The sequence below is a fragment of the Methylobacterium sp. A52T genome (assembly GCF_053346095.1).
In genome coordinates, this window is the sequence record NZ_JBKFBI010000025.1 from 1 (window position 1) to 51020 (window position 51020).

Genomic DNA, 51020 nt, shown 5'->3' on the forward strand with positions numbered 1-51020 from the left:
CGCCGGCCCGGCCGGCACCCTGGGCGCCGCCCATGGCGCCGTTGCCGCCGGCGTTGCCGCCCGCGCTGCCGCTCATGCCGCCGCGCTCCGCGCCGCCCGTCCGGCCGCCCTCGGCGCCGGCCTTCATGCCGCCCTGCTGGCCGCCGCGGTCCGACGCGTTGCGGATGCCGTCCTGCTGGCCGCCGCGCATGTCGCTGTTGCGCATGCCGTCGTTCTTGCCCTCCTGCTGACGGGACGCCTTGTCCATCCCGCGATCCTGGCCGCGGTCGTTCCGGTCCATCCGGCCGTCGTTGCGGCCCTCGTTCCGCGACGCGTTGCGGATGCCGTCGCGCTCGCCGCGGTTGTCGAAGCGCGCGCCGGCGCGCTGCTCGGAGCGGAAGCTCGCGCTGACCGCACCGCCGCCGCTCAGGCGCCGGTACTCGGCGGAGCCGTAGCGCACCCGCTGGCCGCGGATCGTCACGAAGCGGTCCTCCTGGACGGAGACGAGGCGGCGGTACTCGGGGGAGCCGTACACCACGCGCTGGCCGCGGATGACGACGTAGCGCTCGCGCGGGCCGGTCTCGCGGACGCTGACCAGGCGGCGGTACTCGGGCGAACCGTAGAGCACGCGCTGGCCGCGGATCACGACGTAGCGGGCGCGCGGGCCGCGGTTCTCGGTGACGATCAGGCGGCGGTACTCCGGCGAGCCGTACACGACCCGGCGGCCGCCGATGAACACGTAGCGGCCCTCGCGGCGGAAGCCGCCCTCGACCCGCTCGGACCGGACATCCGTGCGGCTCACGTCGGTCCGGCCGCGGAAATCGGCCCGGTCGGCGCGACGGTCACCGCGGCGGTCGCCGCGATCGGCACGCGCGCCGTCGCGATCCCCGCGCTCGGCGCGGTCGGCGCGATCACCGCGACGGTCGCCCCGCTCGGCGCCGGCCCGGTCCTTGTCCTGAGCCATGCGATCCTGGGCCATGCGATCCTGACCCGTGCGGCCCTCGCCGCCGGCCTCGCGGCCCTGCGCGGACCGGCCTGCCTCCGCACCGGAGCGCTCGGACGCCGCCTGGCGGCCGCCCTTCATGTCACCCTGCATGCCACCTTGGGCGCCGCCCTGCATGCCGCCGCGCTCGCCGCCGCCGGCCTTCATGCCGGACTCGGCGCCACCCTGACCGCCGCGACCGCCCATACCGGCGCCGCGATCGGCGCCACCCTGCTGGGCGTAGGCCGAGGTGCTGATCAGCAGCGCGGCCAATCCGATCGATAATTTCCGCATGGCGTACCCTCCAATGTTGAATCTGCGACGCAACGTCAAAGGTCGCGAAACGGTTCAGCCTGGAGGGCTCAAAAATTTACGCAACGAATACCGATCTTCGTGCGTTTCGCGCGGAAAAGCTTGGCCGTAGACGCGGACATGCTGGTCCGCAGGCCCGCTGTCCTGCGCTCTACTGGCCGGGCTGTCCGGCGATCTCGGCCTCGACCTCCTGAGGGTCGAGGTCGTAGCGCCGGGAGCAGAACTCGCAGGTGATGACGATGCGCCCGTCATCCGCCACCATCTCGTGCCGCTCCTGCGGCGAGAACGAGCGGATCATGCCCATCACGCGCTCCCGCGAGCAGCGGCATGTCTCCTGGACCGGCTGACGGTCGAACACCCGCACGCCGCGCTCGTGGAACAGCCGGTAAAGCAGCCGCTCGCTGGACACGTGCGGATCGACCAGCTCGTGATCCTCGATGGTCGCCACCAGCGAGCGGGCCTCGACCCAGGCATCGTCCTCCGGCGCCTCCCCCGAGAGATGCGCGTGGCCCTCCGGGATGTCGCCCGGGGGCAGGTCGGCGAGGCGCGCCCGGTCCACCGACTGGGGCAGGAACTGCACGAGGAGGCCGCCGGCCCGCCAGCGCCCGGCCCCCTCCTCCACGGCCTCGGCCACGGCGAGGCGCACCTGGGTGGGGATCTGCTCCGACTGGCGGAAATACTGGTGCGCGGCCTCCTCCAGGCTCTGGCCCTCGAGGGCGACGACGCCCTGGTAGCGGCTCGCGGCGGTGCCCTGGTCGATGGTCATGGCGAGATGGCCGGTGCCGATCAGCTCGGCATCCTTGAGCGGCCCGGTGCCGAGGGCGGCGACCCGCTCCGGCTCGAACCGCGCGGTGGCGCGCAGCCGGTCCGGGGCCTCGAAATCGACCACGATCATCGCGACCGGACCGTCGGTCTTGGTCTGGAGCTGGAACCGGCCCTCGAACTTGAGCGAGGAGCCGAGCAGCACCGTCAGCGCCGCCGCCTCGCCGAGGAGGCGCGCCACCGGGTCCGGGTAGCCGTGGCGGCGCAGGATCGTGTCCACGGCGGGACCGAGCCGGACGACGCGCCCGCGCACGTCCAGCGCCTCGACGGCGAAGGGCAGGACGGCGTCGTCCGCGCCGGCATGGCCGTTGCCGGCATTCTGGGGCTGGGATGGCGACTGGGGGTGCGACTGCGTTCCTGAGGTCATGCCCTCTCCGATCGATGCGTCCGGCGGCGCGTGCCGGCAAAGCGGGGATCCGTCCTCCCGGGGGCCGGGCGGTGTGAGGCGATGACCTTGGCGGAGCGATCGGATCCCTCACCCCGTCCAGCCCGGAGCGGGAGCGGCGGCGCAGCGCGCTCCGTTCGTCGCCGGGATGCCGCCTTCCGGCGGCCGTGATGGGGAGACGGGCAGCACGGGCCGCCCGCTCACGCCTATATGGTGCGCCGACCCCGCGAGCGCGAGGCCGGACGCTGTGACGGCGGGATCAGAGCCCGTTGGCGCCGAGGCACCAGGCCAGGATGCCCTTCTGCGCGTGCAGGCGGTTCTCGGCCTCGTCGAACACCACGGAGCGCGGGCCGTCCATCACCTCGGCCGTCACCTCCTCGCCGCGGTGGGCCGGGAGGCAGTGCATGAAGATCGCGCCCGGATTCGCCGCCGCCATCAGCTTGTCGTTGACCTGATAGGGGCTGAGCAGGTTGTGGCGGTGCGCCTCGTCGTCGTCGCCCATCGACACCCAGCAATCGGTGACCACGGCATCGACGCCGTCGACGGCCGCGAAGGCGTCGGTGGTGACGTGGATGTCGGCGCCCTCCTGCTGCGCCCAGGCGAGGAGCGCCGGCGGCGGCGCGAGCTCCGGCGGGCTCGCGATGTTCAGGGTGAAGTCGAACCGGGCGGCGGCGTGGACCCAGCTCGCCAGCACGTTGTTCGCGTCGCCCGACCACGCGACCTTGCGGCCGCGGATCGGCCCGCGATGCTCCTCGAAGGTCAGCACGTCGGCCATGATCTGGCACGGGTGCGAGACCTTGGTCAGGGCGTTGATCACCGGGACGGTGGCGTACTCGGCCAGCTCCAGCATCTGACCGTGGTCGAGGATGCGGATCATGATCGCGTCGACGAAGCGCGAGAGCACCTGCGCTGTGTCGCCGATGGTCTCGCCGCGGCCGAGCTGCATCTCGGAGCCGGTGAGCATCAGGGTCTCGCCGCCGAGCTCGCGCATCGCCACGTCGAAGGAGACGCGGGTGCGGGTCGAGGGCCGGTCGAACACCATGGCGAGGGTCTTGCCGGTGAGCGGGCGCTCGGCCGCCAGCTCGCCCTTGCGGCGGCGCGCCTTGATGGCGGCGCTGGCATCGAGGACCCGGCGCAGCTCCGCACCGGAGAAATCCTTGAGGTCGAGGAAATGACGAGGGCCGGCACCGTTCAGGTGCCTGGCCGGGGCCTGTGCCCGGCCGTCAATCTGGGCTTTCATCGCGTCACAATCACTAGAGTCTGCTCACCGATCACCTGATCATGAACCGCACTCTACCTCCTGGCAGGGGCATCTCCGTCACGCGCGGCGGGATCGACCGCGCCCGGAAATGCTTCGGGCCGCCCTCCGGGGTCCGGGGGGCGGTGTTCTCAATCGCGCGGATCGATCCTACTCGGCCGCGCCGCGCACGGCCTCGAAGCCGGACGCCGCCGCGTCCAGGCGGCGGACCGCCTCGTCGATCTCGGCCTCGCCGATGGTCAGCGGCGGCAGCAGGCGGACGATGTTGTCGCCCGCCGGGATCACCAGCAGATGCGCGTCCCGCGCGGCGGCGGCGAAGTCGGTGTTCGGCACGCCGAGCTTGAGGCCGAGCATCAGTCCCTCGCCGCGGATCTCCTGGATCACGTGCGGGTGGCGGTCGCGCAGGGCCGCGAGCTTCTGCTTGAGCAGCAGCCCGGAGCGGGCGACGCGCGCGAGGAAGCCCTCCTCCAGCACGACGTCCAGCACGGCGTTGCCCACCGCCATGGCGAGCGGGTTGCCGCCGAAGGTGGTGCCGTGCGTGCCGGCGGTCATGCCGCGGGCGGCCTCGCGGGTCGCGAGGCAGGCGCCCAGCGGGAAGCCGCCGCCGATGCCCTTGGCGACGCTCATGATGTCCGGGGTGATGCCGGACCATTCGTGCGCGAACAGCCGGCCGGTGCGGCCGACGCCGGTCTGGACCTCGTCCATGATCAGCAGGAGGCCGTTGGCGTCGCAGATCTCGCGCAGCCGGCGCAGGTCCGCGTGGGGGATCTCCCGCACGCCGCCCTCGCCCTGGATCGGCTCGATCATCAGCGCCGCCGTCTCCGGCCCGATCACCGCCTCCAGCGCCGCCCAGTCGCCGGCCGGGACCTGGTCGAAGCCCTCGACCTTCGGACCGAAGCCCTCGATGTACTTCTGCTGCCCGCCGGCCGCGAGCGTCGCCAGCGTCCGCCCGTGGAAGGCGCCCGCGAAGGTGACGATCCGGTAGCGCTCCGGCTGCCCGCCGGCCGCGTGGTACTTGCGGGCGATCTTGATCGCCGCCTCGTTCGCCTCGGCGCCCGAGTTGCAGAAGAACACCACGTCCGCGAAGGTCGCGTCGACGAGGCGCTGCCCGAGGCGCTCGCCGCCCGGGATCTGGAACAGGTTGGAGGTGTGCCAGATCTTGCCCGCCTGCTCGGTCAGCGCGCCGACGAGGTGCGGGTGCGCGTGGCCGAGGCCGTTCACCGCGATGCCGGCGCCGAAGTCGAGATATCGCTCCCCGCCCTCCGTCACGAGCCAGGCGCCCTCGCCGCGCTCGAAGGCGAGCGGCGCGCGGACGTAGGTCGGCAGAAGGGCTGACGTCACGGGTCCCATCTCCGTTTCACGCAGGATCCCGGAGCGAGCGTTGAGCCGGCTCCAAATGAAAGTGCCGCCTCAGTCCTGGGCGGCACGCGCGCGATTACTATGAAAGAGCCGGCGCCTGTCAACGTTTCAGTGCCCGGCGGGCCCGACGGGCAGCCCTGCGCGCGGCACCGATAGAGCCGATCCTGACGGCGAATCTGCGGCGGTCCCGTCCCCGATCGCCGGAGAATCGCGGGGCCGCGATCCCGGCCTTCGCGGCGGCGGCCCTTGCGCCGCGGGGGGCGGCCGTGCTCCTGCTCCCGCGGATTCGCAGGAACCTGGGAGAACCCGATGAGCTCGATCAAGGAACGCCTGGCGGCGCTGGGCCTGACGCTGCCGAAGGCGGCGGCGCCGGTCGCCAACTACGTGCCGTTCGTGCGCGCCGGCAACCTCGTGGTGATCTCCGGCCAGGTCTGCTTCGGCGCGGACGGCGCCATCGCGGCCGAGCACAAGGGCAAGGTCGGCGGCAACGTCTCGGCCGAGGCCGGGAAGGCGGCCGCCCGCCTGTGCGCGCTCAACGTCCTCGCCCAGCTCGAGGCCGCGGTGGGCGACCTCGACCGCGCGGTGGTCCAGTGCGTGCGGCTCGGCGGCTTCATCAACGCGGCGCCGGGCTTCTCGGCCGTGGCCGGGGTGATGAACGGCGCCTCCGACCTGATGGTCGAGCTGCTCGGCGACCGCGGGCGCCACGCGCGCTCCACCGTCGGCGTGGCCGAGCTGCCCCTCGACGCCGCCGTCGAGGTCGAGGCGATGTTCGAGGTCCGCTGACGGTGGCCGCCCCCGACTGGCTCACCGCGCGGCCGATCGCCCATCGCGGCCTGCACGACCGCGCGGCGGGCCGGCCGGAGAACACGCTGGCGGCGGCCCGGGCGGCCGTCGCGGGCGGCTTCGCCATCGAGTGCGACGTCCAGCTCAGCGCCGACGGCGAGGCGATGGTCTTCCACGACGCCGCGCTCGGGCGCCTGACCGGGGCGAGCGCGGCTCTGGCCGACCGGTCGGCGGCCGAGCTCGGGACGCTCGCCGTCGCCGGGTCCGCGGAGACGATCCCGACGCTGCCGGCCTTCCTGGCGGCGGTGGCCGGGGCGGTGCCGGTGGTGATCGAGGTGAAGTCCCGCTACGACGGCGACCTGCGGCTCGCGACCCGCACCGCCGAGATCGCCGCGGCCTATGACGGGCCGGTGGCGCTGAAATCCTTCGACCCGCAGGTGGTCGCGGCCCTGCGCGACCTCTGCCCCGCCGCGATCCCGCGGGGCATCGTGGCGGAGACGACGCAGGACGACCCGGTCTACGCGGCCCTGACCCCCTCGCTGCGCCGGTCCCTCTCCGACCTGCTGCACCTCGCCGAGACGCGGCCCGACTTCCTGTCCTGGCGGGTGGACGACCTGCCCTGCGCGCCGACCTACCTCTGCCGGCTGCTCGGTCAGGTCCCCGTCATGACCTGGACGGTCCGGAATGCGGAGCAGCGCGCCCGCGCGGCCGCGCACGCGGACCAGATGGTGTTCGAGGGCTTCGTCCCGTAAATTTTCCTACGCCCTTTCCGATTCTGTCCGACCAAGATCGCCATGACCGCTTCGAGTGACGCGCGCGCACGCTTCGCGCGGCTCTGCGGGGGCCTCGCCCTCGCCGCGACCCTGCTCTCCCCGGCGCCCGCTTCGGCGGCCGACCCGTGTGAGGGCACGACCCAGGCGGATCTCAACGCCTGCGCGGCTGCCGATTACCGGGCCGCCGACACGGCGCTGAACGCCGTCTACGGGCAGCTGATGAAGAAGATCGGCCCGAAGACGAAGGACGCCCTGCGGGGCGCCCAGAAGGCCTGGCTGTCGTACCGGGACGCGACCTGCTTCCTCGAGACCATGGGCCTCGACGGGGGCTCGGCCTACGCGATGGAGTACAACGGCTGCCTGAAGGGGCTGACCGACGCGCGGCTCAAGGTCCTGAAGGGGTATCTCGACTGCAAGGCGGACGACGTGTCCTGCGTCGGCCGCCTCGGCGAGTGAGCGCGCGCCGCGACGGCGCCGTCCGGTTCGGAGCGCGCGCGTCGCCGCGCGCCGTCCCGGAGGCCGCGCGAAAGCGCGGGGGGGTGACGTCGGCGGCCGTCTGACAACGCTGCCATGGTCGCCGCGCGCATCCGCCCGCTTGCCCCCGGCCGGTCAGGGGCTAGAGTCCGGCCCATGAAGCAAGCACCCGGGCCGACGCCGGAGACCGCCGCACTGACCGTGCGGGCGCTTCCCGGATTGAAGGAGATCGGCGCGGCGGAATGGGATGCCTGCGCCTTCTCGCCCGAGACCCTGGCGGCGGGTGACGAGACCCACAACCCTTTCCTGTCGCACGCTTTCCTGTCGGCGCTGGAGGATTCGGGCTGCGTCTCGCGCAGGACCGGCTGGCTTCCGCTTCACGTCTCGGTCGAGCGCGACGGCGTCCGCCTCGGCGTCGCGCCCTGCTACCTGAAATCGCACAGCCAGGGCGAGTACGTCTTCGACCACGGCTGGGCCGACGCCTACGAGCGGGCCGGTGGCGCCTATTACCCCAAGCTCCAGGTCAGCGTGCCGTTCACGCCGGTGACTGGCCCGCGCTTCCTGATCGCCCCGGGAGCCGATCCCGACGAGGCCACGGCCGGCCTCGTCGCGGGCCTGCGGGCGCTGCGGGGCGAGACCAAGGCCTCCTCGATCCACGTCACCTTCATGCGCGAGGCGGAGTGGGAGCGGGCCGGCGCGGCCGGCTTCCTGCAGCGCACCGACCAGCAGTTCCACTGGCAGAACGACGGCTACGCGACCTTCGACGACTTCCTGTCCGCCCTCGCCTCCCGCAAGCGCAAGACCATCCGCAAGGAGCGCCGCGACGCCCTGGCGCCGGGCATCACCGTGGAGCACCTGACCGGCGCGGCCATCACCGAGGCCCACTGGGACGCGTTCTACGCCTTCTACATGGACACGGGCTCGCGGAAGTGGGGGCGGCCCTACCTCAACCGCCGGTTCTTCTCGCTCCTGTCCGAGCGCATGGCCGACCGGGTGCTCCTCGTGATGGCGAAGCGCGGGGACGCCTACATCGCGGGCGCGATCAACCTCATCGGCGACACCGCGCTCTACGGGCGCAACTGGGGCTGCATCGAGGATCACCCCTTCCTGCATTTCGAGATCTGCTACTACCAAGCGATCGACTTCGCGATCGCCCGGGGCCTGAAGCGGGTCGAGGCGGGTGCCCAGGGCGAGCACAAGCTCGCCCGCGGCTACCGGCCGGTGCTGATGCACTCCGCCCACGACATCGCCGACCCGGCGCTGCGCCGCGCGGTGGCCGATTACTTGCAGCGGGAGCGCGCCCACGTCGCCGAGGCGGTCGACGTCCTCGACACGCTGACGCCGTTCCGGCGCGCGGACGCGGGCGACGCCTGCGCGGGCGCGACACCGTCCCGAACCGCGTCGTCCTCCACCTCCCCCCCCGAGAGTTCCGAGTCATGAGCCCGATCGACCGCATCAAGACCTACGCCGACGAACTGACGGCCCTGCGCCGCGACCTGCACGCCCATCCGGAGCTCGGCTTCGAGGAGGTCCGGACGGCCGGCATCGTGGCCGACCTCCTCGAGACGTTCGGCTGCGAGGTGCATCGCGGCGTCGGCGGCACCGGGGTGGTGGGCCTGCTCAAGGGCCGCACCGACAACGGCAAGCGCATCGGCCTGCGCGCCGACATGGACGCCCTGCCCATCGAGGAGGAGACCAACCTCCCCTATCGCTCGACCTACGCGGGCAAGATGCACGCCTGCGGCCATGACGGCCACACGACCATGCTGGTCGGCGCGGCGCGCTACCTCGCCGAGACCCGCGATTTCGACGGCACCGCGGTGTTCGTGTTCCAGCCGGCCGAGGAGGGCCGCGGCGGCGCCCGGGCCATGCTGAAGGACGGCCTGTTCGAGCGCTTCCCCTGCGACGAGATCTATGGCCTGCACAACCAGCCCGGCGGCGGCCACGGCATGATCAAGCTGCGGCCGGGGCCGATCATGGCGGCGGCGGACTTCTTCGACATCCACATCCGCGGCAAGGGCATCCACGCCGCCCAGCCGCACCGGGGCGTCGACCCGATCATCATCGCCACCGGCCTCGCCCAGGCGCTCCAGTCGATCGTGTCGCGCAACGCCGACCCGCTGAAGTCCATCGTCCTGTCGATCACCCGGATCGAGGCGGGCTCCGCCTACAACGTGATCCCCGAGACGGCCCATCTCGCCGGCACGATCCGCACCTTCGACAAGGAGATCCGGGCGCTCGCCGGAACCCGCATGCGCGAGCTGGCGGCCGGCTTCGGCGCGGCCTACGGCGCCGAGGTCACGGTCGACCTGCAGGACGTGTTCTCCGTCCTGGAGAACGCCCCCGCGCAGGCCGCCGCCGCCACGGAGGTCGCCACCGAGCTCCTGGGCGCCGACAAGGTCGAGTCGAACGTCGTGCCCAAGATGGGCAGCGAGGACTTCGCCGACATGACCATGGCGGTCCCCGGCGCCTATGTCTGGCTCGGCGCCAATCCGGGGCCCGGCCTGCACAATGCCGGCTACAACTTCGACGACTCGATCATCCCGATCGGCAGCGCCTTCCTGGCGCGGATGGTCGAGCGCCGCACCGCGGCCTGACGCCGGGCCGTCCCCGCCCTCTGGGACTTTCCGGATGGCGGGCGATGTCGCCGCGCGAGCCCGTCCGGCCGTCGACAGCGCGGCCGGCCGGTGCGAATCCTGACGGAACTCGCCCGCGAGCCAACGCGGGCCGCGATGGGAGGGCGCCATGTCACCGGAGATGCGGGAATCGCGCGCGGCGCTCATCCTGCTCGCCGCCTCGGTCGGGGCGGTCCTGATTTTCGGCGCCTTCACGCTGCTCACGCAGCTCGGCTGAGGCGCGACCGCGAATGCAACCTGAACGGGTCGATCCCGGACCCGACCGGCGCGGTCCGGCTGCCCGACGATCGGGATTCCGCCGTCCGCGCAGGGGAATGCCGTTGATGCGTGACGGGCTATCGAGTTGAGTTAACTGCTCATTAATTCCATCAGCGGTTGTATGTCTCCGACGAAGGCGGGCACGGTGCGCGCTGGAACCGGAGTTCGCCCATGATGGCCGACGCAATCCAGGGTCCCCGCCCTCGGCCGGTCGACCTCTCGGCCGCCCTCGACGCCTCCGGGATCATCGGCGCGTGGTCGTGGTCGCCGCGCGCCGAGCGGGCCGTCCTCGATGCCGGCGCCGCCGAGGTGCTGGCCGGGGATCCCGGGCTCGCCGGACGCCCCCTCCCGCTCTCGGTCGCCAAGGCCTGCGTCCACCCCGAGGATCGGCCGGCCGTGGTGCGGCAGTTCAAGGCTCTGCGCGAGCGCGGCGGCCTGTTCGTTGCCGAGTACCGGACGCTGTCGCCCTCTGGGCAGGTCCGCCGGATCCTCGATCGCGGCCGGATCCCGCCGGGCGCGTCGAGCCGGCGCCTCGGGCACGGGGTCATCATCGACGTGACCGACGAGCCGCCGGCGACGCGCGCGATGGCCGAGCCCGCGGACGCGCTCACCCAGGCGGTCGACCGCGCGCTCGAATGCCGCGACGCCCTGGAGGGGGTGGCGGATTCCGAGCTTCAACTCCTGATCGACATGCTGCTGCTGCACCTCGGACGGCGCATCGCCAAGGCCTCGACGACCGGCGCGCACCGCGGCGGCCACTGAGCGGGGCTGCCGCGTCCTGTCGGGGCTCTGCCGGGCCGTCCGGCCCGACTCACTGCACCAGCACGGCCTGGTTGCAGAGGGTGCCGTCGACCTCGAGGTCGGCGTAGCCCAGACGCAGGCCGAGGCTGCGCAGGACGGTGTCGAGCACGAGGTCGACACCCGGCGTCACGGTGCCCAGGGCGGTCGTCAGGGTGGACTGGATCAGCGGCGGCACGCCGACGTCGCCGACGCTCAGCACGAGATTGCGCAGCAGGCTGCCGGTGAGCGACTGGGTCAGGTTGCCCGAGGCGACCGTGCGCACCGTGTGGTTGGCGATGTCCGCGTCCGAGAACACGAGGGTCTGCGACCCGGTGCCGAGCGTCGCCAGGGCGCGCCCGGAGACGGTGATCCCCAACAGGGGCAGCGTGATCAGGGGCGCGGGCTGCGACAGGTCGGGGCTCGCGCTGCCCCCGTTGATCGCGGTGCGCGGCACCTGCGCGATCGCCAGCGTCGCCAGTCCCGTCTGCGCGTCGAGGGTGACCTTGCGTCCGCCGGACCCGGCGCAGCTGAGCGACCGCAGGGTCGCCTGCGCCGGTGCCACCTCCGCGTAGACCGGCAGGGTGATGGTTCCGAGCCCGAGCGCCGTGACGGTGGTCTCGATCAGCAGCCGGGTCTGCGCCGTCTGCACGGTGGCGTTCCGGCTGCCCGGCCGGACCCAGCCCGAGCTGCGCTTGCGCTCTCCGATCGCCAGGGTCAGGCGGGTCGAGAGCAGGCCGGGCACCGTGGCCCCGAGATCGATCGCCACCTGATTCTGGCCGTTCGCCAGAGAGGCGGCCGCGCCCAGCAGATTCAGCACGTTGAGCGAGGGGCCGGCGAAGCCCCGCGGCGGCGCCAGCGCGGCGGCGTCGCCGAGCCCGTCCACCTGGCCGATCGCGACGAGGTTTCCGGCATTCGGCAGGGCGTTGAGGATCCCCGACAGGGCCGACACCGCGCTGCCGTTGTCCGCCGCGGCGACCCGGAGCGCCATCAGCATCTGACCGACGCTGGCATTCGCCTGAACGATGTCGGTGTAGTTCGCGGCCTGCATGTTGAGGCTCGCCCCGAGGGCGTCGAGGACGCGCAGCCCGTCGACGCGGGCGCTGGCCAGGGCATCGTAGTCGCTGACGCTGAGCGACAGCTTGGCCCCGAGCAGCGCGCCGAGCAGGGCGTTGGCGATGCCGCCGTCGAGCTTCAGGGTGCCGGACCCGATCGTGAAGGCGGCGAATTGCGCGCTCGCGGCGGTGCCGGTCACACGCAGCGGCACCGCGGCGGGCAGGCCGATCGCCCGGCCGAAGGTCACCGGGACCGAGGTCGAGAGGCCGACCCGCACCGCGTTCGCCGGGCTGCCGCCGGCGCTGAACCGGCCGCCCGGGGCGACGTCCTTGGTGCTCGCGTCGTAGCTGCCAGGCGCGACTGTGGCGGTCGCCGCGCCGTAGCCGTTGTCGCCGAGGGACCGGCGCGCGACCGTGTCGGCCTGGCTCGGATCGACGGCCGCCAGCATGGCGGCGATGTCCACCGCCCCCTGCGCCTTGCGCCGCGCCTGGAAGACCAGGCCGAGATCGATCCCGACCGCGCCCGCCCCCATCAGCATCGCGCTGCCGAGCGCCACCAGGATCGCGACGTTGCCGCCGCGCGCGGCCCCGAAGCGGCGCAGGCGCCCGCCCCGGCCGGTCACAGGCCGCCCTTCCGGACGCTGACGGTGCTGCGCAGCACGGTCGGGAGCATCGGCAGCAGGCGCGCGAAGGCGTTGATGCCGAGCGTGTTGGCGTCGAGGGTGACGGTGACCGTGTACACCGTCGCGTCGCTGGGATCCGGCCCGACCTGCACGACGATGCTGCCCGGCCGGAACATCGCGCCGGCGCTCAGGCTCCGGTTCACCATGGACTGGGCGAGGTTCGCGCGCTCGGCATCCGTGACGCCGGCCACGGAGGCGCGGGCCGCCTCGGCGGCGATCTGGCGGAGGTTGTGGGCGGCGCCGAGGCAGATCCCGAGCACCGCGATCCCGGCGAAGAGCAGGAACAGCACCGGCGCCACGAGGGCGAACTCCACCGCGGAGCTGCCGCGCCGGCAGGTCCACCCGTTCGGCGCGCTCCGCCGGCGCAAGCGCCGCATGCCCATCGCATCGCCCTCCGCGACTCGCGCAGCACGACCACTGCACGATCCATCGTGGCGGCGATGTTCTAACTAATGGTTGTCTTGATATTAGATTTTGCAACCAAAGCGAGTGATCAGCGCCCTTGATGCGCCTCCCGGGCCCGGCCGGCTCGTCGCCACCGAGCCGTGTCGCGGTCTCAGATCGCCCGCGGCGGCCGCAGCAGGCCGATCCCCGCCGGGTCGAAGGACGCGCTCTTGACGATGGCGTGGACCTCGCGCCCCGGGGCGAGGCCGAGCTCGCGGACGGCCGCGCCGGTCACGCGCGCCACGAGACGGGCGCCGTTGCAGTCGATCTCCACCGCCGTCTCGGCGCCCGCGGCCGTCAGGCCGCAGATCCGGCCGGCCAGCACGTTGCGGGCGCTGAGGCCGCGGGGCGGCTCGGTGGCGACGAGCACGTCGCGGGCGGGGATGCGCACCCGCAGCCGCGTCCCGGCCGGGCGCGACAGGCCCGGCACCAGCAGGCTCCCGGCGGCGCCCGTCAGGCGCGTGAGCCCGGTGGCGGCGTCGAGGGCCTCGACGACCATGTCGAGGAGCGCGCCGGCCTCGGCCTCGTGGATCGGCACGAGATCGGCGCGGCGCAGGATCGTCTCCGCGGGGCCGGCGGCGGCCACCCGCCCGGCCTCCAGCACGATCACCGTGTTGGCGAGCCGGGCCACCTCGGACACGGCGTGGCTGACGTAGAGGATCGGCACGCCGGCCTCGTCGCGCAGGCGCTCGATGTAGGGGAGGATCTCGGCCTTGCGGGCCTCGTCCAGGGCCGCGAGGGGCTCGTCCATCAGCAGGAGGCGCGGCCTCGCCAGCAGCGCGCGCCCGATCGCCACCCGCTGGCGCTCGCCGCCCGAGAGACCCGCGGGCCGCCGGTCGAGGAGATGGTCGATGCCGAGCATGTCGGTCACGGCCGCGAAGGCCGCCGGGTCGGCGCGGCGCCGCGCGAAGACCCGGCCGTAGCCGAGATTGGTCCGGACGCTGAGATGCGGGAACAGCCGCGCGTCCTGGAACACCACGCCGACCTGGCGCCGGTGCGACGGCAGGACCAGGCCGGACGCGGTGTCGACCCACGGGGTGCCGCCGACGACGATCCGGCCCCGGTCCGGCCGCGCGAGGCCGGCGATCAGGTCGATCAGCGTGGTCTTCCCCGAGCCCGAGCGCCCGAACAGGGCGGTCAGCCCGGGCCCGGCCTCGAAGGCGGCCGCGAGCGCGAAGGCGCCGCGCCGGAGCTGGACGTCGACCTGGATGCTCACGCGGACAGACTCGCGTAACAGGAGCCCCGGCGCGTCCCGGCGCCGGCCCGGACTTGCCCGCGATGATCACGGTCCACCACCTCGAGAACAGCCGCTCGCAGCGCGTGCTCTGGCTGCTGGAGGAACTGGCGCTGCCCTACCGCGTGATCCGCTACGCCCGCGATCCGCGGACCCTGCGCGCGCCCCCCGAACTCCTGGCCGTCCATCCCCTCGGGAAGGCGCCGGTGATCAGCGACGGCGGGACGGTGGTCGCCGAGACCGGCGCGATCGTCGCCTACCTGACGGATCTCGCCGGCGCGCGGCTGGTGCCCGGACCCGGGACGGAGGAGCGGCGGCGCTACGTCTACTGGTCGCACTACGCCGAGGGCTCGGCGATGCCGCCGCTGCTGCTGAAGCTGGTCTTCGGGCGGCTGGCGCCGGGCAGCCCCTGGCCGCTGCGGCCCCTCGTCCGCCGGATCGCCAACACGGTGCTGCGGGGCTTCGTCGATCCGGACCTGCGCCGGCACGCGGCCTTCTGGGAGGCGGAACTCGCCGGCCGCCCGTATTTCTGCGGCGCCGACTTCACCGCGGCCGACATCCTGATGAGCTTCCCGCTGGAGGCCTTCGCGGCGCGCGGCACGGGCGCGGGCCCGCGCGTCGCGGACTGGCTCGCGCGCATCCACGCCCGTCCGGCCTACCAGAGGGCGCTGCAGCAGGGCGGCCCCTACGCGTATGCCTGAGCGGGCGTCCCGCCCCGGATCGGTCGCCATTCAACCCGCCCCCAGGCGCCGACCGGCCCGCCGCGCCAGGAACTCCGAGACCAGCAGGGCCGCGACCGACAGCGCGATCGAGATCAGGGTGAGGCGCAGGGCCGGCCCCTCCCCGCCGGGAACCTGCGTCAGCGTGTAGATCGCCGACGGCAGCGTCTGCGTCTCGCCCGGGATGTTCGACACGAACGTGATGGTCGCGCCGAACTCGCCCATCGCCTTGGCGAAGGCCAGAACCGCCCCCGCGAGGCAGCCGGGCAGGCTGAGCGGCAGCGTGATCGTCAGGAAGACCGCGAAGGGATTCGCGCCCAAGGTCCCGGCCGCCTGCTCCAGGCGCCGGTCCACGGCCTCGATCGACAGCCGCATCGCCCGCACCATGAGCGGGAAGCCCATCACCGCGCAGGCCAGCGCCGCCCCGGTCCAGCGGAAGGAGAAGACCACGCCGATCTCGGCCAGCGGCGCCCCGAGCGGGCCGCGCCGGCCGAAGGCCAGCAGCAGCAGGTAGCCGGTCACGACCGGGGGCAGGATCAGCGGCAGGTGGACCAGCCCGTCAAGCAGGGCGCGGCCGGGAAACCGGCGCCGTGCCAGCAGCCACGCCACGGCGAGCCCGGGCACGAGGCTCGCGAGCGTCGCCACCGTCGCCACCCGCAGGCTCAGGCCGACGGCGGTCCACTCGTCCGGCGTGAGGCCGAGCAAGGGGGCGGCGCGCCGCTACTGGCTGGCGCCGGGCTGCGCGACCACCGTGAAGCCCTGGCGCTCGAAGGAGCCCCGGGCCTCCGGGCCGCGCAGGTAGCCGAGCAGCGTCCCGGCATCCGGGTTGCGCGACTCCCGGGTCACCGCCGCCGGATAGACGATCGGCGGGTGGCTGTCGGCCGGGAAGGTCGCCACAACGTGGACGCTCGGGTCCGCGGCCGCGTCGGTGGCGTAGACGATGCCGAGCGGCGCCTCGCCCCGGGCGACCAGCAGGAGGGCGGCGCGCACGTTCTCGGCCTGGGCGACCTGCCCCTTCACGGCGTCCCAGGCGCCGAGCTTCTCCAGGGCGGCCTTGCCGTACTTGCCGGCGGGAACGGCGTCGATCGTCGCCATCGCCAGCCGCCCGCCGCCGAGGATCCGCGTCAGCGTGGTGCCGAGGTTCGGCGCCAGGGCCACCTGCGGATCCGAGACGCTGTCCTTCGGCCCCGGGGCGATCAGCACCAGGGCGTTGCGCAGGAGGTCGATCCGCGAGCCGGCCTTCAGCAGCCCGGCCCGGTCGACGTAATCCATCCACGCGAGGTCGGCCGAGATGAACAGGTCCGCCGGCGCCCCCGCCTCGATCTGCTTCGCGAGGGCGTTCGAGCCGGCGTAGGAGATCCGCGCGGTCTTGCCGGTCGCCTTCGTCCAGGCTGCCGCGGCGTCGTCGAGGGCGTTCTTGAGGCTCGCGGCCGCGAACACGACGACCGGCTCGTCCGCCCGCGCGGCCCTGTCGGTCGGCGCGAGGGCCAGCGCCGCGAGCGCGCAGGCGACCAGGATCCGTCGAGTCAGGGGCATCACGCAGGTCTCTCCGGTCGCGACCCGCTATATACGGCGGGGAACGACGGGGATCATAGGCGCGCGCGGGCGGTCGGCCAAGGCCCGGCCGGCCCGGCGGGCCGCGCGGGGTCCGCGCGCGTCAGCCGAGCTTGGCTTCCGGCCGGTCCTTGGGCTCGGCCTCGGCCCGGTGGAGGCGGCTCAGCAGGACGAGGAGGTGGCCCGGGAGCGGCCCGTCCGGTGCGGGACCGCCGAAGATCCGCTCGCGTGGTCGGGCAGGCACGGCCGCGCCGTTGACGACCACGGGCCCGCGGGGGCCGGAACGCCGAGACTTGGTCACGCTGTACGCACCCTGCTCAATCGTGATTCACGTAAAAAGCCGGCAAAAACGCCGCGCAAGTCGGCCAGTTCCGCAACTGCCGTACATCATTTGGTTAACGCGCGAACAACCTGCCTCATTCCTGGGCGCCCGCGCGCGCGAATCGGTGTCGCGCCCTCACCAGGTCCGGATGTCGTGCTGCTCGGTCGGGCGCGCCTCCGGCATGCCGTTCATGCCGTTCGCGACCAGCAAGGCCCAGAGCGTGGCGGCGCCCGCGGTCACGGCCGCGAAGGCGACGCTGATGAGGAGAGGCGCGGTCATGGCAGCACGATCGTCTGTCAAAGCAGGCGCGCCGCTCCGGGAAGTGCGGCGCGCCCGAGTTGAGGGTCCGGCCTTGGGTAAGCCGAGATTGTTTAAGCACACGCGATGGCTGTGGACACTGATTTGAGTCGCGCAGAAGATAAGTATTGGCGCTTGTGACCGTCCGGCAACAACGGGCGCGGCCGCCGGTCCGCTCCGCCGCCCTGCCCCGCGGCCCCTCCCTCGCCGGGCCCGGATTTTTTCGCGCCAGCCCCTGGGCTGCGGCGCGCCCCGGCGTTACAGCCGGGCACCATGCTCGAAGGCCTGCCGCCCCATCGCCCGTCCCACGTCCTGCGTCTGCTGACCGACGAACGCTCGGCCCGCGCGATGACCGACCTCCTCGGCGAGATGTTCGATCCCACGGAGACCGCGGTGGCGGCCTTCGAGGACGAGGACGGGCGCACGTGGCGGCTGGAGGCCTACTTCGCGGACGCGCCCGACGAGGACTACGTCCGCGAACTGATCCGCCCGGTCATCGGCGACGCGGCCGACGCGGCGGAGTTCCGCACGATCGCCCAGCAGGACTGGGTGCGCGCGTCGCTGGAGGGATTGAAGCCGGTCCGGGCCGGCCGGTTCCTCGTCCACGGCTCGCACGACCGCGACTCGGTCCGCGGCAACGATCTGGCCATCGAGATCGAGGCCGCCCTCGCCTTCGGGACCGGGCATCACGGAACGACGCTGGGCTGCCTCCGCGCCCTGGTCTCGGAACTCAAGCGCCGGCGCCCGGTCCACGTCCTCGATGTCGGCACGGGAACCGGGATCCTCGCCTTCGCGGCCGCCAAGGCGCTGCGGCAGCCGGTGGTGGCCGGCGACCTCGACGCGGAGGCCGTGCGCACGGCCCGCGAGAACGCCCGCGCCAACGGGCTCGGCCCCTATCTCAAGCTCTACGAGGGACCCGGGGTCCGCCACCGCCTCGCCGACCGGCCGCGCCATTTCGATCTCGTCTTCGCCAACATCCTGGCCCGGCCGCTCAGGCTCCTGGCGCCGACCCTGGCGCGGGTCGTCTCAACCGGGGGCGTGCTGGTTCTGTCCGGCCTGATCGAGCGCGACGTGCCGGGCGTGCTCTCCGCCTACCGCCTCCAGGGCTTCTCCCTCGTGCGCCGCGGCGTGATCGAGGGGTGGGTCGCCCTGGTCCTGATGCGCGGCGGTGCGGCGCAGCGTCCGCGGCGCTGACCCGCGCGGGATCGCCCCGAACTCCCCGCGCGCCGGCGTGTTGTCCGGCCATGAGCCAGACGTCGCTCCACGATCCGCCCGCGGACCCCATCGCCGAGGGCGCCCGCGCCCGGGCGCAGGGGCGGCCCAAGGATGCCTGCCCCTATCCGGCCGACTCGCCCGCGCGCCGGGCCTGGCTCGAGGGCTACGACGGGGCGCCGGCGGACCGGGCGCCCGACCTGCCGATCACGGACGGCTGATCAGCGCGCGGTGCGCAGCCGGCCCGGCCGGTCAGGCGCGCCCGCGGTCTCGGCCGGCGATTCAGGCGCGTCCGCCTGCGACACCGGCGCGCCGAGCGCCGCCATCAGCGCGCGCAGGCCGTCGATCCACTCTTCGAGTTCGGCGAGCGAATCGAAGCCGTCGCGGCGGACGACCGTGTCTGGCTCGATCGTCACGACGGCGTCGAAGCGGCCGTCCGGTCTGTCGCTGATCCGGTAGTAAACGCGGCGTGGCATGTCTGAGTAATAAGCGAAAAACGGTGGCGTGATAAGATTGCTAACGATCTTTAAGCACCGCAACCGACCTCCGACCAACCTCTTTCTCACGACAACAGGGTGTTGCGACGCGGGAGCGGCGGGCGCTAGGCTCGCCGCATGACCGAGACCCGTCCGTCCCGACAGCGCCAGCGCTTCCAGAGCTTCGACGACCCGAGCCACCGGAAGGGCGCCGAGCGGATCGAGGCCCTGCGGGCGGCCCTGCGCGAGACCGGGCTCGACGGCTTCGTCGTGCCGCGGGCCGACGAGCACCAGTCGGAATACGTCCCCGCCGATGCCGAGCGGCTGGCCTGGCTCACCGGCTTCACCGGCTCGGCCGGCACGGCCGTGATCCTGATGGAGTCCGCGGCGCTGGTCGTCGACGGGCGCTACACCCTGCAGGCGCCCGAGCAGGTCGATACCGGCCTCGTCACGGTGGTGCCGCTCGCCGAATCGACGCCGGAGGCCTGGGTCGGGGCCAACCTGCGGCGGGATCAGGTGCTCGGCTACGATCCCTGGCTGCACACCCCGGACGGTCTGGCGCGCCTGGAGCGGGCCGTGACCCGCGCCGGCGGGACCGTGCGGGCGGTGCCGAACCTCGTCGACGCGGTCTGGGCCGGTCGGCCGCGGCCGCCGGCCGGTCCGGTGGTGGTCCATCCGGACGCGCTGTGCGGCGAGGGGGCCGCCGACAAGCTCGCCCGGATCCGGGCGGCGCTCGCCGAGGGCGGCTGCGATGCCCTGGTGATCTCCGACCCGCACAACCTGGCCTGGGCCTTCAACCTGCGCGGGTCCGACGTCGCCCATACGCCCCTGGCGCTGGGTTACGCCATCCTGCCGCGCGAGGGACGGGCCCGGCTGTACCTCGTCTCTCCGAACGTCGATCCGGCCCTGCGGGCGGAACTCGCGCCGATCGCCGAGATCCTGCCGCGGGCGGACCTGGACGACGGGCTGGCCTCCCTGGCGGGCGCGCGCGTCCGCCTCGACGCGGCGACCGGCGCCGTTGCCGTGAAGGAGAAGATCGAGGCCGCCGGCGGCACGGCCGATGTCGGCAAGGACCCGATCACCGGCATGAAGGCGGTCAAGAACGCCGCCGAGATCGCGGGTGCCCGCGCGGCCCATGTCCGGGACGGGGCGAGCGTCGCGCGCTTCCTCGCCTGGCTCGACGGTGCGGCCTCGGCCGGCGGCCTCACCGAGATCGCCGCCGTCGAGGCCCTGGAGGATTTCCGGGCCGCCGGCGGCGACCTGCGCGAGGTGTCGTTCCCCACGATCTCGGGTTCCGGACCGAACGGCGCGATCGTCCACTACCGGGTGAGTCGCGCCACGGACCGGACGGTCCAGTCGGGCGAGCTGTTCCTGATCGATTCGGGAGCGCAGTACCCGGACGGCACCACCGACATCACCCGGACGGTCGCGGTCGGCGCGCCGAGCCCGGAGATGCGCGACCGGTTCACGCGGGTGCTGAAGGGGCACGTCGCCATCGCCCGGGCGGTGTTCCCGGTCGGCACGACCGGCGCCCAGATCGACGCCTTCGCGCGGGCACCGCTCTGGCAGGCGGGCCTCGACTTCGACCACGGCACCGGTCACGGCGTCGGTGCCTTCCTGTCGGTGCACGAGGGGCCGCAGCGGATCGCCAAGACCGGCACGGTGGCGCTCGAGCCCGGCATGATCCTGTCGAACGAGCCGGGCTACTACGCCCGCGGCGCCTACGGCATCCGGATCGAGAACCTCGTCCTGGTCGAGTCCCGCGCGATCGCGGGCGGGGAGCGCCCGATGCTCGGCTTCGAGACGCTGACGCTCGCCCCCTACGACCGCCGGCTGATCCGGCCGGACCTCCTCGAACCCGGGGAGCGGGCCTGGATCGACGCCTATCATGCGAGGGTTCGCGAGACCCTGGCGCCCGGGCTCGACACCGCGACGCGCGACTGGCTCGAGCGGGCGACGGCGCCCCTCGAGGGGTGAGCCGGCCGCAGGGGATTCCGGACGCGGTCCATGGTAAGACCCGACGCCGTGGTAAGACCGGACGCCATGGAAACGCCCGCGCCGAGCCCGACACGCCGCGCGTGAAACCGCGACCGCCCCGCGCGCGAAGGGACAGCATGATCCGCCGCCTCGCCCTCCTGATCCTGGCCCTCGCCGCGAGCCTCTCGGCCGCCGCGGCGCAGGGGTTCCGCACGCCCGCGGACCTCGTGCGCGCGAGCCTCGTGGCCGAGCCCGCCGCGGTCGCCGGCGCGGAGCCCTTCACGCTGGCGGTGCGGATGCAGGTCAAGCCCGGCTGGCACGTCTACTGGCGCAACCCGGGCGATTCCGGCCTGCCCCCGGAGGTGACCTGGACCCTGCCGGCCGGCTTCAACGCCGGCGCGATCCGGTGGCCGGCGCCGGAGCGCATCCCGATCGCGACGCTCATGAACTACGGCTACGAGGGCGAGGTCACGCTCCTCGTCCCGGTGACGCCGCCGCCGAGCCTCGACCCGGCCGACCCGGTGCGGATCCAGGCCAAGCTGACCTACCTCGTCTGCGAGACCGAGTGCGTGCCCGGCTCGGCCGATCTCGCCCTGACCCTGCCGGTCGGCAAGGCCGAGCCGGACCCGGCCAACGCCGCGCTGTTCGCCCGCGCCCGCGCCGCGCTCCCCGTCCCGGCGCTCTGGCCCCTGAGCCTGTCGAGCCAGGGCGACACCCTCCGCCTCGATTTTGCCGCGTCCGGCCTCAAGCCCGAGGCGGTCCGGAACGCCGCGTACTTTCCCTACGCCGAGACGGCGATCGACAACGCCGCCGCGCAGGTGATGAGCGTCGACGGGACCGGCCTGCACCTGACCCTCGCCCGGAGCAGCCCGACCGACCCGGTGCCCGCCGCGCTGCCCGGCGTCCTGACGGTCGAGGAGGTCGACGCCGCCGGGACCCGCCGGCTCGCCTTCGCGTACGGCGACGAGCCGGTGCTCCCGGCCGCGGCGCCGGCCGCGACCGCGCTGCCCGCGACCGCGCCGGCCGCCGCCGACTTCGACGCGCTGACGCTGGCGACCGCCGCGGTCTTCGCCTTCCTCGGCGGCCTGATCCTCAACCTGATGCCCTGCGTCTTCCCGGTCCTGTCGATCAAGGTGCTCGGCCTCGTGCGGCACGCGGGCGAGGGTCCGGCCCGGCTGCGGCTCCACGGCCTCGCCTACACGGCCGGGGTCCTGGCGAGCTTCCTGGCGCTCGCCGCCGCGCTGATCGGCCTGAAGAGCGGCGGGGCCGCGATCGGCTGGGGGTTCCAGCTCCAGTCGCCCGCCATCGTGGCGGGGCTCGCCTACCTGCTGTTCGCGATGGGCCTGAGCCTCTCGGGCGCGGTCCATGTCGGCGGCCGGCTCGCCGGCCTCGGCGACGGCCTCACCCGGCGCGGCGGCCTGAGCGGCTCGTTCTTCACCGGCGTGCTCGCGACCCTGGTGGCGACGCCCTGCACGGCGCCGTTCATGGGCTCGGCGGTGGGCTTCGCGCTGACCCAGAGCGCCGGCGTGGCGCTCGCCGTCTTCGCGAGCCTCGGGCTCGGCCTCGCCCTGCCCTTCCTGCTCCTGACTTTCTGGCCGCCGGCCCTGCGGGCGCTGCCGCGGCCGGGCGCCTGGATGGAGACGCTCAAGCAGGTGCTGGCCTTCCCGGTCTACGCCACCGTCGCGTGGCTGATCTGGGTCTTGGCGCAGCAGGTCGACCCGCGCGGGCTGCTGGCGGCGCTGATCGGCCTCGTCCTCGTCGGCTTCGCCGCCTGGGCCTGGGAGCACGGCCGCGCCGCCCCGCCGCGGTCCGGCCGGGTCGCGCAGGCCGCCGCGGCGCTGGCGCTGATCGCCGTCGGGGCCCTCGCCGTCACCCTGCCCCGGGACCGCGCCGCGCCGGCCGCGCAGGCCGCCGCCGACGGGATCGAGCCGTTCACGCAGGCGCGCCTCGACGCCCTGGTCGACGCGCACCGCCCCGTCTTCGTGGACATGACCGCCGCGTGGTGCATCACCTGCGCGGTCAACGAGGCGACCTCGCTCAACACCAAGGCCGTGCGGGCCGCGATGGCCGAGCGCGGCGTGACCTACATGAAGGGCGACTGGACCAACCAGAACCCCGAAATCACCCGCCTCCTGGAGAAGCACGGGCGCAGCGGCGTCCCGCTCTACCTGCTCTATACTGGGACGGGAGAGCCCCAGGTGCTGCCGCAGATCCTGACCGAGGGGACGGTCCTGGCGGCGCTGGAGGCGGTGCCGGCCGCCTCGGGCCGGAGCGCGGCGCTGGCGCGCTGAGTCCCTGAGAGGCGACGCTGAATATCGGCGCGCCCGTCACAGAGTCGTCGCGAGCGGAGCGGTGAGGCGCTCCGACAGACCGCGAAACCGCCTCAGGCCTCGAGCGAGAAGGTCTCGTCGAAGGCGTATCCGGAGCCGCGGACCGTGCGGATCGGGTCGGTCTGGCGCGGGCCGTTCAGCGCCTTGCGCAGCCGCCCGACATGGACGTCGACGGTGCGCTCGTCGATGTAGACGTCGTGGCCCCAGACCCCGTCGAGGAGCTGCTCGCGGGAGAAGACCCGGCCCGGCGCCAGCATCAGGAATTCTAGGAGCCGGAACTCCGTGGGGCCCAGATGCAGCTCCTCGCCGCCGCGGCGGACGCGGTGGCCGGTGCGGTCGAGTTCCAGGTCGCCGGCCGCCAGCCGGTCCGAGACGTGGGCGGGCTTGGCCCGGCGCAGGAGCGCGCGGATCCGGGCGAGCAGCTCCGGGACCGAGAACGGCTTGACGATGTAGTCGTCGGCGCCCGTGCCGAGCCCGCGGACGCGGTCGCCCTCCTCGCCCCGGGCGGTGAGCATGATTACCGGCAGGCGCTCGGTCTCCCGGCGCGCCCGGATCCGGCGGCACAGCTCGATCCCCGAGAGGCCGGGCAGCATCCAGTCGAGCAGGACGAGGTCCGGGATCCGCTCCGCCAGGAGCAGCTCGGCGTCGTCGCCGCGCGCCGCCGAATCCACCAGGAAGCCCTCGGCCTCCAGGTTGTAGCGCAGCAGCGTGCTCAGGGCCTCCTCGTCCTCGACGATCAGGACTTGCATGCTCACGTTCGAAGACTCGTTCTGCGGGCGGTCCCCGGATGGTGCAGGAGGCGCCGCCCCGCCTCAACCTGCACGGAGAGTGACCCCGGCCGCGCCCACAGGAAGGCGCCGGGGTCGGCGCCTCACGGCGCCTGCACGCCGTCCACCGTCGCGTAGTTCGACGCGTCGTTCTTCGGCCGGTCACCCGCCAGCGTCTCGCCCGTGGCGAGATAGTGGATCGTCTCGGCGATGTTGGTGGTGTGGTCGCCGATGCGCTCGACGTTCTTCGCGCAGAACAGGAGATGCGTGCAGAACGAGATGTTGCGCGGATCCTCCATCATGTAGGTCAGGAGCTCGCGGAACAGGGAATTGTACAGGGCGTCGATCTCGCCGTCGCGCTCCCAGACGTCGTGGGCCGCCTGGACGTCGCGGCTCCCGTAGGCGTCGAGCACGTCCTTGAGCTGGGCCTCGGCGAGGTCGCTCATGTGGCGCACGCCGAGCACGATCTTCTGGGCCGGCGCCTGGTCGGAGATCGCCACCACGCGCTTGGCGACGTTCTTGGCGAGGTCGCCGATCCGCTCGAGATCGCCGGAGACGCGGATCGCCGAGATGGTCTCGCGCAGGTCGATCGCCAGGGGCTGGCGCCGGGCGATCAGCAGCACGGCGCGCTCCTCGATGTCCCGCTGCAGCGCGTCGAGGCGCTTGTCGGCGAGGATCACCGCCTGGGCGAGCGTGTCGTCCCGGCGCACGAGGGCGTCGGTCGCCTCCGCGGTCATCTTCTCGGCGACGCCGCCCATCTCCGAGATCGAGCGACGCAGGTTCTCCAGGTCGGTGTCGTAGGAGGTGACGATATGGCCGGGCATGGCGGATCCTTCGATGGGGTCCCGGGGACGGCCCTCCGGGAGGCTTGCGGGATCCGCCGGCGCGCCGGAGACGCGCGCGGCGGTCCCGGGACCGGAGCGGCCCGGCAGACTAGCCGAAGCGGCCGGTGATGTAGTCCTGCGTACGGCGTTCCGTCGGGTTCATGAACATTCGGTTGGTCGGGCCGAACTCGACGAGCTGCCCCAGATACATGAAGGCGGTGAACTGCGAGATGCGCGCCGCCTGCTGCATGTTGTGGGTGACGATCACGATGGTGAACTCGTCGCGCAGCTGCTCGATCAGCTCCTCGATGCGGCCGGTCGAGATCGGGTCGAGGGCCGAGGTCGGCTCGTCGAACAGGATCACCTCCGGCTTCTGCGCCACCGTCCGGGCGATGCACAGGCGCTGCTGCTGGCCGCCCGACAGGCCGGTCCCGGGCTGCCGGAGCTTGTCCTTCACCTCGTCCCAGAGGGCGGCCTTGCGCAGGGATTCCTCGATCCGGCCGTCGAGCTCGGATTTCGGCAGCTTCTCGTAGAGGCGCAGGCCGAAGGCCACGTTGTCGTAGATCGACATCGGGAACGGCGTCGGCTTCTGGAACACCATGCCGATGCGCGAGCGCAGCTCGTTCAGGTCGACGGAGGGGCTGAGGATGTTCTCGCCGTCGAGCAGGATCTCGCCCTCCGCCCGCTGCTCCGGGTAGAGGCTGTAGATCCGGTTGAAGCAGCGCAGCAGGGTGGACTTGCCGCAGCCGGAGGGGCCGATCAGCGCCGTCACCTGCCGGTCGTGGAAGTTGAGGTTGACGTCCTTCAGCCCGTGGAAGCTGCCGTAGTAGAAGTTCAGGTCCTTGACGGCGATCCGCACGGGGCCGCCCTCTTCGGCGCGGTTGCGGTTCAGCTCGACCGTGGGGATCGCGGAGGCGGCGTTCATCGTCGTGTCCTCGAAAGGGGGCTCAGCGCGAGGCCTGCGGCTTGATCACGAGGCGCGCGATGATCGACAGCGCCAGGATGGTGGTGGTGATCAGGAGCGCGCCCGCCCAGGCGAGTCCCTGCCAGTTCGGGTAGGGCGAGAGGGCGAACTGGTAGATCATCACCGGCAGGTTCGCGACGCCGCCCATCAGGTTGGCCGAGAACCAGGAATTGTTGTTGAGCGCGGTGAACAGCAGCGGCGCGGTCTCGCCGGCGATGCGGGCGAGCGCCAGGATGATGCCGGTGACGATGCCGGCCGAGGCCGCCCGCCAGGTCACGCTCATGATCACCGTCGAGGGCGGCGCGCCGAGCGCCGCGCCGGCCTCCCGCAGGGTCCCGGGCACGAGGCGCAGCATGTCCTCGGTGGTGCGCACGATCACCGGCACCGCGATGATCGCCAGCGCCACGCCGCCGGCCCAGCCCGAGTAGGTGCCCATCGGCCGCACCATCAGCGTGTAGACGAACAGGCCGATCAGGATCGACGGCGCCGAGAGCAGGACGTCGTTGAGGAAGCGGATCAGGGCGGCCAGCTTCGAGCCGCGCCCGTACTCGGCCAGGAAGGTCCCGGCCATGACGCCGACCGGCGTGGCAATCAGGATGCCGATCCCGGTCAGCACGAGGCTGCCCAGGATGGCGTTGGCGATGCCGCCGCCCTCGGAGCCCGGGCCCGGGGTCGGGTTGGTGAACAGGGTCGGCGTGAAGCCGCGCACGCCCTGGACGATCAGCATCACCAGGATCGAGCCGAGGACCAGGGCGCCGACCACCGTCGCGGCGGTGCAGGCGACGCGCAGGGTCCGGTCGGCGACGCGGCGTCCCTGGCGGACGCGGCCGGGGCGGCGCTGGGCGGCCGGGGCGATCGTGCTGGAGGAAACCATCGCGCGTGCTCCTCAGGCGGACTGGACGCGGCGCGTCAGCAGCCGGGCGATGATGAGCACCACGAAGGTGATCACGAACAGGATGCAGCCCAGCGCCATCAAGGCGTTCAGCTGGAGGCCGTCCGCCTCGTTGAACTCGTTGGCGATGCGCGACGCGATGGTCGAGCTCGGGTCGAAGATCGAGGCCGAGAGCCGGTTGGCGTTGCCGACCACGAAGGTCACCGCCATCGTCTCGCCGAGCGCCCGGCCGAGGCCGAGCATGATCGCGCCGATGATCGAGACCGCCGCCTGCGGCACCAGCACGTGGCGCACGACCTCCCAGGTGGTGCAGCCGATCCCGTAGGCGCTCTCGCGCAGCACGGTCGGGATCTGGTCGAGCATGTCCCGGGCGATCGAGGCGATGAACGGCACGATCATGATCGCCAGGATGATCCCGGCGGTGAAGACGCCGACGCCCGACGGCACCCGGGCGTAGAACAGCGTGCCGACGATCGGCATGCCCTCCACGAGGTTCGAGACCGGGATCTGGATGTAGCGCGCGAAGAGCGGCGCGAACACGAACAGGCCCCACATGCCGTAGATGATGCTCGGCACGGCCGCGAGCAGCTCGATCGTCATGGCGACCGGCTTGCGGGCCCAGCCCGGGCAGAGCTGGGTGAGGTAGACCGCGATGCCCAGCGAGACGGGGACGCCGATCAGCAGGGCCAGGAAGGCGGAGGCGACGGTCCCGATCACCGCGACCAGGGCGCCGTACTGCTCGGTCCCGACGTTCCAGGCGCTGGAGGTCAGGAAGCCGAAGCCGAACTCGCGGAAGGCGGGCCAGCCGCCGTACAGGATCGAGCCGAGGATGCCGGCGAGCACGAGCAGCACCAGCAGGGCCGCGCCGTACGAGCAGGTCCGGAACAGGGTGTCGAGGCTCCGGCTCGGCGCCTTCCGCGCGGTCGCGGAACGGGTTCGGCCGAGGGCGATCGATTCGGTCAAAGCGGGCATCCGCGGTTCTCTGCGAAGGGTGGCGTGGTAGCGCGGTGCGTTCCCGGAAGCGAGGGAGGGGGTTCCCACCCCCTCCCCGCCACGCTCACATGTTGAGGACAGGCTTTCCGTCCTTGCCCTTCACGTCCTTCCACTCCTGGTGGATCAGTTCGACGACGTTGTCCGGCAGCGGGACGTAGTCGAGGTCGGTGGCGAGCGTGTCGCCGTTCTTGTAGGCCCAGTCGAAGAACTTGAGCACGGCGGCGGACTTGGCCGGGTCGGCGGCGTCCTTGTGGACGAGGATGAAGGTCGCCGCCGTGATCGGCCACGCCGCCTCGCCCGGCTGGTTGGTCAGCGAGATGCCGAAGCCCGGGGTCGCCTTCCAGTCGGCGCTCGCCGCCGCGGCCTGGAACGCCTTGTCGTCGGGCTGCGGGTACTGGCCGGCCTTGTTCTGCAGCAGGGCGTAGGAGAGCTTGTTCTGCTTGGCGTAGGCCGACTCGACGTAGCCGATGGCGTTCGGAACCTGCTTGACGGTGGCGGTCACGCCCTCGTTGCCCTTGCCGCCCTGACCGACGGGCCAGGAGATCGTCGTGGCCGCGCCGTACTCCTTCTTCCAGGGCTCGGAGACCTGGGACAGGTAGGTGGTGAAGATGTTGGTCGTGCCCGACGCGTCGGAGCGGTAGACCGGGGTGATGTTGGCGTCCGGCAGCTTCAGCCCGTCATTGAGCTTGGCGATGCGCGGATCGCTCCACTTCGCGATCTTGCCGGCGTAGATGTCGGCCAGCACGTCGCCGGTGAGCTTGAGCTTGCCCGGCTCGATCCCGGGGATGTTCACCACCGGCACGACGCCGCCCATCACGGTCGGGAACTGGACGAGGCCGTCCTTGGCCAGTTGCTCGGGCTTCAGGGGCGCGTCGGTGGCGCCGAAATCGACCGTCTTGGCCTGGATCTGCTTGATGCCGCCGCCGGAGCCGATCGACTGGTAGTTGAGGCCCGAGCCGGTCTCCTTGCGATAGGCCTCGGCCCACTTCGAGTAGACCGGGAACGGGAAGGTGGCGCCGGCGCCGGTGATATCGGCGGCGAGCGCCGCGGACGCCAGCTGAACCGTCGCGAGGCCGACGGCGAGCGCGTAAGCGAAGGGTCTCAAAGGAATCTCCGTTGCCGTCGGGCTAGAGCCTGCGCTGCCCCGCCGGCGGGCCCGTGCCCGCGGCAGAGCCCTGCGGCCGATCTTCCGAAGAGACCCAGCGCCGGCCGCCCGATGGCCGGGCGGTTACGACAAGTAGATGACACCGGGATGACACGGGGGACGACGCGGGGGACGGCACGGGGACGACACCGCGCGTCGGCCGGGCGCGGCACGGTTCCGGCCTCTCGCGCGTTCCTCTCCGCCAGGAGCGGCAGCCGGCAGCAGAAGGACGGGCGGATCGTGGGCGGCGACGAGGTGGATGCGGCGACGGAATCCGATCCGGCCTGGCTGGCCCTGCACGCCGAGCGGGAGGCCGTGGAGCGGGCGCTCGCGCTGGCGCAGGCCCGGCAGAAATTCAGCCCCGACCCGGACGCGGCCTCCGCGGCGCGCGTCGAGGAGGCGGAGCTGCTGGTGAGTCTCGACCGCGTGCTGACGCTGATTCGTGCGGCCGAGTACCGTCGACGGCCGGGGGCGCGCCGCTGGTGACGGTGCCGCCCCGGGTCAGCCCGCCCGGCGCAGCTCCCGCTCCTTCTGGCGCAGGCGCAGGAGCAGCTCGACATGGGTGTCGGTGATCGGCTGCGTGTCGACGCTGCCCTCGTAGACCGTGCGGAGCGTGAGGCCGAGCTGGCGGGTGTCGACCGCCCGTTTCAGGGGCTGTCCCGCGGGCAGAGACCCATCGGAGTCGACGACTGACGGCTTCATGGCTCCTCCCGCCCTTCGACCGCCCAACCCTGCCGCGGTACCGGGATGGCAGCATTCTCACGATGAATAGTTAACGAATTATTACCTTCAACCAACGGTTAAGGTTGACGCCGGTTCACGCGTCGGCGCCCTGGAGGAGTCGCGCGGCCGCCGCCCGGGCCTCGTCGGTGACGGTGGCGCCCGCCAGCATCCGGGCGATCTCCTCGCGGCGCTCGGCGACCGGCAGGCTCGCCACCCGCGTGGCGACGCGGCCGGCCCCTTTCACGGGGGCCTTGGCGATCAGGAAATGCGTCTCCGCCCGCGCGGCGACCTGGGGCGCGTGGGTCACCGCGACCACCTGCACGGTCGCCGCCAGCCGGGCGAGCCGCATCCCGATGGCGTCCGCCACCGCGCCGCCCACGCCGGTATCGATCTCGTCGAAGATGAGCGTCGGGGCCGAGCCTTTGTCGGCCAGCACGACCTTCAGGGCCAGCATGAAGCGCGACAGCTCGCCGCCCGAGGCGACCTTCATCATCGGGCCGGGCTTGGTCCCGGGATTGGTCTGCGCCCAGAACTCGACCCGGTCGGTGCCGGCCGGGTCGCGGGACTCCGGGTCCGTGGCGATCTCGGTGATGAAGCGGGCGCGCTCCAGCTTGAGCGGCGGCAGCTCGGCCTTCACGGCCGCGTCGAGTTGCTTGGCCGCCCGGCGCCGCCCGGCGCTGAGCTTCTCGGCCGCCTCGGCGTAGGCGGCCTCCGCCGTCGCGAGCGCCTGCTCCAGCCCGGCCAGGGCCGCCTCGCCGGCATCGATCGCCGCCACGTCGCCGGCGTAGCGCTCCGCCAGGGCGGCGAGGTCGTCGGCCGCGACGTCGTACTTGCGGGACGCGGCGCGGAGGGCGAAGAGCCGCTCCTCGACGCGCTCCAGGTCGCGGGGATCGAACTCCGTCTCGGCCACCGCCGCTTCGAGGACCGCGCGGGCTTCTTCGAGGGCGACCATCGCGGCGTCGAGGGCGTTCACGCACGGGTCCACCAGGGCCGGCAGCTGCGCCGCGCGCCGCTCCAGCTTGCGCAGGGCGGCCGAGAGGTGCGGCACGCCGGAATGGGGGCCGCCGACGGCCTCGAGCGCCTCGTTGAGCTCGCGCGCGACCTTCTCGGATTGCTGCATGATGGTGCGGCGCTCGGCGAGCTGGGCCTCCTCACCGGCGAGCGGGGCCAGCGCGGCGAGCTCCTCCACGGCGTGGCGCAGGAAGTCCGATTCCTTGCGGGCCGCCTCCACGCGGGCGCGGTGCTCGGCGAGTTCGGTGCGGGCATGCCGCACGGTCCGCGACGCGGCGGCGACCTTCGCGAGCTGGGTCTGGAGGCCGCCGAAGGCATCGAGGATCGCCCGGTGCGAGGCGGGGTCGGCCAGCGCCCGGTCGTCGTGCTGACCGTGGATCTCCACGAGGGCCGCGCCGATCGCCCGCAGGACCTGCACGCCCACCGGCTGGTCATTGACGAAGGCGCGGGTCCGGCCGTCCGCCATCTGGGTCCGGCGCAGGATCAGGTCGCCCTCGGTGTCGATCTCGGCCTCGGCCGCGATCCGGCGCGCCGGATGGTCGAGGGGCAGATCGAACACCGCCGTCACCGCGCCCTGCGCCTCGCCGTGGCGGACGAGGCGGCCGTCGCCGCGGCCGCCGAGCGCCAGGGCGAAGGCGTCGAGCAGGATCGATTTGCCCGCGCCCGTCTCCCCGGTCAGGACGCTGAGTCCCGATCGGAAATTCAGTTCGAGCCTGTCGATCAGGACGATGTCGCGGATCGCGAGCTGCGCCAGCATGCGGCGACGGGGATTCCTCAGGATGGGACCGCAGACATAAGGCCGCCGCGGCGCGGATTCACCCCAAAAATGCGTCGCACCGCTCGGTTGGTGCAACGCGACGGGCGCCGCAATGGGAAAGGCCCGGAGCGGCGGCTCCGGGCCTCGACGTTTCGTGGGCGGCCCCCGCGCGGGCGCGGCGGCTTACTGGGCCGAGGCGGTCTTGCCGGTGACGGTCCGGAAGATCTTCGAGAGGAACGAGCTCTTCTCCTCGCGGGGCTCGAGGCCGCCCTGCGCCAGCAGCGCGTGGGCGTCCTTGTACCAGGGGCTCTCCGGGAAGTTGTGGCCGAGCACCGCGGCGGCGTTCTGCGCCTCCTGGGTGATCCCGAGCGCCCAGTAGGCCTCGGTCAGGCGCTCGAGCGCCTCCTCGGCGTGCCGGGTGGTCTGATACTTGGCGACCACGTCGCGGAAGCGGTTGATCGCGGCCGGGAAATTGCGCTTCTCGAGGTAGAAGCGGCCGATCTCCATCTCCTTGCCGGCGAGCTGATCGCGGGTGATCTGGATCTTCGCCTTCGCGTCCGCGGCGTATTCGGAGGTCGGGTACTTCTGCACCAGCTCCTGCAGCGCGACGAGGGCCTTCTCGGAGCGCTCCTGATCGCGGGTGACGTCCGGGATCTGCTTATAGTTCGACATCGCCATCAGGTACTGCGCGTAGGCCGCATCCTTGCTGGCCGGATGGCGCTGCAGGTAGCGCTTCGAGGCGCTGATCGCGTCGTCGTACTTCTGGCCCTCGTAATTGGCATAGGCCGTCATCAGCAGCGCCTTCCGGGACCAATCGGAGTACTGGTACTGCTTGTCCAGGCTGTCGAACTTCTTGACCGCGCCCTCGTAGTCGCTGTCCTCGAGCTTGGCGAGGCCGTCGCTGTACAGCTTGTCGGCCGGAACGTCCGGCACGACCTCGGGCTTGTACTTCTCGGCGAAGATGCTCGTCGGGTCGAAGTCGCAGCCGCCGAGGCCCAGGCCGAGGACGGCCACGAGGGGCGCCGCGAAGGCCGCTGCCCGGCGATGACGAATGGTGACAGGCATCTGGCGCTCTTTCCCGGAACCGGCGCCGTTGCGCGCCGTCATGCCATCGCGTGGGTGGATCCGGCCCGCCCCGGGCCGTGCCCGCCGTTCACGGACCGTTAAACCGTGCCGTTCGATTCGGGCACGAAAGCGGCAAGGCTGCGGCAGTCAGGATCGGTTGCGGGCTGTGGCCCGCCGGTCACAGGGGCTACAGGTCGCCCGCGAAGGCGGCGAGGCCCAGGCCGGCGCCGAGTTCGGACAGCACGGTCTCGCGGCGCGAGCCCTGCGCCTCGACGATGGCGTAGTTCGCCCGGTCGGCGAACAGGGCCGACAGGACCCCGACATTCATCCGGTGGCCGCCGCAATAGGAGCGGTAGGCTCCCTGGATCGGCAGGCCCGCCAGGGCGAGGTCGCCGATGGCGTCGAGGATCTTGTGGCGGACGAACTCGTCCTGGAAGCGCAGGCCCTCGGGATTCACCACCGCGGTCTCGCCGACCGCCACGGTGTTCTCCAGCGAGGCGCCGAGGGCGAAGCCCGCCTTCCAGTAGCGCTCCACGTCCCGCATCATCCCGAAGGTGCGGGCGCCGGCGATCTCGCGTCGGTAGGTCGCGGGCGACAGGTCCATCGCCTTGCGGGAGCGGCCGATCACCGGGCTCTCGAAGTCGATCTCGACGTCGAGGCGGAAGCCGCGGTCGATCGGGCGCAGTTCCGCGAAGGATGTCCCGGTCTCGATGCGGACGTGGCGGAGGATCTTGAGCCAGCGCCGCGGCGTGTCGCAGGTGGCGATGCCGGTCTGGTCGATCGCCTGGACGAAGGGGAGCGCGGACCCGTCGAGGATCGGCATCTCGGGGCCGTCGATCTCGACCAGAGCGTTGTCGACGCCCAGCCCGTACAGGGCGGACATCAGGTGCTCGACGGTGGCGACCGCGCCGGTCTCGACGTCACCCAGGACGGTGCAGAGCTCGGTGGCGGAGACGAGGGCGTGATGCGCCTTGATCAGGCGGTCGTTGCCGTGGGTGGTGCCGGTGCGGAGGAAGGCGATGCCGTGATTGGCCGGAGCGGGTCGGATGGTGATCTCGGCGGGGTTGCCGGAGTGAACTCCGATCCCCGAGAGAGTCGCCGGCCCTTTGAGGGTCGTCTGCTTATGCGTTCGCATTCCTTAGCCCCCGGGCGCGATCAGTTCCCGCCACCCCGACTGGGGGTGGGGAGAAACTGACTGATCCGTCCGCTGCTTGATGCCCTAGCCCACGCGATCAGGTTGTGTCCTGCTGCGTGTCGTCTCGATCACATGGTTTCTATAGCTGCGCCGCACAGGGCAGCCAAATCACGGATTCTTACGGTCTGTTACAGACACGCTTAGCGGTTCGTCACCACAAAGCGCTGCTCCACCAAAGGCTTAAAGGTTGGTTAATGCGTGACTAACCCGCGGCCGTTCTGTGGCGCGGATGCACCACGCGCCGCGGCTCGAGAGCCGCGGCGCACAGCCTCGTCGAGCCCTATTCCCCACCGCAACAACCATGAGTTGCTTTGCTGCAGTGCGAAGGGGCCGGCGGTTTCCCGCCAGCCCCGGGCCGTGCCGGAGACCCGGACCGGTCAGTTCGCCTGACGGCGGAGGAAGGCCGGGATCTCGAGCTGATCGTCGTCCATCATCCGCGGCTGGGGCGCGGCCCGGCCCTGCCCGTCGAGGTTGCCCTGGGCCGGGCGGTACTGCGGGACCGCGGGGGCGGCCGGAGCGCGCGGGGCCGGCGGCACGTGGGGCTGCGCCATGTGGGGCTGGGCCATGTGCGACTGGGCCATGTGGGGCTGCGGGGCGGCGGGCGAGGCCGGCCGGGCCGCCGGGGCGCCGTCCATGTCTTCGCGGCGGCCGCCGAAGCCCACCGTCGCGAGCCGGCGCAGCAGCGAGGTCCGCTTGGATTCCGGGGCGGCCTCCTCGGCAGCGCGGTTCGCCATGATCTGCGTCTGGGCGATCGGCGGCAGCTCGTGGATCTGCGGCATGCGCGGGGCGCGGGCGAGCGGCGTGCCCGTCGGGGCGGCCGGACGCGGCGGCACGAACGGACCGGCCTCGACGGCGGGCGCCGCCTCGACGCGCTGCGGCGCGGGGGCCGGGACGAACGGTGCCGCGGCGCGCGCCTGGACCGGAGCGAGCACGACGTCGTCGCGGGTCACCGGCGCGGCGGCCTCGATGCGGCTCTCGATCCGCGACTCGGGGCGCATCTCGGGGCGCATCTCGGGGGAAGCGAGCGGCGCGGGGGCCGGGGCGGGCATCGGCGCCGGGGCGACCGACTCGGTGCGGATGCTCGGCACCGGCGAGGCGGCGCGCGAGCGGGCCTCGGCGCGCAGGCGCTCGGCGACCTCGGCGATGCGCTGCTCGGTCTCGGCGATGGCCGGGTTGTTGGGCGAGTTCGCCGAGATCAGCGCCGGCTCGATGCCGGTGGCGACCACCGACACGCGGATGATGCCGTCGAGGCTCTCGTCGAAGGTGGCGCCCAGGATGATGTTGGCGTCCTGGTCGACCTCCTCGCGGATGCGGGTGGCGGCCTCGTCGAGCTCGTAGAGGGTCAGGTCGGAGCCGCCGGTGATCGAGATCAGCAGGCCGCGGGCGCCCTTCATCGAGACGTCGTCGAGGAGCGGGTTGGCGATGGCGGCCTCGGCGGCGCGGTTGGCGCGCTTCTCGCCGGACGCCTCGCCGGTGCCCATCATGGCCTTGCCCATGCCGCGCATGATCGCCCGGACGTCGGCGAAGTCGAGGTTGATGAGGCCCTCCTTCACCATCAGGTCGGTGATGCAGGCGACGCCCGAGTAGAGCACCTGGTCGGCCATCGCGAAGGCGTCCGCGAAGGTGGTCTTCTCGTTGGCGACCCGGAACAGGTTCTGGTTCGGGATCACGATCAGGGTGTCGACCGCGGCCTGCAGCTCCTGGATGCCGGACTCGGCGGTCCGCATGCGGCGCATGCCCTCGAACTGGAACGGCTTGGTCACGACGCCGACCGTCAGGATGCCCATGTCGCGGGCCGCCCGGGCGATGACCGGCGCGGCGCCGGTGCCGGTGCCGCCGCCCATGCCGGCGGTGATGAAGCACATGTGGGCGCCGGAGAGCTGGTCGCGGATCTCGTCGATCACCTCGTCGGCGGCGGCCGAGCCGACCTCCGGGTGCGAGCCGGCGCCGAGGCCCTGGGTGACGCCCAGGCCCATCTGGATCACCCGCTCGGCCTTCGAGGAGGTGAGCGCCTGCGCGTCGGTGTTGGCCACGACGAACTCGCAGCCGAGGAGGCCCGACTCGATCATGTTGTTGACGGCGTTGCCGCCGGCGCCGCCGACGCCGAAGACGGTGATGCGGGGCTTCAGTTCCCGGATGTCCGGCGCCTGGAGGGTGATGGCCATGGTGTCGAGCCTCTCGCTAACTGTGCTGTCCGTGCGACGCCGCGGCGCCGGATTCTTTTCAATCCGCCCGTAGGGCGGGGGCGAAACCTAGAAGCTGTCCCGGAGCCAGCGGCCGACCCGGTTCAGGTAGTTGTCGGTCCCGGTCGCCGCGAAGGCGCCGTGCCCCCGCGGCTCGAAATGCTCGGCATGGGCGACCTGCGGGTAGACGAGCAGGCCGACCGCCGCCGAGAAGGCCGGACCCTTGGCGGCTTCCGGCAGGCCCCGGATGCCGAGGGGCCGTCCGATCCGCACCTGACCCTGGAGGACGCGGCGGGCGACCTCCGGCAGACCGACGAGCTGGCTCGCGCCGCCGGTGAGGACGACGCGCCGCCCGGCCTGGGCGGCGAAGCCCGCGTCGCGCAGGCGGTCCCGCACCAGCTCGACCACCTCCTCGACGCGCGGCTTGATGATCCGCACGAGCTGCGAGCGCGGGATGTGGGCCGGCGCCTCGCCCTCGTCCTCGCCGACGCCGTGCACGGCGATCATGTCGCGGTCGTCGGAGGGGGTGGAGAGGGCCGAGCCGTAGAGGGTCTTCAGCCGCTCGGCCGCCGCCATGCGGGTGGAGAGGCCGCGGGCGATGTCCATGGTGACGTGGTGGCCGCCGACCGCCAGGGCGTCCACGTGGACGAGGTGGCCGCCGGAGAACACGCCGACGCTGGTGGTGCCGCCGCCCATGTCGACGACGCAGACGCCCATCTCGGCCTCGTCGTCGACCAGCGCCGAGAGGCCGGCCGCGTAGGGCGTGGCGATCACCGCCTCGACGCCGAGGTGGCAGTGCTCCACCGCGAGCATGACGTTGCGGGCGGCCGCGAGCTCGCTGGTGACGACGTGCAGGTCGACGCTCAGCGCCTCGCCGATCATGCCCGACGGGTCGATGACGGCGCCCTGCCCGTCGAGGGCGTAGCCGGTGGGCAGCGCGTGCAGCACGGCCCGGCCGGGGCTGACGCCGTGGGCGCTGGCGGTCTCGAGCACCCGCTCGACGTCGCTGCCCGTGACGGTGCCCGAGCGGACGTTCACCCGCGCCTGGAAATGCTGCGAGGCGAGCCGGCCGCCCGACATGTTGACGATGACCGACTGGACCTCGACCTTGGCCATCCGCTCGGCGGCGTGGACCGCCTGACGGATCGCGCTCTCGGCCGCGGCGAGATCGACGATGGCGCCGCCCTTCAGGCCCAGGGAGCGCTGGTGGCCGATGCCGATGATGCGCGCGAGGTGCGTGCGGCCGCGGAGCGTCGTGAGCGCTTCGGCTGGCTGCAACTCGGCGATGAGGCAGACCACCTTGCTCGTGCCGATGTCGAGCACGGAGAGGGTTGTCGAGCGCCGGGCGGAGAGCGGCTTCAAGCGCGGCGTGAGGCCGTGTTGGCTGTGCATTGACGCTACCGGGCGCGGGATGCGGGACGGGCGGAGATCGACAGGAAGGGCATCAGCTCGCCGCGCCCTTCTTCTTCGCCTTCTGGGCTTCCGCGCGGGCGGCGGCGGCCTCCTCGGTCAGGCGCACCACCAGGCGGTCCGGCATGCGCAGGTCCACCGCGATGACGTCCTTCTCAAGCAGGTGGGCCTCGCGCTCGAACCGGACGAGGCGGGCGAGCGCCGCGGCCGGATCGACCTCGGGCAGGCGCACGTCGATGCCGTCGAACTTGAGGGTCCAGCGCCGGCCGGACACGTAGGTGCCGGCCTTGATCCGCTCGGCGAGCGGCCCGGCGGCGGCGATGAGGGCGAGGTATTCCGGAAGCTTGGTGTTGGCGTCCTCGCCGACCACCAGGGGCAGGCTGGCGTAGCGGTCGTCGCGCATGGCGTCGATGACGGTGCCGTCGGCGGCGATCACGCTGATCTCGCCGTTCTTCTGCCAGAGGGCCGCGGGCTCGCGCTCCACCTGGGTGATGGCGATCTCGTTGGGGTAGATCTTCCGGACCGAGGCCTGCGCGATCAGCGGCACGCGGAGCAGCCGCTCGCGCACGTCGTTGACGTCGAGGAAGGGAACCGAGGAGCGCCAGTCGATCCCGGCGGCCGCCAGGACCTCGCGCTCGTACATGCGGGAGATGCCCGAGATGGTGACGCGCTCGACGCCGAAGCCGGCGACGCGCGCGGCGATGTCGAGGGGGCGGCCCTGCTCGGCCACGAACGCGTCGTAGCGGCCGCTGGCCACGAAACCCGCGAGCGCCACGGCGGCGGCGGAGACGGAGACCGCCACGATGCCGGCGCCGCGGGGCAGGCGCTCGCTCAGGCGCTGACTCGGGCGGGCCCGACGAACCGAGAGCGACCGGGACGTGCCGCGGCCGGTGAGCCGGCCCAGGATCGCGCCGGCGAGGCGCGCGGGACCGCTCCGGCCGGCGGCGTCGCCGCTCAGCGATTCAGGGAAGCGTCCTCCACCATCCATCGGACGAGCTCACCGAAACTCAGGCCCGCATGGGCCGCCATCTCCGGCACAAGGCTCGTCTGGGTCATGCCGGGTTGCGTGTTGACCTCCAGCACCACGAGCAGACCGGTTCCACCCGGTGTGTCGTCGTAGCGAAGGTCGGCACGGCTGACGCCCCGACAGCCCAGTGCTTGATGCGCCGTTAACGACAGTTCTTGGACACGCTGGTAAACATTTGGTTTAAGTTCGGCCGGGAGCACGTGCACCGAGCCGCCCGGAGCGTACTTGGCGTCGTAATCGTACCAATCCCCCGTGGCGGCCTTCACCTCGATCACCCCGAGGGCCTTGTCGCCCATGACGCCGCAGGTGAGTTCGCGGCCAGCGATGTAAGGTTCTGCAAGGACTTGCTCGCCGAACGTCCACTCCTCGGAGGCGAGGATCTGGGGCGGGTGCGAGCGGCCGTCGCGCACAATGATCACACCCACCGATGAGCCTTCCGCGATCGGTTTCACGACGTAGGGTGGCGGCAGGGGGTGTGTCCTGGCGGCCTCACGACGGTTAACGATCCGGCCCTCGGGCACGTCGACGCCGGCGGCGCGCATGACGGTCTTGGCCCGCTCCTTGTTCATGGCGAGCGCCGACGCGAGGACGCCGGAATGGGTGTAGGGGATCTTGAGGATCTCCAGCAGGCCCTGGATGGTGCCGTCCTCGCCGTCCGGCCCGTGGAGCGCGTTGAAGGCCACGTCCGGCCGGAGCGCCGTCAGCACCGCGGCGATGTCGGGGCCGACATCGACCCGGGTGACCCGGTAGCCCTCCCCTTCGAGCGCGTCGGCGCAGGCCTTGCCGGAACTGAGGGAGACCTCGCGCTCGGCGGAGGTGCCGCCCAGCAGGACGGCGACGTGCTTGGACATCAGGGCACCTCGAATAGGTCGGCTTCAATCAGGATCTCAGCGCACCGGCGCGTCCGGAACACCGCTCTCACGTCGTGCCGGCGGGCCGGCCGATGCGCCGGATCTCCCAGCGCAATTCGACCCCGCTGGTCTCCCGGACGCGGCGGCGGACCTCCTCGCCGAGCCCCTCGATGTCGGCCGCGGTCGCGGTGCCGGTATTGATCAGGAAGTTGCAGTGCATCTCGCTGACCTCGGCGCCGCCCCGCCTCAATCCGCGGCAGCCGGCGGCGTCGACGAGCTGCCACGCCTTGCCCCCGTCCGGGTTGGCGAAGGTCGAGCCGCCGGTCCGCTCGCGGATCGGCTGCGCGGCCTCGCGGGCGGCGGTGACCCGCTCCATCTCGGCCTCGATGGCGACCCGGTCGCCGGCCCGCCCGCGGAAGACGGCGCGCGTGAAGACCACGTCCTCCGGGGCGTCCGAGTGCCGGTAGGAGAAGCCCATGTCGGCGTGGCTGAAGGTGCGCAGCGCGCCCCCGCGGTCGATGCCGCGGGCCTCGACCAGCACGTCGGTGGTCTCGCCGCCGTGCGCGCCCGCGTTCATGCGCAGCGCCCCGCCGATCGAGCCCGGGATGCCGCGGTAGAAGGCGAGCCCGTCGATGCCGGCCTCTGCGGCCGCCTTGGCGAGGCGCATGTCCGGGACCGCGGTGCCGACGGTCAGCGCGTCGCCGTCGACCGCGATGCTGCCGAAGGCCTTGCCGCCGAGGCGCACGACCACGCCCGGCACCCCGCCGTCCCGCACGATCAGGTTCGAGCCGAGCCCGATCACCGTGACCGGCACGTCCGGATCGAGAGCGGCGAGGAGGCGGGCGAGATCCTCCTCGTCGGCCGGGGTGAACAGCACCTCGGCCGGTCCGCCGACCCGGAACCAGGTGAGGTCGGCGAGCGGCTGGTCGGCGAGCAGGCGCCCGCGGAGGTCTGGCGCGGCGGCCCGGATGCGATCGTGCAGAGAGGCGGTCATCTGTGTGTCTCCCCTCGCCCCGCCCGCGGGGAGAGGGATGCGGCGATCCTGGTGTCGTCGCATCGGGGTGGCAGCGGACGCTGCGAGGCCGGGGTCCGGAGAGTCACCGCCGGGTTCATCCTCGGAGCGCAGCCCAGTGTGGGCGGTCGAGGGTGCCGCCGCCCCGAGAGGCCTCCCGGGGCGGGCGCGCGCACCGCGCCTACCGTCCCCGCGCGGCGAGTTCGTCCGGCAGGGCGTAGGCCCACTGGGTGATCGTGCCGGCGCCGAGGCAGACCACGTAGTCGCCGGGCTTGGCGAGCTCCGCGATGATCCCCGCGAGTTCCTCCGGCCGCTCGAGGGCCCGGGCGTCGCGGTGGCCGCGCGAGCGCAGGCCGGCCACGAGGCTGTCGCGGTCGAAGCCTTCGATCGGCTGCTCGCCGGCCGCGTAGACCGGCGCGACGATGACCGTGTCGGCATCGTTGAAGCAGGTGCAGAAATCGTCGAACAGCGACTGCAGCCGGGTGTAGCGGTGCGGCTGCACGACCGCGACGACGCCGTGCTCGGTCGAGGCGCGAGCGGCCTTGAGCACCGCCTTGATCTCCACCGGATGGTGTCCGTAATCGTCGAAGATCGTCGCGCCGTTCCACTCGCCGGTGCGCGTGAAGCGCCGCTTCACGCCGCCGAAGCCCGCGAGCGCCTGGCGGATCGCGTCCGGTTTCACGCCGAGCTCGTGCGCGACGGCGAGCGCCGCGGTGGCGTTGAGGGCGTTGTGCTTGCCGGGCATCGGGAGGACGAGATCCTCCATCTCCATCCGGTAGCCGGGCCGACGGTCGCGGATCATCACCCGGAAGCGGCTCTGGCCGCCACGCAGGTCCACGTCGATCAGGCGCACGTCGGCCTGCGGGTTCTCGCCGTAGGTGATGATCCGCCGGTCCTCGATATGGCCGACGAGGTCCTGGACCACCGGGTGGTCGATGCACATCACCGCGAAGCCGTAGAACGGGATGTTGTCGATGAAGCGCCGGAACGCGTCCTTGATCGCGTCGAACGAGCCGAAATGGTCGAGGTGCTCGGGATCGATGTTGGTGACGATCGCCACGTCCGCCGGCAGCTTCAGGAAGGTGCCGTCGGACTCGTCGGCCTCCACCACCATCCACTCGCCCGCCCCCATGCGGGCGTTGGTGCCGTAGGCGTTGATGATGCCGCCGTTGATCACGGTCGGGTCGAGGTTGCCGGCGTCGAGCAGGGTGGCGACGAGCGACGTGGTCGTGGTCTTGCCGTGCGTTCCGGCGATCGCCACGCAGGACTTGAAGCGCATCAGCTCGGCCAGCATCTCGGCCCGTCGCACCACGGGCAGGCGTCGCTCGCGGGCGGCCTGCAACTCGGGGTTGTCGCGCCGGATCGCGGTCGAGACGACGACGAGGGCGGCCTCCTCGACGTTCTTGGCGTCGTGGCCCACGAAGGTGCGCATGCCCTTCTCGGCTAGACGGCGGACATTGGCGTTGTCGGACGCGTCCGAGCCCTGCACCGTGTAGCCGAGGTTGTGCATCACCTCGGCGATGCCGGACATGCCGATGCCGCCGATGCCGATGAAGTGGATGGGGCCGAGCTTGTCGGGCAGCTTCATGGGTCGAACCGTCTGGTGGCGGGACCGCCGGTGCGGAATCCCTCAAGAAATCAGGTGCGGGCGGCCGTCTCGACGACGACCTCGGCCAGCCGCTCGGCGGCGTCGTGGATGCCCGCGCTTCTGGCCGCATCGGCCGCCGCGGTCAATTTTGCCGGCGTCTCGAAGCAGGCGGTCAGCTCCGCGGCGAGGCGTTCGGGCGTGAAATCCGGCTGCTTCACGGCCAGCGCCGCGCCGATCGCGTCGAGGGTCGCGGCGTTGGCGGCCTGGTCCTGGTCGAGGGAGCCTGGCAGCGGCACGAGGATCGCCGGGCGGCCGATCGCCGCGAGTTCCGAGACCGTCGACGCGCCCGAGCGCGCGACCACGAGGTGGCTGGCGGCCATCCGCGCCGGCAGGTCCTTGAAGAACGGCGCCGCCTCGATCCCGGCGAGCCCCATGGCGAGGTAGCGGTTCTGCACCGCCGTCAGGTCCTCGGGGCGGACCTGCTGGACGAGGTGCAGCCGGGCGCGCAGCGCGTCGGGCAGGCGGGCGATCGCCTCCGGCACGACCTCGCCCATGACCCGGGCGCCCTGGCTGCCGCCGAAGACCAGCAGGCGCAGGACGGCATCCGGGCCGAAGGCCGGATAGGGGATCTTGGCCGCCTCGATCACCGCCGGGCGGAGCGGGTTGCCAGTGTGGATCCGCGGGGCTCTCGCCTTGTCGGGCACGCCGCGCACGACCTTGAAGCCGGTGGCGATGGTGCGGGCGCCCCGCGCCAGGAAGGCGTTGGCCCGGCCCATCACGGCGTTCTGCTCGTGCAGGATCGTCGGCACCCGCAGGATCTGGCCGGCCAGCACCGGCGGCACGGTCGGGTAACCGCCGAAGCCCACGATGGCGGCCGGGTTGATCCGGCGGATCTCCTTCGCGGCGACGCCGAAGCCGCGGCCGAGGGTCAGCACGGCGCCGGCGCGCTTCAGGGGCGAGCGCCCGGACGGCGTCGCCGAGGCGATGGTCACCACCTCGGAGGCCGGGAACTCGGACGCGATGGAATCGACCCGGGCGTCGGTGGCGAGCGCCACCCGGATGCCGCGGGCCCGCAGCGCGTGGGCGAGGCTCTCGGCCGGGAACAGGTGGCCGCCGGTGCCGCCCGCGCAGAGCAGGATCGTGGGCGTGAAGACGGTCACCGCATCACCCCGGCGACGGTGGCGGGCGCGGTGCCGGGGGGCTTCTGGCTGAGCATGACGGTGCGGGGCCGCTTGCGGGTCAGGGCGACGAGGAAGCCGGTGCCGAGCGCCAGCGAGATCAGCGAGGAGCCGCCGTAGGAGACGAACGGCAGCGTCATGCCCTTGGCGGGCATCAGCTGGGTGTTCACCGCCATGTTGATGCAGGCCTGGAGGCCGAACAGCGTGGTCAGGCCGGTGATCGCCAGCCGCGAGAAGGTGTCGTCGGTGCGCCGCGCGAGCTTGAGGCCGCGCAGGACGATGAAGGCGAACAGCGCCACGAGGCAGAGGCAGACGATCACGCCGAACTCCTCGCCGGTGACCGAGAAGATGAAGTCGGTATGCGCGTCCGGCAGGTGGCGCTTGGCCACGCCCTCCCCCGGCCCGGTGCCGAACCAGCCGCCCGAGCGGAACGATTCGCGCGACCAGAAGTCCTGGAAGCCGCCGCCGGAATCCCGGTCGAGGAACTTGTTGAAGCGCTCGCGGACGTGGTGGAAGAACAGGTAGGCAGCGAACACACCTCCGAGGCCCAGCACGCCGAGGACGGCCACCCAGATCAGGTGGAGGCCGGCCACGAAGAACAGAGCGCACCACACCATCGTAATCAGCATGGTCTGGCCGAAATCGGGCTGGAGCAGCAGCGGCACGATGGTGATCGGCAGGAGCAACAGCGCCAGGATGCCGCCCGGCATGTCGCGGCGCTGGGCGCCCTCCGAGAAGGCCCAGGCGGCGACGACCACGAAGGCCGGCTTCACGAACTCCGAGGGCTGCAGGCCGAAGGAGCCGAACTGGATCCAGCGATGCGCGCCCTTGATCTCGGGCCCGAACTTGCCGGCGAGCAGGCACAGGATGACGCCCAGGATCCAGGTGACGAGCGCGAGCCGCCGGATGCCGCGCAGCGACAGGAACGAGACCGCGCAGATCAGCAGGATGGTCGGCGCGAGGTACATCGCCTGCCGGTTGAGGAAGTAGAAGGTCGGCAGGCCGATCCGCTCGGCCACGGGCGGCCCGCCGCCCATCAGGAAGACGAGGCCCGCGACCATCAGCGCGAATAGCGCCGCGAGCAGGCCGCGGTCCACCGTCCACCACCAGTCCGTCAGGGGGGTGCGTTCCGCGCGTGACATCATGCCGGGCAACGACTCCAGGCCGCGCGGATGCCGATCCGCGCGGGTCGGCCGGGATCCTCGGCAGGAATGGTAAACGGAGCCTTATGATCGACGGGTCGGGGCACGTCGGGGCACGTTGGGGCACGTCGGGACGCGCCGGCAACGCCGTCGGCGGGCGCTGGGATGCTGTATTAGGACTGCGTAATACTAGTAAAAAGACACTCTATGTTAATCTTCCCATTGCAACTTTCGGATGTATCGACCCGGCGGGTCGCGGCGCGCCGCGCCCGATCCACCCAGCGGAAGCCGACGCGCCATGTTCTCTGCCCTGAACGTCCGTGAAGCGCACGCCAAGCTCGCGGCCCTCGACCGGGTTCAGGGCGTGATCGAGTTCGACCTGGCGGGGCGGATCCTGTCGGCGAACCGCAATTTCCTGGACGTGGTCGGGTACACGCTGCCGGAGATCGTCGGCCAGCACCACAGCATGTTCATGGAGCCGGCCCAGCGGGACGCGCCGGACTACCGGGCCTTCTGGGAGCGCCTGCGCTCCGGCACCTTCGAGTCGGGCCAATTCCAGCGGGTCGGCCGGGGCGGCCGGTCGATCTGGATCCAGGCCTCCTACAACCCGATGCTCGACGTCCGCGGGCGTCCCTACAAGGTGGTGAAGTTCGCCACCGACATCACGCAGCAGCGCACCGAGGAGGCCGACCGCGCCGGGCAGATCGCCGCGATCGACAAGGTGCAGGCGGTCATCGCCTTCGACCTCGACGGCACGGTGATCGCGGTGAACGACAATTTCCTCGCCGCGATGGGCTACAGCCGCGCCGAGGTGATCGGGCAGCATCACAGTCTGTTCGTGGAGCCCGCCTACCGGGAGAGCGAGGCCTACCGGGCCTTCTGGGCGGCCCTGCGGAACGGCACCTATCAGGCGGCCCAGTTCCGGCGGATCGGCAAGGACGGGCGCGAGGTCTGGATCCAGGCCTCCTACAACCCGATCCTCGACGCCGCCGGCCGGCCCTACAAGGTGGTGAAATTCGCCACCGACATCAGCGACCAGGTCCGGCTGTTCGCCAATTTGCGGACCCTGATCGATCAGAACTTCGGCGAGATCGAGCAGGCGGTGACGCACTCGACCACGGCGGCCTCGCTGGCCTCGGCGGCGGCGGACTCGACCTCCGGGAACGTCCAGACCGTCGCGGCCGCCGCCGAGGAGCTGGCGGCCTCGGTGGCGGAAATGTCTCAGAGCATCGTGCGCTCCCAGAGCGCCACCGACACCGCCTATGCCTGCGTTCAGGACGCGGACGGCCACACCAAGCGGCTGGCCGAGACCGCCACCGCCATGACCGGCATCGTCGGCCTGATCCAGGACATCGCCGGCCAGATCAACCTGCTGGCGCTGAACGCCACGATCGAGGCCGCCCGCGCGGGCGCGGCGGGCCGCGGCTTCGCGGTCGTCGCCTCCGAGGTGAAGGCGCTGGCCGACCAGGCGGCGCGCGCCACCGGTCAGATCAACGGCGAGATCGCCAGCGTGCAGCGCGTCTCGCAGGAGGTCGTGCAGGCTCTCAGCTCGATCGGGTCCTCGGTCTCGGTGATGCGCGAGACCGTGGTGGCCACCGCGGCCGCCATCGAGGAGCAGAGCGCCGTGACCCGGGATCTGGCCGAGAGCATGCAGAGCGCCGCGGGGGCCGTCACGGCGATCACCGGCAATATCGGGGCGATCGTCCAGTCGGTGGCCAACGTCTCGCAGGCGGTCGACACCACCCGCGACGCCGCCAAGGTTCTAGCGCGCTGAGGTGGCGCTGCCTCAGGGCAGCGCCTGCACCAGCTCGCGGAAGCGGTTGCCGCGGATCTCGAAGTTCCGGAACTGGTCGTAGGACGCGCAGGCCGGTGACAGGAGCACCACCGGCTCCGGTGCGCCCGAGGCGGCGGCGTTCTCGGCGGCCTTCGGGACGGCGTTCTCGAGGGTCTCGCAGCGCGTGTAGGGCACGGCGCCCTCCAGGGTCGCCGCGAAGGCGTCCGACGCTGCGCCGATCAGGTAGGCGTGCGCGACCCGCTCGAAATACGGCACCAGCGGGAAGATCCCGCCCTCCTTGGCCTTGCCGCCGAGGATCCAGTGGATGTCCCGGAAGGCGGTGAGGGCCTTCTCGGTGGAATCCGCGTTCGTCGCCTTGGAGTCGTTGACGAACAGCACGTGGCCGCGCCGCCCGACTTCCTCCATCCGGTGCGGCAGGCCCGGGAACGAGGTCAGGCCGGCCTGGATCTGCTCCGGCGACAGGCCGAGGGCCCGCGCGACGGCCACCGCTACCGCCGCGTTCTGCCAGTTGTGAGCTCCCCGGAGCGATCCGATCCCGTTGACGTCGGCGGGCGCCGTGCCGTCCGGCTCCCGGACGATCCCGTCGCGCACCGTGAGCGCGTCGGTGCACAGGACGTCGCCGTGGGGCACGTGGACGCGCACGAGGTCGGCGCCGCGCCGATCGGCGATGGCGCGGCTCGGGGCGTCGTCGACGCCGACCACCGCGAGGCCCGCGCCCTGGATCAGGCGCTCCTTGATGGCCGCGTACTGCTCCATCGTGCCGTGCCGGTCGAGATGGTCCGGCGTGATGTTCATCAGCACGCCGACGCTCGGGTCGAGGCTCGGCGTCAGGTCGATCTGGAACGACGACATCTCGATCACGTGGACGCGGTCGGCGGCCGGCGGCTCCAGCGACAGGATCGCCGTGCCGATGTTGCCGCCCATCTGCACGTCGCGGCCCCCCTGCGCGAGCACGTGGGCGATCAGCGCCGTGGTGGTCGACTTGCCGTTGGTCCCGGTGATCGCCACGAACGGCGCCCCCGGCGCCCGCGCCCGCCGCTCCCGGCAGAACAGCTCGATGTCGCCGATGATCTCGACGCCGGCATCCCGGGCGAGCCGGACGCTCCAGTGCGGCTCGGGATGGGTCAGCGGCACGCCCGGGCTCAGCACGAAGGCGGCGAACGCGGACCAGTCGGCCGCGCGCAGGTCCCGCGTCTCGATGCCGGCCTCCCGCGCGCGGGCGAGGCTGTCGGCATTGTCGTCCCAGGCCTGCACGCCCGCGCCACCGGCCTTCAGCGCCAGCGCCGTGGCGAGCCCCGAGCCGCCGAGGCCGAACAGGGCGACGGTCTTGTCCTGGAAGACGGTGACGGGTGTCATGCGGAACTCTGGATGCGGCGGCCGGACCCGGCCGATCCGAACCGGCACTCGTCCCGGGCGCCCCGTGTCGGCGACCCCGAAGGAGGCTCCCGGGATCGCGGCCGGCCGGGAGCCTCCTTCGAGGCTCCGCTCCGCGGCCGCGCCTCAGGATGAGGGCGAGGATCGGATCGACCTCTCAGGCCGCCCCTCTAGCACGATTTCTCAGCGCAGCTTCAGCGTCGCCAGACCGGCCATCGCCAGGATCACCGCGATGATCCAGAAGCGGATCACGACCTGCGGCTCCTTCCAGCCCTTCTGCTCGAAATGGTGGTGGATCGGCGCCATGCGGAAGACGCGCTTGCCCGTCAGCTTGAACGACGCGACCTGGATGATCACCGACATCATCTCCAGCACGAACAGGCCGCCGACGATCGCCAGGACGATCTCGTGCTTCGTCGCCACCGCGATGGAGCCCAGTAGGCCGCCCAGCGCCAGGGAACCGGTATCGCCCATGAAGATCTGGGCCGGCGGCGCGTTGAACCACAGGAAGCCGAGCCCGGCCCCGATCACCGCGCCGCAGACGACGGCGAGCTCGCCCGTGTCGCGGACGTAGTTCACCTGCAGGTAGCTGGCGGTGAACGAGTTGCCGACGAGGTAGGCGATGAAGCCGAATGTGCCGCAGGCGATCATCACCGGCACGATCGCGAGGCCGTCGAGGCCGTCGGTCATGTTCACGGAATTGCCCGCCCCGACGATCACGAAGGCGCCGAAGAGCGGGTAGAACCAGCCGAGGTTCAGGAGCGCGTCCTTGAACACCGGGAAGGCGAGCTGGTTCTGGAGCGCGGCGGGCGAGTAGACCGCGATGGTCACGCAGGCCGCCATGGCAATCAACGCCTCGAGGGCGAGGCGGAACTTGCCCGAGAACCCCTTGTGCGACTGCTTCGTGACCTTGAGGTAATCGTCGTAGAAGCCGATCGCGCCGAAGCCGAGGGTGACGGTCAGCGTCACCCAGACGTAGTGGTTGCGCGGGTTGGCCCAGAGCAGGATCGCCACGACGGCGCCGGCCAGGATCATGAGGCCGCCCATGGTCGGCGTGCCGCGCTTGGTCAGCAGGTGGGTCTGCGGCCCGTCCTCGCGGATCGGCTGGCCCTTGCCCTGGCGGATCCGCAGCAGCGAGATGATCCAGGGCCCGAACCAGAACACGAACAGGCCCGCCGTGAACAGCGCGCCGCCGGTGCGGAAGGTGATGTAGCGGAACACGTTGAGCGGCGTGAAGCTGCTGCTCAGGTCCGAGAGAAGGTACAGCATCCGGGCGCTCGGCCCCCTTGTTCAGGCTCAGGTTTCGGGGGACGGCGCCGCACGCGCAGGCGTGCCGGTCACGGGACGGCCTGGGTCCGCCGGGTCGGATCGACCGCGTAGCGGGCTTTCAGCGCCTCGACAATCCGGCCCATGCGGCTGCCGTTCGATCCCTTCACCATGACGGCGTCGCCGGACCGCAGGGTCCGGGCGAGCGGCTCGAGCAGGTCGGCGGCGGTGTCGGCCACCGCGCCGCGGCGGCTCACCGGCAGGGCCTCGAACAGGTGGCGCATCAGCGGGCCGGCCGTGAAGACGAGGTCGATCCGGGCCGCCTCGATCGCCTCCGCCAGGCCGCGATGCAGGTCGGGCGCGGCGGCGCCGAGCTCCAGCATGTCGCCCAGCACGGCGATCCGGCGACCGCGGGGCCCGGTCTCGATCCCCGCCAGGGTCGCCAGCGCCGCGCGGACGGCGACGGGATTGGCGTTGTAGCTCTCGTCCACGAGGTAGGCGGTGCCGCCGCCGATCTCGAGGGCGGTGCGCTCGCCGCGCCCCGCCGGCGGCGTCAGCCGGCCGAGCGACAGGGCCGCGCGGGCGAGGTCGGCCCCGAGGCTGTGGACCACCGCCATGACGCCCAGCGAGTTCAGCGCCGCGTGCCGGCCGGCGGTGCCGAGCTTGTAGGTGACGGGCTGGCCCATCACCACCGCGTCGATCACCGACAGGTCGGGCCGCAGCACGATCCTCAGGGCGCGGACGTCGGCATCCGCGTGCTCGCCGAAGGTCACCACCCGGCCCGCCCGGGAGGCCTGGGCGTGGGCGGCCAGGCGGTCGAAATGCGGGGCGTCGCGGTTCAGGATGGCGACGCCGCCGGGCTGGAGCCCGGAGAAGATCTCGCCCTTCGCGTCCGCGATCGCGGCCAGCGAGGCGAAATGCTCGATATGGGCGGGCGCGATCGTGGTGATCAGCGCGATGTCCGGCCGGACCTGGGCGGTCAGCGGCACGATCTCGGCGCCGTGATTCATGCCGATCTCGAACACGCCGTAGCGCGCGGAGCGCGGCATCCGCGTCAGGGTCAGGGGCACGCCCCAGTGGTTGTTGTAGGAGGCCGCCGAGGCGTGGGTCTCGCCCTGCTCGGACAGGACGTGGCGCAGGGCCTCCTTGGTCCCGGTCTTGCCGACCGAGCCGGTGACCGCCACGACCTGCGCGCGCGTCCGGGCCCGGGCGGCGGCGCCGAGGCGCACCATCGCGGTCAGGACCGGGTCGGCGCCCCCCTCGGGCACCGCCAGGACGGGGCCGTGGGCCGCGAGCGCCTCGGCGCGCGCGGCGCCCACAACGGCGGCGCCGGCCCCGCGCCCCAGGGCGTCGGGGACGAAGTCGTGGCCGTCGCGGGTGTCGCCGCGGATCGCGAAGAACAGGTCGCCGGGCTGGAGCGTGCGGGTGTCGATCGAGGCGCCGCCGATCGCGCGCCCGGCGCCGGTCAACCGGCCGCCGGTCGCGGATTCCAGCTCCTCCCGCGTCCAGAGTGCGGTCATCGTCGGTCCCCCGTCGTCCTCAGGCCGCCGCGTCGATCGCGGCGCGCAGGACCGCGTGGTCCGAGAACGGCAGCGTGCGATCCCCCACGATCTGGCCGGTTTCATGACCCTTGCCGGCCACGACCAGCACGTCGCCCGGTCCGAGCCGGCCGACGGCGCTGTGAATCGCCTCCGACCGGTCGCCGATCTCCTCGGCGCCCGGCGCCGCGTCCAGGATCGCCCGGCGGATGGCGGCCGCGTCCTCGGTGCGCGGGTTGTCGTCCGTGACGATCACGACGTCCGCGAGCCGCTGCGCGATGGCGCCCATCAGCGGCCGCTTGCCCCGGTCGCGGTCGCCGCCACAGCCGAACACCGCGATCAGCCGGCCCGACGCGAAGGGGCGGAGCGCGGCGAGCACGCTCTCCAGGGCCTCGGGCTTGTGCGCGTAGTCGACGAGGCAGAGGCCGCCCCGCGCCTCGCCGATCCGCTCCATGCGGCCGGGGACGCCGGTGAGATGGTCGAGGGCCGCGAGGACGCCATCGGGATCGGCCGCCCCCGCCGGGGTGGCCAGCGCGAGGCCGGCCGCCACCAGGGCGTTCTCGACCTGGAACTCGCCGACGAGGGGCAGGCGCAGCTCGCGGGCCCGGCCCGCGAACAGGATCCGGGCGGCCTGCGCGAACCCCTCCGTGCGGACCGCCTCGACCCGCAGGTCCCGGCCGCCCCGCCCGACCGTGCGGACCGGCCGGCCGGCGGCCCCGGCGGCGGCGATCACCCGCTCGGCGTAGGCGCCGTCGGCGTTGACGATGGCCGGGCGGCCCGGCGGCAGCAGGTCGGTGAACAGCCGCAGCTTGGCCGCGAGGTACTCCTCGATGCTCGCGTGATAGTCGAGATGGTCGCGGCCGAGATTGGTGAAGCCCGCGGCGTCGAGGCGCACGCCGTCGAGCCGGCGCTGCTCGATCCCGTGGGAGGAGGCCTCCATGGCGAGGTCGGTGACGCCGTCCGCGGCGAGTTGCGCCAGCGTCCGGTGCAGCGTCACGGGGTCCGGGGTCGTGAGGGAGCCGTACTGCGCGCCGCGATTGGTGACGATGCCGACGGTGCCGAGGCTCGCGGAATCGCGGCCGAGGCGCGCCAGGATCTGGCGGACGAAGTCGGCCACCGAGCTCTTCCCGGCGGTGCCGGTGACCGCCACCACGGTCTCGGGCTGCGGGCCCGCGAGGCGGGCCGCCGCGAGGGCGAGCGACCGGCGCGCGTCGGCGACC

47 protein-coding genes are annotated in these 51020 nt (G+C 72.4%); 13 read left to right on the forward strand and 34 right to left on the reverse strand.

The annotated features are described in order from the left end of the window. The 4 genes from ACLBYE_RS08740 to ACLBYE_RS08755 form a co-directional block, all read right to left on the reverse strand. The coding region (locus ACLBYE_RS08740) for a hypothetical protein (protein ID WP_447693859.1) at positions 1–1255 on the reverse strand (1255 nt) is incomplete at its 3' end. Positions 1256–1424: 169 nt separating this feature from the next. Further along, positions 1425–2462 carry an Hsp33 family molecular chaperone gene (locus ACLBYE_RS08745; protein WP_447693860.1) on the reverse strand — a complete coding sequence of 346 codons (1038 nt, stop codon included), beginning with the start codon at positions 2460–2462 and terminating at the stop codon, positions 1425–1427. 277 nt (positions 2463–2739) lie between these two features. Further along, complete coding sequence (argF, locus tag ACLBYE_RS08750) at positions 2740–3720, reverse strand: ornithine carbamoyltransferase (RefSeq protein WP_447693861.1); 981 nt, start codon at positions 3718–3720, stop codon at positions 2740–2742. 168 nt (positions 3721–3888) lie between these two features. Then, the gene (locus tag ACLBYE_RS08755) at positions 3889–5079 is read right to left on the reverse strand and encodes an aspartate aminotransferase family protein (protein ID WP_026605084.1); all 1191 of its coding nucleotides are present in this window, start codon (positions 5077–5079) and stop codon (positions 3889–3891) included. Positions 5080–5406: 327 nt separating this feature from the next. Between ACLBYE_RS08755 and ACLBYE_RS08760 the strand changes: the two genes are divergently transcribed. The 6 genes from ACLBYE_RS08760 to ACLBYE_RS08785 all read left to right on the forward strand — a co-directional run bounded on the left by ACLBYE_RS08760 (position 5407) and on the right by ACLBYE_RS08785 (position 10783). Continuing rightward, positions 5407–5880 carry a RidA family protein gene (locus tag ACLBYE_RS08760; protein ID WP_116656185.1) on the forward strand — a complete coding sequence of 158 codons (474 nt, stop codon included), beginning with the start codon at positions 5407–5409 and terminating at the stop codon, positions 5878–5880. A gap of 2 nt (positions 5881–5882) precedes the next feature. Continuing rightward, positions 5883–6632: a glycerophosphodiester phosphodiesterase family protein gene (locus ACLBYE_RS08765; RefSeq protein ID WP_447693862.1), complete on the forward strand. Its 750-nt coding sequence runs from the start codon at positions 5883–5885 to the stop codon at positions 6630–6632. 42 nt (positions 6633–6674) lie between these two features. Beyond that, on the forward strand, positions 6675–7109 hold the full coding sequence (locus tag ACLBYE_RS08770) for a lysozyme inhibitor LprI family protein (RefSeq protein ID WP_447693863.1): 435 nt from the start codon (positions 6675–6677) through the stop codon (positions 7107–7109). A 174-nt stretch (positions 7110–7283) separates the two neighbouring features. After that, positions 7284–8567 carry a GNAT family N-acetyltransferase gene (locus ACLBYE_RS08775; protein WP_447693864.1) on the forward strand — a complete coding sequence of 428 codons (1284 nt, stop codon included), beginning with the start codon at positions 7284–7286 and terminating at the stop codon, positions 8565–8567. After that, on the forward strand, positions 8564–9724 hold the full coding sequence (locus tag ACLBYE_RS08780) for a M20 aminoacylase family protein (protein WP_056534002.1): 1161 nt from the start codon (positions 8564–8566) through the stop codon (positions 9722–9724). The genes ACLBYE_RS08775 and ACLBYE_RS08780 overlap by 4 nt, the downstream gene beginning before the upstream one ends. A 468-nt stretch (positions 9725–10192) precedes the next feature. Continuing rightward, entirely contained in the window at positions 10193–10783 is a 591-nt protein-coding gene (locus tag ACLBYE_RS08785) for a PAS domain-containing protein (protein ID WP_447693865.1), read from the forward strand. 49 nt (positions 10784–10832) lie between these two features. Here the strand turns inward: ACLBYE_RS08785 and ACLBYE_RS08790 are convergent, their stop codons facing one another. From ACLBYE_RS08790 to modC, 3 genes are all read right to left on the reverse strand, one after another. Further along, a complete protein-coding gene (locus ACLBYE_RS08790; protein WP_447693866.1) occupies positions 10833–12476 on the reverse strand; it encodes a TadG family pilus assembly protein in 1644 nt (547 codons plus the stop codon). Beyond that, positions 12473–12913, reverse strand: a complete 441-nt coding sequence (locus tag ACLBYE_RS08795; RefSeq protein WP_447693867.1) for a TadE/TadG family type IV pilus assembly protein — start codon at positions 12911–12913, stop codon at positions 12473–12475. Before ACLBYE_RS08795 ends, ACLBYE_RS08790 begins: the two co-directional genes overlap by 4 nt. Before the next feature lie 179 nt (positions 12914–13092). Then, positions 13093–14196 carry a molybdenum ABC transporter ATP-binding protein gene (gene modC / locus ACLBYE_RS08800; protein WP_447693868.1) on the reverse strand — a complete coding sequence of 368 codons (1104 nt, stop codon included), beginning with the start codon at positions 14194–14196 and terminating at the stop codon, positions 13093–13095. A 62-nt stretch (positions 14197–14258) separates the two neighbouring features. On the opposite strand from modC, the gene ACLBYE_RS08805 reads away from it, so the two are divergent. Continuing rightward, positions 14259–14915, forward strand: coding sequence for a glutathione S-transferase (locus ACLBYE_RS08805; RefSeq protein ID WP_447693869.1), 657 nt, complete (start codon positions 14259–14261; stop codon positions 14913–14915). A gap of 30 nt (positions 14916–14945) precedes the next feature. Here ACLBYE_RS08805 and modB read toward each other — a convergent pair whose 3' ends face one another. The 4 genes from modB to ACLBYE_RS08825 all read right to left on the reverse strand — a co-directional run bounded on the left by modB (position 14946) and on the right by ACLBYE_RS08825 (position 17088). Next, positions 14946–15638, reverse strand: coding sequence for a molybdate ABC transporter permease subunit (gene modB / locus ACLBYE_RS08810; RefSeq protein WP_020094152.1), 693 nt, complete (start codon positions 15636–15638; stop codon positions 14946–14948). Between the two features lie 15 nt (positions 15639–15653). Next, positions 15654–16469 (reverse strand): molybdate ABC transporter substrate-binding protein, encoded by an 816-nt coding sequence (gene modA, locus ACLBYE_RS08815; RefSeq protein ID WP_447693870.1) that lies wholly within the window; start codon positions 16467–16469, stop codon positions 15654–15656. A gap of 121 nt (positions 16470–16590) precedes the next feature. Then, positions 16591–16731, reverse strand: coding sequence for a hypothetical protein (locus tag ACLBYE_RS08820; RefSeq protein ID WP_234082796.1), 141 nt, complete (start codon positions 16729–16731; stop codon positions 16591–16593). 213 nt (positions 16732–16944) lie between these two features. Beyond that, complete coding sequence (locus tag ACLBYE_RS08825; RefSeq protein ID WP_447693871.1) at positions 16945–17088, reverse strand: hypothetical protein; 144 nt, start codon at positions 17086–17088, stop codon at positions 16945–16947. Between the two features lie 291 nt (positions 17089–17379). Between ACLBYE_RS08825 and ACLBYE_RS08830 the strand changes: the two genes are divergently transcribed. Together ACLBYE_RS08830 and rmf are read left to right on the forward strand one after the other, a co-directional pair. After that, positions 17380–18300, forward strand: coding sequence for a 50S ribosomal protein L11 methyltransferase (locus ACLBYE_RS08830; protein WP_447693872.1), 921 nt, complete (start codon positions 17380–17382; stop codon positions 18298–18300). 50 nt (positions 18301–18350) lie between these two features. Next, positions 18351–18539 (forward strand): ribosome modulation factor, encoded by a 189-nt coding sequence (gene rmf, locus ACLBYE_RS08835; protein WP_331327333.1) that lies wholly within the window; start codon positions 18351–18353, stop codon positions 18537–18539. Here rmf and ACLBYE_RS08840 read toward each other — a convergent pair whose 3' ends face one another. Then, positions 18540–18857: a hypothetical protein gene (locus ACLBYE_RS08840; RefSeq protein WP_447693873.1), complete on the reverse strand. Its 318-nt coding sequence runs from the start codon at positions 18855–18857 to the stop codon at positions 18540–18542. Positions 18858–18932: 75 nt separating this feature from the next. On the opposite strand from ACLBYE_RS08840, the gene ACLBYE_RS08845 reads away from it, so the two are divergent. Beyond that, positions 18933–20771, forward strand: a complete 1839-nt coding sequence (locus ACLBYE_RS08845; RefSeq protein ID WP_447693874.1) for an aminopeptidase P family protein — start codon at positions 18933–18935, stop codon at positions 20769–20771. A 137-nt stretch (positions 20772–20908) separates the two neighbouring features. Beyond that, a complete protein-coding gene (locus ACLBYE_RS08850; protein WP_447693875.1) occupies positions 20909–23062 on the forward strand; it encodes a protein-disulfide reductase DsbD family protein in 2154 nt (717 codons plus the stop codon). A 92-nt stretch (positions 23063–23154) separates the two neighbouring features. Here the strand turns inward: ACLBYE_RS08850 and phoB are convergent, their stop codons facing one another. The 6 genes from phoB to pstS form a co-directional block, all read right to left on the reverse strand. After that, positions 23155–23850, reverse strand: a complete 696-nt coding sequence (phoB, locus tag ACLBYE_RS08855) for a phosphate regulon transcriptional regulator PhoB (protein WP_042671704.1) — start codon at positions 23848–23850, stop codon at positions 23155–23157. A gap of 122 nt (positions 23851–23972) precedes the next feature. After that, positions 23973–24692 (reverse strand): phosphate signaling complex protein PhoU, encoded by a 720-nt coding sequence (phoU, locus tag ACLBYE_RS08860; RefSeq protein ID WP_447693876.1) that lies wholly within the window; start codon positions 24690–24692, stop codon positions 23973–23975. Between the two features lie 109 nt (positions 24693–24801). Beyond that, a complete protein-coding gene (gene pstB / locus ACLBYE_RS08865; RefSeq protein ID WP_020094141.1) occupies positions 24802–25617 on the reverse strand; it encodes a phosphate ABC transporter ATP-binding protein PstB in 816 nt (271 codons plus the stop codon). A 22-nt stretch (positions 25618–25639) separates the two neighbouring features. After that, positions 25640–26530: a phosphate ABC transporter permease PstA gene (pstA, locus tag ACLBYE_RS08870; protein WP_447682083.1), complete on the reverse strand. Its 891-nt coding sequence runs from the start codon at positions 26528–26530 to the stop codon at positions 25640–25642. Positions 26531–26542: 12 nt separating this feature from the next. Further along, positions 26543–27520: a phosphate ABC transporter permease subunit PstC gene (gene pstC, locus ACLBYE_RS08875; protein WP_447682084.1), complete on the reverse strand. Its 978-nt coding sequence runs from the start codon at positions 27518–27520 to the stop codon at positions 26543–26545. 85 nt (positions 27521–27605) lie between these two features. After that, entirely contained in the window at positions 27606–28646 is a 1041-nt protein-coding gene (gene pstS / locus ACLBYE_RS08880) for a phosphate ABC transporter substrate-binding protein PstS (protein WP_020094138.1), read from the reverse strand. A gap of 279 nt (positions 28647–28925) precedes the next feature. Between pstS and ACLBYE_RS08885 the strand changes: the two genes are divergently transcribed. Next, positions 28926–29171: a hypothetical protein gene (locus ACLBYE_RS08885; RefSeq protein ID WP_020094137.1), complete on the forward strand. Its 246-nt coding sequence runs from the start codon at positions 28926–28928 to the stop codon at positions 29169–29171. 15 nt (positions 29172–29186) lie between these two features. Here the strand turns inward: ACLBYE_RS08885 and ACLBYE_RS08890 are convergent, their stop codons facing one another. The 12 genes from ACLBYE_RS08890 to ACLBYE_RS08945 form a co-directional block, all read right to left on the reverse strand. Continuing rightward, positions 29187–29387: a hypothetical protein gene (locus ACLBYE_RS08890; protein ID WP_012319314.1), complete on the reverse strand. Its 201-nt coding sequence runs from the start codon at positions 29385–29387 to the stop codon at positions 29187–29189. Positions 29388–29502: 115 nt separating this feature from the next. Continuing rightward, a complete protein-coding gene (gene recN, locus ACLBYE_RS08895; RefSeq protein ID WP_447693877.1) occupies positions 29503–31176 on the reverse strand; it encodes a DNA repair protein RecN in 1674 nt (557 codons plus the stop codon). Positions 31177–31359: 183 nt separating this feature from the next. Then, positions 31360–32241, reverse strand: a complete 882-nt coding sequence (locus ACLBYE_RS08900; protein ID WP_447693878.1) for an outer membrane protein assembly factor BamD — start codon at positions 32239–32241, stop codon at positions 31360–31362. Positions 32242–32428: 187 nt separating this feature from the next. After that, entirely contained in the window at positions 32429–33376 is a 948-nt protein-coding gene (lpxC, locus tag ACLBYE_RS08905) for a UDP-3-O-acyl-N-acetylglucosamine deacetylase (RefSeq protein WP_020094133.1), read from the reverse strand. A 437-nt stretch (positions 33377–33813) separates the two neighbouring features. Then, on the reverse strand, positions 33814–35601 hold the full coding sequence (gene ftsZ / locus ACLBYE_RS08910; protein ID WP_447693879.1) for a cell division protein FtsZ: 1788 nt from the start codon (positions 35599–35601) through the stop codon (positions 33814–33816). An 87-nt stretch (positions 35602–35688) separates the two neighbouring features. After that, positions 35689–37011 (reverse strand): cell division protein FtsA, encoded by a 1323-nt coding sequence (gene ftsA / locus ACLBYE_RS08915; protein ID WP_012319319.1) that lies wholly within the window; start codon positions 37009–37011, stop codon positions 35689–35691. A 52-nt stretch (positions 37012–37063) separates the two neighbouring features. Beyond that, positions 37064–38017 (reverse strand): cell division protein FtsQ/DivIB, encoded by a 954-nt coding sequence (locus ACLBYE_RS08920; RefSeq protein ID WP_020094131.1) that lies wholly within the window; start codon positions 38015–38017, stop codon positions 37064–37066. After that, positions 37984–38907 carry a D-alanine--D-alanine ligase gene (locus tag ACLBYE_RS08925; protein WP_020094130.1) on the reverse strand — a complete coding sequence of 308 codons (924 nt, stop codon included), beginning with the start codon at positions 38905–38907 and terminating at the stop codon, positions 37984–37986. The genes ACLBYE_RS08920 and ACLBYE_RS08925 overlap by 34 nt, the downstream gene beginning before the upstream one ends. Positions 38908–38974: 67 nt before the next feature. After that, positions 38975–39901 carry a UDP-N-acetylmuramate dehydrogenase gene (gene murB, locus ACLBYE_RS08930; RefSeq protein ID WP_447693880.1) on the reverse strand — a complete coding sequence of 309 codons (927 nt, stop codon included), beginning with the start codon at positions 39899–39901 and terminating at the stop codon, positions 38975–38977. A 199-nt stretch (positions 39902–40100) separates the two neighbouring features. Beyond that, the gene (murC, locus tag ACLBYE_RS08935) at positions 40101–41507 is read right to left on the reverse strand and encodes a UDP-N-acetylmuramate--L-alanine ligase (RefSeq protein ID WP_447693881.1); all 1407 of its coding nucleotides are present in this window, start codon (positions 41505–41507) and stop codon (positions 40101–40103) included. Positions 41508–41557: 50 nt separating this feature from the next. Beyond that, positions 41558–42667, reverse strand: coding sequence for an undecaprenyldiphospho-muramoylpentapeptide beta-N-acetylglucosaminyltransferase (gene murG / locus ACLBYE_RS08940; protein WP_447693882.1), 1110 nt, complete (start codon positions 42665–42667; stop codon positions 41558–41560). Continuing rightward, entirely contained in the window at positions 42664–43830 is a 1167-nt protein-coding gene (locus ACLBYE_RS08945; protein WP_020094126.1) for an FtsW/RodA/SpoVE family cell cycle protein, read from the reverse strand. Before ACLBYE_RS08945 ends, murG begins: the two co-directional genes overlap by 4 nt. A gap of 295 nt (positions 43831–44125) precedes the next feature. Here ACLBYE_RS08945 and ACLBYE_RS08950 point away from each other — a divergent pair, with 295 nt between their 5' ends. Further along, a complete protein-coding gene (locus tag ACLBYE_RS08950; protein WP_447693883.1) occupies positions 44126–45601 on the forward strand; it encodes a methyl-accepting chemotaxis protein in 1476 nt (491 codons plus the stop codon). A gap of 12 nt (positions 45602–45613) precedes the next feature. On the opposite strand, the gene murD is transcribed toward ACLBYE_RS08950, so the two are convergent. The 4 genes from murD to ACLBYE_RS08970 all read right to left on the reverse strand — a co-directional run. Continuing rightward, entirely contained in the window at positions 45614–46978 is a 1365-nt protein-coding gene (gene murD, locus ACLBYE_RS08955; RefSeq protein ID WP_447693884.1) for a UDP-N-acetylmuramoyl-L-alanine--D-glutamate ligase, read from the reverse strand. 201 nt (positions 46979–47179) lie between these two features. Beyond that, positions 47180–48265: a phospho-N-acetylmuramoyl-pentapeptide-transferase gene (mraY, locus tag ACLBYE_RS08960; protein ID WP_020094123.1), complete on the reverse strand. Its 1086-nt coding sequence runs from the start codon at positions 48263–48265 to the stop codon at positions 47180–47182. A 68-nt stretch (positions 48266–48333) separates the two neighbouring features. Continuing rightward, the gene (locus tag ACLBYE_RS08965; RefSeq protein ID WP_447693885.1) at positions 48334–49782 is read right to left on the reverse strand and encodes a UDP-N-acetylmuramoylalanyl-D-glutamyl-2,6-diaminopimelate--D-alanyl-D-alanine ligase; all 1449 of its coding nucleotides are present in this window, start codon (positions 49780–49782) and stop codon (positions 48334–48336) included. A 19-nt stretch (positions 49783–49801) separates the two neighbouring features. Beyond that, positions 49802–51020: UDP-N-acetylmuramoyl-L-alanyl-D-glutamate--2,6-diaminopimelate ligase (locus ACLBYE_RS08970; RefSeq protein ID WP_447693886.1), on the reverse strand; the 1219-nt coding region annotated here is incomplete at its 5' end.

What these genes read in the sequence shown, in the direction of transcription:
- ACLBYE_RS08745 (WP_447693860.1), bottom strand. Translation starts at nt 2,462, where the DNA reads ATGACCTCAGGAACGCAGTCGCACCCCCAGTCGCCATCCCAGCCCCAG.
- argF (WP_447693861.1), bottom strand. Translation starts at nt 3,720, where the DNA reads ATGAAAGCCCAGATTGACGGCCGGGCACAGGCCCCGGCCAGGCACCTG.
- ACLBYE_RS08760 (WP_116656185.1), top strand. Translation starts at nt 5,407, where the DNA reads ATGAGCTCGATCAAGGAACGCCTGGCGGCGCTGGGCCTGACGCTGCCG.
- ACLBYE_RS08770 (WP_447693863.1), top strand. Translation starts at nt 6,675, where the DNA reads ATGACCGCTTCGAGTGACGCGCGCGCACGCTTCGCGCGGCTCTGCGGG.
- ACLBYE_RS08775 (WP_447693864.1), top strand. Translation starts at nt 7,284, where the DNA reads ATGAAGCAAGCACCCGGGCCGACGCCGGAGACCGCCGCACTGACCGTG.
- ACLBYE_RS08780 (WP_056534002.1), top strand. Translation starts at nt 8,564, where the DNA reads ATGAGCCCGATCGACCGCATCAAGACCTACGCCGACGAACTGACGGCC.
- ACLBYE_RS08785 (WP_447693865.1), top strand. Translation starts at nt 10,193, where the DNA reads ATGATGGCCGACGCAATCCAGGGTCCCCGCCCTCGGCCGGTCGACCTC.
- ACLBYE_RS08795 (WP_447693867.1), bottom strand. Translation starts at nt 12,913, where the DNA reads ATGCGGCGCTTGCGCCGGCGGAGCGCGCCGAACGGGTGGACCTGCCGG.
- ACLBYE_RS08805 (WP_447693869.1), top strand. Translation starts at nt 14,259, where the DNA reads ATGATCACGGTCCACCACCTCGAGAACAGCCGCTCGCAGCGCGTGCTC.
- modA (WP_447693870.1), bottom strand. Translation starts at nt 16,469, where the DNA reads ATGCCCCTGACTCGACGGATCCTGGTCGCCTGCGCGCTCGCGGCGCTG.
- ACLBYE_RS08825 (WP_447693871.1), bottom strand. Translation starts at nt 17,088, where the DNA reads ATGACCGCGCCTCTCCTCATCAGCGTCGCCTTCGCGGCCGTGACCGCG.
- ACLBYE_RS08830 (WP_447693872.1), top strand. Translation starts at nt 17,380, where the DNA reads ATGCTCGAAGGCCTGCCGCCCCATCGCCCGTCCCACGTCCTGCGTCTG.
- rmf (WP_331327333.1), top strand. Translation starts at nt 18,351, where the DNA reads ATGAGCCAGACGTCGCTCCACGATCCGCCCGCGGACCCCATCGCCGAG.
- ACLBYE_RS08845 (WP_447693874.1), top strand. Translation starts at nt 18,933, where the DNA reads ATGACCGAGACCCGTCCGTCCCGACAGCGCCAGCGCTTCCAGAGCTTC.
- ACLBYE_RS08850 (WP_447693875.1), top strand. Translation starts at nt 20,909, where the DNA reads ATGATCCGCCGCCTCGCCCTCCTGATCCTGGCCCTCGCCGCGAGCCTC.
- phoB (WP_042671704.1), bottom strand. Translation starts at nt 23,850, where the DNA reads ATGCAAGTCCTGATCGTCGAGGACGAGGAGGCCCTGAGCACGCTGCTG.
- phoU (WP_447693876.1), bottom strand. Translation starts at nt 24,692, where the DNA reads ATGCCCGGCCATATCGTCACCTCCTACGACACCGACCTGGAGAACCTG.
- pstB (WP_020094141.1), bottom strand. Translation starts at nt 25,617, where the DNA reads ATGAACGCCGCCTCCGCGATCCCCACGGTCGAGCTGAACCGCAACCGC.
- pstA (WP_447682083.1), bottom strand. Translation starts at nt 26,530, where the DNA reads ATGGTTTCCTCCAGCACGATCGCCCCGGCCGCCCAGCGCCGCCCCGGC.
- pstC (WP_447682084.1), bottom strand. Translation starts at nt 27,520, where the DNA reads ATGCCCGCTTTGACCGAATCGATCGCCCTCGGCCGAACCCGTTCCGCG.
- ACLBYE_RS08890 (WP_012319314.1), bottom strand. Translation starts at nt 29,387, where the DNA reads ATGAAGCCGTCAGTCGTCGACTCCGATGGGTCTCTGCCCGCGGGACAG.
- recN (WP_447693877.1), bottom strand. Translation starts at nt 31,176, where the DNA reads ATGCTGGCGCAGCTCGCGATCCGCGACATCGTCCTGATCGACAGGCTC.
- ACLBYE_RS08900 (WP_447693878.1), bottom strand. Translation starts at nt 32,241, where the DNA reads ATGCCTGTCACCATTCGTCATCGCCGGGCAGCGGCCTTCGCGGCGCCC.
- lpxC (WP_020094133.1), bottom strand. Translation starts at nt 33,376, where the DNA reads ATGCGAACGCATAAGCAGACGACCCTCAAAGGGCCGGCGACTCTCTCG.
- ftsZ (WP_447693879.1), bottom strand. Translation starts at nt 35,601, where the DNA reads ATGGCCATCACCCTCCAGGCGCCGGACATCCGGGAACTGAAGCCCCGC.
- ftsA (WP_012319319.1), bottom strand. Translation starts at nt 37,011, where the DNA reads ATGCACAGCCAACACGGCCTCACGCCGCGCTTGAAGCCGCTCTCCGCC.
- ACLBYE_RS08920 (WP_020094131.1), bottom strand. Translation starts at nt 38,017, where the DNA reads ATGGATGGTGGAGGACGCTTCCCTGAATCGCTGAGCGGCGACGCCGCC.
- ACLBYE_RS08925 (WP_020094130.1), bottom strand. Translation starts at nt 38,907, where the DNA reads ATGTCCAAGCACGTCGCCGTCCTGCTGGGCGGCACCTCCGCCGAGCGC.
- murB (WP_447693880.1), bottom strand. Translation starts at nt 39,901, where the DNA reads ATGACCGCCTCTCTGCACGATCGCATCCGGGCCGCCGCGCCAGACCTC.
- murC (WP_447693881.1), bottom strand. Translation starts at nt 41,507, where the DNA reads ATGAAGCTGCCCGACAAGCTCGGCCCCATCCACTTCATCGGCATCGGC.
- ACLBYE_RS08945 (WP_020094126.1), bottom strand. Translation starts at nt 43,830, where the DNA reads ATGATGTCACGCGCGGAACGCACCCCCCTGACGGACTGGTGGTGGACG.
- ACLBYE_RS08950 (WP_447693883.1), top strand. Translation starts at nt 44,126, where the DNA reads ATGTTCTCTGCCCTGAACGTCCGTGAAGCGCACGCCAAGCTCGCGGCC.
- murD (WP_447693884.1), bottom strand. Translation starts at nt 46,978, where the DNA reads ATGACACCCGTCACCGTCTTCCAGGACAAGACCGTCGCCCTGTTCGGC.
- mraY (WP_020094123.1), bottom strand. Translation starts at nt 48,265, where the DNA reads ATGCTGTACCTTCTCTCGGACCTGAGCAGCAGCTTCACGCCGCTCAAC.
- ACLBYE_RS08965 (WP_447693885.1), bottom strand. Translation starts at nt 49,782, where the DNA reads ATGACCGCACTCTGGACGCGGGAGGAGCTGGAATCCGCGACCGGCGGC.